Annotated in this window: 53 protein-coding genes and 1 tRNA gene (2 of these 54 cut by a window edge); 42 read left to right on the top strand and 12 right to left on the bottom strand. The window is 66.7% G+C overall.

Features of this window, described 5'->3' with window-relative positions:
• Positions 1-156, top strand: partial view of a dCTP deaminase gene (dcd, locus tag QP512_RS14390; RefSeq protein WP_286069277.1) — the final stretch only. 417 nt of this gene lie to the left of the window's left edge; 156 of the gene's 573 nt are visible here — the last part of the coding sequence; the start codon falls outside the window, past its left edge; it ends in the stop codon at positions 154-156.
• 95 nt (positions 157-251) lie between these two features.
• Here dcd and QP512_RS14385 read toward each other — a convergent pair whose 3' ends face one another.
• Genes QP512_RS14385 through QP512_RS14375 form a run of 3 tightly spaced genes read right to left on the bottom strand, consistent with a single transcriptional unit; the run spans position 252 to position 1,525 of the window.
• The gene (locus QP512_RS14385; protein WP_005410498.1) at positions 252-419 is read right to left on the bottom strand and encodes a DUF5668 domain-containing protein; all 168 of its coding nucleotides are present in this window, start codon (positions 417-419) and stop codon (positions 252-254) included.
• Between the two features lie 15 nt (positions 420-434).
• Entirely contained in the window at positions 435-857 is a 423-nt protein-coding gene (locus QP512_RS14380; RefSeq protein ID WP_164137230.1) for an HIT family protein, read from the bottom strand.
• Positions 854-1,525, bottom strand: a complete 672-nt coding sequence (locus tag QP512_RS14375; protein WP_286069276.1) for a dienelactone hydrolase family protein — start codon at positions 1,523-1,525, stop codon at positions 854-856. The genes QP512_RS14380 and QP512_RS14375 overlap by 4 nt, the downstream gene beginning before the upstream one ends.
• 204 nt (positions 1,526-1,729) lie before the next feature.
• Here QP512_RS14375 and rimO point away from each other — a divergent pair, with 204 nt between their 5' ends.
• Together rimO and QP512_RS14365 are read left to right on the top strand one after the other, a co-directional pair.
• Positions 1,730-3,091, top strand: a complete 1,362-nt coding sequence (gene rimO, locus QP512_RS14370) for a 30S ribosomal protein S12 methylthiotransferase RimO (RefSeq protein WP_286069274.1) — start codon at positions 1,730-1,732, stop codon at positions 3,089-3,091.
• Positions 3,088-3,924, top strand: a complete 837-nt coding sequence (locus QP512_RS14365; RefSeq protein ID WP_286069272.1) for a DUF3025 domain-containing protein — start codon at positions 3,088-3,090, stop codon at positions 3,922-3,924. The genes rimO and QP512_RS14365 overlap by 4 nt, the downstream gene beginning before the upstream one ends.
• Positions 3,925-4,106: 182 nt before the next feature.
• Here QP512_RS14365 and greB read toward each other — a convergent pair whose 3' ends face one another.
• The gene (greB, locus tag QP512_RS14360; RefSeq protein ID WP_286069270.1) at positions 4,107-4,610 is read right to left on the bottom strand and encodes a transcription elongation factor GreB; all 504 of its coding nucleotides are present in this window, start codon (positions 4,608-4,610) and stop codon (positions 4,107-4,109) included.
• 125 nt (positions 4,611-4,735) lie between these two features.
• Positions 4,736-6,241 (bottom strand): helicase HerA-like domain-containing protein, encoded by a 1,506-nt coding sequence (locus QP512_RS14355; RefSeq protein WP_286069269.1) that lies wholly within the window; start codon positions 6,239-6,241, stop codon positions 4,736-4,738.
• Between the two features lie 122 nt (positions 6,242-6,363).
• Between QP512_RS14355 and QP512_RS14350 the strand changes: the two genes are divergently transcribed.
• A complete protein-coding gene (locus QP512_RS14350) occupies positions 6,364-7,977 on the top strand; it encodes a transglycosylase SLT domain-containing protein (RefSeq protein ID WP_286069268.1) in 1,614 nt (537 codons plus the stop codon).
• Positions 7,978-7,999: 22 nt separating this feature from the next.
• Entirely contained in the window at positions 8,000-8,347 is a 348-nt protein-coding gene (locus QP512_RS14345; protein WP_180865668.1) for a ribonuclease E inhibitor RraB, read from the top strand.
• A 94-nt stretch (positions 8,348-8,441) separates the two neighbouring features.
• Here QP512_RS14345 and asd read toward each other — a convergent pair whose 3' ends face one another.
• Both asd and QP512_RS14335 read right to left on the bottom strand, forming a co-directional pair.
• Positions 8,442-9,284, bottom strand: coding sequence for an archaetidylserine decarboxylase (gene asd / locus QP512_RS14340; protein WP_053509396.1), 843 nt, complete (start codon positions 9,282-9,284; stop codon positions 8,442-8,444).
• Entirely contained in the window at positions 9,281-9,931 is a 651-nt protein-coding gene (locus QP512_RS14335) for an SCO family protein (RefSeq protein ID WP_180865666.1), read from the bottom strand. Before QP512_RS14335 ends, asd begins: the two co-directional genes overlap by 4 nt.
• Positions 9,932-10,053: 122 nt before the next feature.
• Between QP512_RS14335 and prmB the strand changes: the two genes are divergently transcribed.
• From prmB to QP512_RS14270, 13 genes are all read left to right on the top strand, one after another.
• The gene (prmB, locus tag QP512_RS14330; protein WP_286069265.1) at positions 10,054-10,983 is read left to right on the top strand and encodes a 50S ribosomal protein L3 N(5)-glutamine methyltransferase; all 930 of its coding nucleotides are present in this window, start codon (positions 10,054-10,056) and stop codon (positions 10,981-10,983) included.
• Positions 10,980-12,083: a chorismate synthase gene (gene aroC / locus QP512_RS14325; RefSeq protein ID WP_286069264.1), complete on the top strand. Its 1,104-nt coding sequence runs from the start codon at positions 10,980-10,982 to the stop codon at positions 12,081-12,083. Before prmB ends, aroC begins: the two co-directional genes overlap by 4 nt.
• Positions 12,076-13,113 carry a D-glycerate dehydrogenase gene (locus QP512_RS14320; RefSeq protein ID WP_286069262.1) on the top strand — a complete coding sequence of 346 codons (1,038 nt, stop codon included), beginning with the start codon at positions 12,076-12,078 and terminating at the stop codon, positions 13,111-13,113. Before aroC ends, QP512_RS14320 begins: the two co-directional genes overlap by 8 nt.
• An 89-nt stretch (positions 13,114-13,202) precedes the next feature.
• Positions 13,203-14,231, top strand: coding sequence for an aspartate-semialdehyde dehydrogenase (locus tag QP512_RS14315; protein WP_286069261.1), 1,029 nt, complete (start codon positions 13,203-13,205; stop codon positions 14,229-14,231).
• A 130-nt stretch (positions 14,232-14,361) separates the two neighbouring features.
• Complete coding sequence (locus QP512_RS14310) at positions 14,362-16,404, top strand: FimV/HubP family polar landmark protein (protein ID WP_286069260.1); 2,043 nt, start codon at positions 14,362-14,364, stop codon at positions 16,402-16,404.
• A 26-nt stretch (positions 16,405-16,430) separates the two neighbouring features.
• Entirely contained in the window at positions 16,431-16,793 is a 363-nt protein-coding gene (locus QP512_RS14305) for a VOC family protein (protein WP_286069258.1), read from the top strand.
• Between the two features lie 32 nt (positions 16,794-16,825).
• Positions 16,826-17,596 carry a tRNA pseudouridine(38-40) synthase TruA gene (gene truA / locus QP512_RS14300; protein WP_286069257.1) on the top strand — a complete coding sequence of 257 codons (771 nt, stop codon included), beginning with the start codon at positions 16,826-16,828 and terminating at the stop codon, positions 17,594-17,596.
• Positions 17,593-18,249: a phosphoribosylanthranilate isomerase gene (locus QP512_RS14295; protein ID WP_286069256.1), complete on the top strand. Its 657-nt coding sequence runs from the start codon at positions 17,593-17,595 to the stop codon at positions 18,247-18,249. Before truA ends, QP512_RS14295 begins: the two co-directional genes overlap by 4 nt.
• A 168-nt stretch (positions 18,250-18,417) precedes the next feature.
• Positions 18,418-19,089, top strand: a complete 672-nt coding sequence (locus tag QP512_RS14290) for a hypothetical protein (RefSeq protein ID WP_286069255.1) — start codon at positions 18,418-18,420, stop codon at positions 19,087-19,089.
• Complete coding sequence (locus QP512_RS14285) at positions 19,089-21,107, top strand: hypothetical protein (protein WP_286069253.1); 2,019 nt, start codon at positions 19,089-19,091, stop codon at positions 21,105-21,107. The genes QP512_RS14290 and QP512_RS14285 overlap by 1 nt, the downstream gene beginning before the upstream one ends.
• 85 nt (positions 21,108-21,192) lie before the next feature.
• Positions 21,193-26,586: a DNA repair ATPase gene (locus QP512_RS14280; RefSeq protein WP_286069252.1), complete on the top strand. Its 5,394-nt coding sequence runs from the start codon at positions 21,193-21,195 to the stop codon at positions 26,584-26,586.
• Positions 26,587-26,612: 26 nt separating this feature from the next.
• Positions 26,613-27,290 carry a hypothetical protein gene (locus QP512_RS14275; RefSeq protein ID WP_286069251.1) on the top strand — a complete coding sequence of 226 codons (678 nt, stop codon included), beginning with the start codon at positions 26,613-26,615 and terminating at the stop codon, positions 27,288-27,290.
• A 44-nt stretch (positions 27,291-27,334) separates the two neighbouring features.
• Positions 27,335-28,444, top strand: a complete 1,110-nt coding sequence (locus QP512_RS14270) for a toxic anion resistance protein (protein WP_286069250.1) — start codon at positions 27,335-27,337, stop codon at positions 28,442-28,444.
• A 69-nt stretch (positions 28,445-28,513) separates the two neighbouring features.
• Here the strand turns inward: QP512_RS14270 and QP512_RS14265 are convergent, their stop codons facing one another.
• Positions 28,514-29,401 carry a LysR family transcriptional regulator gene (locus QP512_RS14265; RefSeq protein WP_286069249.1) on the bottom strand — a complete coding sequence of 296 codons (888 nt, stop codon included), beginning with the start codon at positions 29,399-29,401 and terminating at the stop codon, positions 28,514-28,516.
• Positions 29,402-29,497: 96 nt separating this feature from the next.
• Between QP512_RS14265 and trpB the strand changes: the two genes are divergently transcribed.
• The 7 genes from trpB (at position 29,498) to QP512_RS14230 (ending at position 35,390) form a co-directional block, all read left to right on the top strand.
• On the top strand, positions 29,498-30,715 hold the full coding sequence (gene trpB, locus QP512_RS14260; protein WP_286069248.1) for a tryptophan synthase subunit beta: 1,218 nt from the start codon (positions 29,498-29,500) through the stop codon (positions 30,713-30,715).
• A complete protein-coding gene (locus QP512_RS14255; protein ID WP_286069247.1) occupies positions 30,712-31,398 on the top strand; it encodes a hypothetical protein in 687 nt (228 codons plus the stop codon). The genes trpB and QP512_RS14255 overlap by 4 nt, the downstream gene beginning before the upstream one ends.
• A gap of 1 nt (position 31,399) precedes the next feature.
• Complete coding sequence (trpA, locus tag QP512_RS14250; RefSeq protein WP_286069246.1) at positions 31,400-32,209, top strand: tryptophan synthase subunit alpha; 810 nt, start codon at positions 31,400-31,402, stop codon at positions 32,207-32,209.
• Positions 32,210-32,415: 206 nt separating this feature from the next.
• On the top strand, positions 32,416-33,291 hold the full coding sequence (gene accD, locus QP512_RS14245; RefSeq protein ID WP_019660593.1) for an acetyl-CoA carboxylase, carboxyltransferase subunit beta: 876 nt from the start codon (positions 32,416-32,418) through the stop codon (positions 33,289-33,291).
• Positions 33,291-34,649, top strand: coding sequence for a phosphoglucosamine mutase (gene glmM / locus QP512_RS14240; RefSeq protein ID WP_286069245.1), 1,359 nt, complete (start codon positions 33,291-33,293; stop codon positions 34,647-34,649). Before accD ends, glmM begins: the two co-directional genes overlap by 1 nt.
• Before the next feature lie 258 nt (positions 34,650-34,907).
• Positions 34,908-35,219, top strand: a complete 312-nt coding sequence (locus tag QP512_RS14235) for a hypothetical protein (protein ID WP_286069244.1) — start codon at positions 34,908-34,910, stop codon at positions 35,217-35,219.
• A gap of 21 nt (positions 35,220-35,240) precedes the next feature.
• On the top strand, positions 35,241-35,390 hold the full coding sequence (locus QP512_RS14230) for an RcnB family protein (RefSeq protein WP_286069243.1): 150 nt from the start codon (positions 35,241-35,243) through the stop codon (positions 35,388-35,390).
• A gap of 19 nt (positions 35,391-35,409) precedes the next feature.
• Here QP512_RS14230 and galE read toward each other — a convergent pair whose 3' ends face one another.
• The 4 genes from galE to QP512_RS14210 form a co-directional block, all read right to left on the bottom strand.
• Positions 35,410-36,450 (bottom strand): UDP-glucose 4-epimerase GalE, encoded by a 1,041-nt coding sequence (gene galE / locus QP512_RS14225; protein ID WP_286069241.1) that lies wholly within the window; start codon positions 36,448-36,450, stop codon positions 35,410-35,412.
• Positions 36,451-36,518: 68 nt separating this feature from the next.
• Positions 36,519-37,376, bottom strand: coding sequence for a polysaccharide deacetylase family protein (locus QP512_RS14220; protein ID WP_286069239.1), 858 nt, complete (start codon positions 37,374-37,376; stop codon positions 36,519-36,521).
• On the bottom strand, positions 37,369-38,514 hold the full coding sequence (locus QP512_RS14215; RefSeq protein ID WP_286069237.1) for a glycosyltransferase family 4 protein: 1,146 nt from the start codon (positions 38,512-38,514) through the stop codon (positions 37,369-37,371). Before QP512_RS14215 ends, QP512_RS14220 begins: the two co-directional genes overlap by 8 nt.
• Before the next feature lie 18 nt (positions 38,515-38,532).
• Positions 38,533-40,413 carry a DUF3413 domain-containing protein gene (locus tag QP512_RS14210; RefSeq protein ID WP_286069235.1) on the bottom strand — a complete coding sequence of 627 codons (1,881 nt, stop codon included), beginning with the start codon at positions 40,411-40,413 and terminating at the stop codon, positions 38,533-38,535.
• Positions 40,414-40,574: 161 nt separating this feature from the next.
• Here QP512_RS14210 and QP512_RS14205 point away from each other — a divergent pair, with 161 nt between their 5' ends.
• From QP512_RS14205 to QP512_RS14125, 17 genes are all read left to right on the top strand, one after another.
• Positions 40,575-41,552, top strand: coding sequence for a 2-oxoglutarate and iron-dependent oxygenase domain-containing protein (locus QP512_RS14205; protein ID WP_286069234.1), 978 nt, complete (start codon positions 40,575-40,577; stop codon positions 41,550-41,552).
• Between the two features lie 759 nt (positions 41,553-42,311).
• Complete coding sequence (gene tpiA / locus QP512_RS14200; protein WP_286069233.1) at positions 42,312-43,067, top strand: triose-phosphate isomerase; 756 nt, start codon at positions 42,312-42,314, stop codon at positions 43,065-43,067.
• Between the two features lie 31 nt (positions 43,068-43,098).
• On the top strand, positions 43,099-43,536 hold the full coding sequence (gene secG / locus QP512_RS14195; RefSeq protein WP_286069232.1) for a preprotein translocase subunit SecG: 438 nt from the start codon (positions 43,099-43,101) through the stop codon (positions 43,534-43,536).
• 51 nt (positions 43,537-43,587) lie between these two features.
• Positions 43,588-43,672, top strand: a tRNA-Leu gene (locus QP512_RS14190).
• A gap of 111 nt (positions 43,673-43,783) precedes the next feature.
• Positions 43,784-44,140, top strand: coding sequence for an NADH-quinone oxidoreductase subunit A (locus tag QP512_RS14185; RefSeq protein ID WP_005414075.1), 357 nt, complete (start codon positions 43,784-43,786; stop codon positions 44,138-44,140).
• The gene (locus tag QP512_RS14180; protein WP_005410463.1) at positions 44,131-44,685 is read left to right on the top strand and encodes an NADH-quinone oxidoreductase subunit B; all 555 of its coding nucleotides are present in this window, start codon (positions 44,131-44,133) and stop codon (positions 44,683-44,685) included. The genes QP512_RS14185 and QP512_RS14180 overlap by 10 nt, the downstream gene beginning before the upstream one ends.
• 33 nt (positions 44,686-44,718) lie before the next feature.
• Positions 44,719-45,468 (top strand): NADH-quinone oxidoreductase subunit C, encoded by a 750-nt coding sequence (locus QP512_RS14175; RefSeq protein WP_005410462.1) that lies wholly within the window; start codon positions 44,719-44,721, stop codon positions 45,466-45,468.
• Positions 45,465-46,772 carry an NADH-quinone oxidoreductase subunit D gene (locus QP512_RS14170; RefSeq protein ID WP_286069231.1) on the top strand — a complete coding sequence of 436 codons (1,308 nt, stop codon included), beginning with the start codon at positions 45,465-45,467 and terminating at the stop codon, positions 46,770-46,772. Before QP512_RS14175 ends, QP512_RS14170 begins: the two co-directional genes overlap by 4 nt.
• A 97-nt stretch (positions 46,773-46,869) precedes the next feature.
• Positions 46,870-47,397: an NADH-quinone oxidoreductase subunit NuoE gene (gene nuoE, locus QP512_RS14165; protein ID WP_005410460.1), complete on the top strand. Its 528-nt coding sequence runs from the start codon at positions 46,870-46,872 to the stop codon at positions 47,395-47,397.
• A 4-nt stretch (positions 47,398-47,401) separates the two neighbouring features.
• The gene (nuoF, locus tag QP512_RS14160; protein ID WP_286069229.1) at positions 47,402-48,742 is read left to right on the top strand and encodes an NADH-quinone oxidoreductase subunit NuoF; all 1,341 of its coding nucleotides are present in this window, start codon (positions 47,402-47,404) and stop codon (positions 48,740-48,742) included.
• Positions 48,739-50,973 carry an NADH-quinone oxidoreductase subunit NuoG gene (gene nuoG, locus QP512_RS14155; protein ID WP_286069228.1) on the top strand — a complete coding sequence of 745 codons (2,235 nt, stop codon included), beginning with the start codon at positions 48,739-48,741 and terminating at the stop codon, positions 50,971-50,973. Before nuoF ends, nuoG begins: the two co-directional genes overlap by 4 nt.
• Positions 50,970-52,064, top strand: coding sequence for an NADH-quinone oxidoreductase subunit NuoH (nuoH, locus tag QP512_RS14150; protein WP_014037948.1), 1,095 nt, complete (start codon positions 50,970-50,972; stop codon positions 52,062-52,064). The genes nuoG and nuoH overlap by 4 nt, the downstream gene beginning before the upstream one ends.
• A gap of 3 nt (positions 52,065-52,067) precedes the next feature.
• A complete protein-coding gene (gene nuoI / locus QP512_RS14145) occupies positions 52,068-52,556 on the top strand; it encodes an NADH-quinone oxidoreductase subunit NuoI (protein WP_005410456.1) in 489 nt (162 codons plus the stop codon).
• A gap of 9 nt (positions 52,557-52,565) precedes the next feature.
• Positions 52,566-53,225, top strand: a complete 660-nt coding sequence (locus QP512_RS14140) for an NADH-quinone oxidoreductase subunit J (protein WP_286069226.1) — start codon at positions 52,566-52,568, stop codon at positions 53,223-53,225.
• The gene (gene nuoK, locus QP512_RS14135) at positions 53,222-53,527 is read left to right on the top strand and encodes an NADH-quinone oxidoreductase subunit NuoK (RefSeq protein ID WP_005417921.1); all 306 of its coding nucleotides are present in this window, start codon (positions 53,222-53,224) and stop codon (positions 53,525-53,527) included. Before QP512_RS14140 ends, nuoK begins: the two co-directional genes overlap by 4 nt.
• Positions 53,528-53,534: 7 nt before the next feature.
• Positions 53,535-55,703, top strand: coding sequence for an NADH-quinone oxidoreductase subunit L (gene nuoL / locus QP512_RS14130; protein ID WP_286069225.1), 2,169 nt, complete (start codon positions 53,535-53,537; stop codon positions 55,701-55,703).
• Between the two features lie 23 nt (positions 55,704-55,726).
• Positions 55,727-56,483, top strand: partial view of an NADH-quinone oxidoreductase subunit M gene (locus QP512_RS14125; RefSeq protein ID WP_019660580.1) — the 5' portion only. It continues 752 nt past the right edge of the window; the window shows 757 of its 1,509 coding nt (coding positions 1-757); its start codon is at positions 55,727-55,729; its stop codon lies off the right edge, out of view.

The following is a 56,483-nucleotide window of genomic DNA, read 5'->3' as shown; positions in this document are numbered from 1 at the left end:
AACACCACGCCGCTGCCGGCGCGCATCTACGCCAACGAGGGCGTGGCGCAGATGCTGTTCTTCCAGGCGGCGGCCGATGACATCTGCGAGACCTCGTACAAGGACCGCGGCGGCAAGTACCAGGGCCAGACCGGCGTAACCCTGCCGCGGACCTGATCGCCCGCGTCATCGCATGACGAAAACGCCGGGCCATGCCCGGCGTTTTCACATGGGTCTCGCGGTGCGTTCGCCGGGCATGGCCCGGCGCCACCTTACTTGCCGCGACCGAACAGCATCGCGATGCCGACACCCACCAGCGCCACTGGCCACCAGGTCAGCAGTAGCTTGGACAGGTTCAGGTGCGTCCAGCCGAGATTGCTGGCGAGCATGAACAGGCCGATCAGGATCAGCAGGATGGCGGCAACGAGGTTGAATCGCATCGGGTCGGCGAAGGCTCAGGTGTGGGCTGGATATCCTAGCCGTTCCTTCCAGTAGGCGACATGCTGGTCCAGTGCCGCCGCCTCGTAGCGGTGCGCCGGGCCGCTGCCCCAGACCGGGCCCGGCCAGGCCGGATCACCGTCATGGCGACCGATCACGTGGAAGTGCAGCTGGCGCACGATGTTGCCCAGCGCGCCGATGTTGATCTTCTCCACCCCGTCGGAGCCCTTCAGGGCCTTGCAGGCGCGGTTGAGCTCGGTGCGCAGCTTGTCCTGCTGTTCGCCGTCCAGCTCGATCCACTCGGTGACCCCGGCCAGGCGCGGTACCAGCACCAGCCAGGGGAATCGTTCGTCGTTCATCAGCCGCACTTGCGACAACGGTCCTTCAGCCACCAGCACGCTATCGGTGGCCAAGCGTGAATCGAGTTCGAAATCGCTCATCCAAGATGCTCCGAGAAGAAGTCCAGGGTGCGTTGCAGCGCCAGGGCGGCGCTGTCTGGATCATACGCATGTCCGACCTCCCGGTTGAAGGCGTGGTCGGCCGGATAGACGAAAGTGGCCATCTGCGGCAGCTTTTCGCGGTGGGCCTGCACGGCTTCCGGCGGGATGCTCTTGTCCTGGGCGCCGAAATGGAAGATGACCGGGGCCTTCGGCGTCTCATCGAGGAAATTGACGTTGCGGCCGCCGTAGTAGCTGGCCGAGGGCAGGCCCAGGCGCATCGCCGCCAGCAGGGCCACGCTGCCGCCCCAGCAGTAGCCGACGGTGCCGACCTTGCCGTAGGGGGTCAGGCGCGTCGCCGCGGCGCGGACCACTTCCAGCGCCTTCTCCATGCCCAGGGTGTTGACCCGCTCCAGGCCGTCCTTCACGCCCTCGGGGCTGTAGGGCAGTGCATCAGGGTCGGATTCCGGGCCATCGACCAGGTCGAAGAACGACGGTGCCAGCACCGCGTAGCCCTCGGCGGCGAAGCGCTCGGCGACCCCGCGCATGTGCGCGTTGACCCCGAAGATTTCCTGTATGACCACCAGCGCCGCGCGCGGCTTGCCCTTGGGCAGGACCTGCCAGGCGCGGACCGGGCCATGATGCGTATCCAGGGTGATCCATTCGGACATCGTCGGGTACCTCGTTGCAGGGGACAGGGCTGCATTGTCGGTGCTGCGCGGGTTAGCGCGGTGTCAGTGGCTGTGCGCGATCGGGCGGCTGGCCGTTCAGAGCGAGGCCGCCAACCCCGGTATACTGGCGCCCTTTCAGGCCCCGGCCCCCAGGAACCCCTGCCATGCCGGCAGGGGCCCAGGCCCCCAGAGTCCCGCGATTCCATGTCCCAGCTGAACCCCAAAGTCGGCTTCGTCAGCCTTGGCTGCCCGAAGGCCCTTGTCGATTCCGAACGCATCCTGACCCAGCTTCGCTCGGAAGGCTACGACATCGTGCCGTCCTATGATTCGGCCGACGTGGTGGTGGTCAACACCTGCGGCTTCATCGATTCGGCGGTGACCGAGTCGCTGGATGCGATCGGCGAGGCGATGAACCAGAACGGCAAGGTCATCGTCACCGGTTGCCTGGGCAAGCGCCCGGAGCAGATCCGCGAGGCGTACCCGAACGTGCTGGCGGTGTCCGGCCCGCAGGACTACCAGAGCGTGATGGAGGCGGTGCACGAAGCGCTGCCGCCCAAGCATGATCCGTTCGTGGACCTGGTGCCGGACTACGGTATCAAGCTGACCCCGCGCCACTACGCCTACCTGAAGATTTCCGAAGGCTGCAACCACACGTGCAGCTTCTGCATCATTCCGTCGATGCGCGGCAAGCTGGTCTCGCGCCCGGTGGACGAGGTACTGCGTGAAGCCGAGCGCCTGGTGCGCGGCGGCGTGCGTGAGCTGCTGGTGGTGTCGCAGGACACCTCCGCTTACGGCGTGGACGTGAAGTACGCCGAGAAGATGTGGCGCAACAAGGCCTACCAGACCCGCCTGAAGGCGCTGTGCGAAGGCCTGTCCGAGCTGGATGCGTGGGTGCGCATGCACTACGTCTACCCGTACCCGCACGTGGACGAGGTGGTGCCGCTGATGGCCGAAAACCGCATCCTGCCGTACCTGGACATTCCGTTCCAGCACGCCAGTCCGCGCATCCTGCGCCTGATGAAGCGCCCCGGCGCAGTCGAGAAGACCCTGGAGCGCGTGCAGAACTGGCGCCGCATCGCGCCGGACATCACCGTGCGTTCGACCTTCATCGTCGGCTTCCCGGGCGAGACCGAGGCCGAGTTCGAAGAGCTGCTGTCGTTCCTGGACGAGGCGCAGTTGGACCGCGTGGGCGCGTTCGCCTACTCGCCGGTCGAGGGTGCCACCGCCAACGACCTGCCCGATGCCGTGCCGGAAGAAGTGAAGCAGGAGCGCCTGGCCCGTTTCATGGAGAAGCAGGCGCAGATTTCCGCCGCGCGCCTGGAAGCCAAGATCGGTACCGTGCAGCAGTGCCTGGTCGATGCCATCGAAGGTGATATCGCGGTGGCCCGTTCCAGGGCCGATGCGCCGGAGATCGACGGTCTGGTGCACATCCAGAACGCCGACCAGGTGCCGCTGCGCGTGGGTGAGTTCGTCGACGTGGAGATCACCGAGAGCGACGAACACGACCTGTATGGTGACGCGCTGGCCAGTGCCACGCGTCCGGCGTTCGACCTCAAGCTGCTGTGACCCTTGCGCCGACCGCCACCGGCGACGGCGGCGGTTCCCGGCGCTTCGTGCCGCCGCCACGCGCGGCGGTAGCTGCGCGGCGGTTCGAGCATCCGCTGTTTGCCGGACTGCATGACTTCCGCGATCTGCTGGACGGCACAGCATGGCCGTCCATCGCGGCGCTTGATGCACGCCTGGCCGTGCCGGGCAAGCGCCTGGTGGAACAGGACGCCGCGCTGCTGGCAGACGGCCTGCATTACGAAGTGCGCATCGCGCAGGGGCGTATCGCTACCCGTGCCGACAACTGGCATGACCTGTTCAATGCGCTGGCCTGGGCGCGCCATCCGCAGCTCAAGCATGTACTCAACGTGCAGCAGTGCCTGCATATCGACGCCATGCCTGCAGGTCAGCGCAATCGTGCGCAGGCCGCACTGACCCAGTTCGACGAGAGCGGGGTGATCGTGCGTATGCGCGAGGGCACCCTGCTGGCCGCGTGGGACGCGCATGACTGGCCTGCAGTGTTCGAGCCGGCGCGCTGGCAGAACGGGGACATCGCCATCGCCACGGTGTTCGGTCACGCGTTGATGGAACAGGCGCTCCTCCCGGGGCGTCTGCTGGTGGGCAAATGCGTGGTGGTACAAGGCAGGGATGACAATGCCTGCATTGCCGAAGTCACTGCGGCCATCGGTGGGGGCAGGGTGCTGACCGATCCGTTGCAGCTGCGACCACTGCCCCTGGCGGGTATTCCCGGCTGGCATGAAGGGCAGGATGCCACCTTCTACGCCAACACCGATTACTTCCGCCCGTTGCGTGCGGGGCGCCAGTATCCGCCACCGGTGCACATGACCCTGTAGCGTCGACTGTCAGTCGACTGCTCTTCGTTCCGATGTCGTGCACGACTGACAGCTGGCATCGGTGAGTCATCAACCGCGATGGGGATCGCGGTGCGTTTGCTGTCCGGCTGCGGAGGTTTGTGCCGCGCTTCGCGCGGTAGTCGACTGACAGTAGACTCTACAGGACCCGGTTTCGTTGCCGGTCACGCGGCATATTCCACGCCGATCACCGCGAAGGTGAACAGCCCGCCGGGCAGTTCCACCGAGAACTCGTCATCCAGGCGCTTCTTCAGCAGCGCGCGCGCCAGTGGCGAATCGATGCTGATCCAGCCAAGCCCCGCGTCCGTCTCATCCGGCCCGACAATGCGATAGCGGCTGGTGTCGCCGCTGTCGACGTTTTCCAGCTCCACCCACGCGCCGAAGAACACCGCCTGCGGATCGGTCGGTGTGGTGTCGACCACGCGCAGCGATTCCAGCCGCTTGGTCAGGTAGCGCACGCGGCGGTCGATCTCACCCAGCTGTTTCTTGCGGTAGGTGTACTCGGCGTTCTCGGAGCGGTCGCCCTCGGCCGCGGCGGCGGCCAGCGCCTTCACCACCTCGGGGCGACGCACCCGCCACAGGTCATCCAGTTCGGCCTTCAGGCGCGCATGCCCGGAGGCGGTGATCAGGGCGGTGCTCTTTTCTGCGGGGGGACGCCAGCGGGACATGCAGTGCGACTTCTTTTCTGGATGACGAAGGGGAGAGCGGTCAGAGCCCTTCCTTGCGGAAGGGATCCGACCCCTGGGTCAGATCCCTTTCACACGGAAAGGGCTCTGACACCAACGGGTGCAACTCAGCGCTTGCCGCCGAAAATGCCACCCAGGATGCCGCGCACGATCTGGTTGCCCAGCTTGGTGCCGACCGTGCGCGTGGTCTGCTTGGCCATCGTCTCGATCATGCCCTGGCGGCGCTTGGTGCCGAAAATCGCATCCTTGATCGCCTGGCCGAAACCGCCTTCCTGCGCTTCGTCCTGCTCGCGGCTGCGGGCGGCCGGCGCCTGCGCCTGCTCGACCGTCTTCTGCGCGCGCTGGGCCAGCAGTTCGGCGGCCGATTCACGGTTGATCGCCGTGTCGTAACGACTGCCGACCGGGCTGCCGGCACGCACCTGGGTACGCTCGGTCTCGGTGATCGGTCCCATCCGGCAGCGCGGCGGCGCGATCATCGTCTGCTGCACCGGCATCGGCACACCCTTGTCCTGCAGCGTGGACACCAGCGCCTCGCCGGTGCCGAGCTGGCTGAGCACCTTGGCCACGTCCAGCTTCGGGTTCGGCACGAAGGTTTCGGCAGCGGTCTTCACTGCCTTCTGGTCGCGCGGGGTGAACGCACGCAACGCGTGCTGCACGCGGTTGCCCAGTTGGCCGAGGATGTTGCCCGGCACGTCGTCGGGGAACTGCGAGCAGAAATACACGCCCACGCCCTTGGAGCGGATCAGGCGCACCACCTGCTCGATGCGCTGCACCAGCGACGGCGGTGCGTCGTCGAACAGCAGGTGGGCCTCGTCGAAGATGAAGACCAGCTTCGGCTTGTCCAGGTCGCCCACCTCCGGCAGCTGCTCGAACAACTCCGACAGCAGCCACAGCAGGAAGGTGGAATACAGCTTGGGCTTGAGCACAAGCTGGTCGGCGGCGAGGATGCCGATCACGCCGCGGCCGTCGTGATTGACCCGCATGATGTCGGCCAGCTCAAGCGCCGGTTCGCCGAAGAAATTCTCGCCACCATCCTGCGCCAGGCGCAGCACCGAACGCTGGATCGCGGCGATCGACTGCGCGCTGACCAGGCCGTACTCGGTGGAGATGTCCTTGCGCTCCTCGGCCACCAGGCCGAGCAGCGCACGCAGATCGGCCATGTCCAGCAGCAGCAGGCCACGGTCGTCGGCCAGCTTGAACACGATGTCGAGCACGCCGGCCTGGGTGTCATTCAGTTCGAGGATGCGCGACAGCAGGGTCGGGCCCATCTCGCTGACCGTGGTGCGCACCGGGTGGCCGAGCTTGCCGTACAGGTCCCAGAAAATGGTGGGGCTTCCGGCCGGCGCATAGTCCGCCACACCGATCTCGGCGGCGCGCTGGAGCAGGGTCTCGGCGCCGGTGCCGGGCACCGCCAGGCCGGACACATCGCCCTTCACATCGGCCAGGAATACCGGTACGCCCAGCCGCGAGAAACCCTCGGCCAGGGTCATCAGGGTCACCGTCTTGCCGGTACCGGTGGCGCCGGCCACCAGGCCGTGGCGGTTGCCGAGTTTCGGCAGCAGGGTGACGGCAATATCATCGGTAATGCCTTTGCCGAGCAGAATCGGATCCATGGTCCAGCCCTTGTGGTGAATAGCCCAATGTTAACCGTCGGCGGAGACGGGCCGAAGGTCGGCTTGCCCGGACCTTGGCGGCGCCGCTACTCTGCCTGCCTGTTTCGCACACAGTGCCATCAATGCCCGTTCCTGTCCTGATTTCCCGTGGTTGGCCGCTGCTGGCCCTGGCCGGCCTGGTTTCCCTGGCACCCGACGCCCATGCGCAGCGGGTTTCGGCCCGGGACAAGGTGAAGGTGGATGCGCTGCAGCAGCGCATGACTGCCGCCGAGAAGCGCTACAGCGACGCCCTGTTGCTGGTCGCCAATTCCGACCCGAAGGGCAGCAACGAGGCTGATGCCGCGCTGGAGGACATGGAAGACGTCCTCAACGACTGCGTGAAGCAGAAGGGCTGCCAGATGGGCACCCTGCTGGCAAGCTACAAGCGCCTGCTCAAGCACGACGCCGATGCGGCAGGCAACGATGAGGTGGCCGACGAGAGCGGTGACCGCCTGGAGGCCGACCCCGACCATATCGGCCCGCTCACCGCCGACGTGCCCGAGGCCGCCCGCGCCGCCGCGCTGCTCAACGACAAGCGGCACGCCTTCGACACCATGGTCGAGTACAACCCTGCCGTGCAGGCGGGCATCCGCCGCTGGCTGACCGACATGCGCCCGGCGCTGCTGACCAGCTACGAGAACTACCAGAACCTGCGCGCGGTGATGTGGCCGGAATGGGAAAAGCGCGGCCTGCCCGAGGCGCTGCTGTTCGGCATCATGGCCAAGGAATCCAACGGCCGCGTGCATGCGTCCTCACGTGCCGGCGCCGCGGGCCTGATGCAGTTCATGCCGGCCACCGGTCGTCGTTTCGGCCTGGGCCCGGATGGCACCGGCTTCGATACGCGCTTCGATGCGCGCAGCGCCGCCGAGGCCAGCGCCAGCTATCTCAACGAACGCCTGCGCGAACTGAACAACAACGTGGAAATGTCGGTGGCTGCCTACAACGGCGGTGAGGGCCGTGCGGCGCGCGTGTTCAAGCAGAGCGGCGGGCAGAGTTTCTGGACCGACAGCGTCTACAACCAGTTCCCCGGCGAGACCAAGGACTATGTGCCGATGGTGATCGCGGCGGCCTGGATCTTCCTGCACCCGCAGCAGTACGGCGTGGAATTCCCGAAGATCAGCGCACAGCCGGCTACGCTGCGCCTGGCCAAGTCCACCACCATCTACGAACTGACCATCTGCCTGGGCAGCCACGGTACCCGCGATGGCTACATGCGCGCGCTGCGCAACCTCAACCCGCGCTACGAAGCCGACGGCTGGATTCCGGCCGGCACGCTGATCAACGCGACGACGCGCATCGCCGGCCTGTACCAGCGCAACTGCGTCAGCGGCCCGCGTGCCGACCTGGCCCGTACCCTGATCACCGCCGATCTGAACGCAGCGATCAAGCGTCCGACCGCTGCCAGCTACACCGGCAGCGTGGCCGTGGGCGGTGTGGTGCCGGTGGCCGATGCGGCCGCGTCCACCAGCGTGCCGACTACCCCGGTGGCGCCGGTGGCGCCGGTGGCGGCCCCGCGCCCGACGGCGCGCCAGAAGCCGGTGCGCAGCCACAAGGTGGGCAAGGGCGAGACCCTGGGCGCCATCGCGGCGAAATTCCAGTGCGACGTGCCGACCCTGGCCCGCGCCAATGGCCTGAAGGCCCCGGCCTACAGCCTGCGCCACGGCCAGACGCTTAAGCTGCAGGGCTGCGACAAGTAATCCCCCGACCCCTGGAATCCGCATGGACCTCGAAGACACCCGCAACCTGTTCGCCAACCTTCGCGAAAACACCGACTGGGACATCACCGGCCCGTTGCTGTGGGGGTACTTCTTCGTGCACTCCACTGCCGAGCCCTTGCAGGCATTGGCCGAGCACCTGCAGGCGCAGGGTTACAGCTTCGTTGAGCTGTTCGAGCAGGAGCCGGAAGAGGGTGACGCGCCCTTCCACGTGCTGCACGTGGAGCGCGTGGAGATCCACGACGAAGCGTCGCTGGACCGTCGCAACCAGGAATTCGCTGCGCTGGCTGCGGAGAAGGGCGTGGAAGACTACGACGGCATGGACGTGGGCCCAGCCCCGGCCCTGCAGTAACGGACCGCTTTCCGTAGAGCCGAGCCCATGCTCGGCTGCCGGCAAAAACAGCCGAGCATGGGCTCGGCTCTACAGGCCCGGTATTGCCGCTTCCTCAGCGCAGCGTTGCCAGTGCCTGGCCCAGCTGCACCGGGCTTTCGGCGCCCAGCTGCGGGGCGAACTCGGCCACGCCCGGCGGCAGCAGCACGATGACGGTGGAGCCGTAGTTGAAGCGCGCCATCTCGGCGAAGCGCTCCAGCCTGATGCCCTGGCCACGGTAGTCCTTGCGGGTGATGCGGTCGCCGTAGGCCGGAATCTCCTCGCCGCTCCACACCGTTTCCACGCCGGACACCAGCAGTGCGCCGACCATCACGCTGACCATCGGGCCAAAGCTGGTGTCGAAGTGGCAGACCAGGCGCTCGTTGCGGGCAAACAAGCGCGGCACGCCGTTCACCGCGGCCGGGCCGACGCTGAACAGGCGACCCGGTACGTGCACGGTCTCGCGCAGGGTGCCGGTCCACGGCATGTGCACGCGGTGATAGTCGCGCGGCGACAGATACACGGTGGCGTACAGGCCGTCGTTGTACGGCTTGGCGTCCTCGTCGCTGCCCAGCAGCTCGGCGGCGGTGAACGATTGGCCCTTGGCCTGGAAGATGCGGCCGGCCTCGATCTTCCCCAGCTGGCTGATGCGGCCGTCGGCCGGCATCACCAGGCTGCGCGGATCGGCATCGGCCACGCGCGCGCCCGGCTTCAGCGCACGGGTGAAGAACTGGTTGAAGGTCGCATAGCTGCGCGGGTCCGGGTTGGCTGCTTCGTCCAGGTTGACGTTGAACTTGCGGGTGACCGTGTCGATCAGCCAGCGCGACACGCGCGGATCGTCCGAGTACGCCAGCGAACGCGCCATCGAGGACAGCAGGCGGTGGGGCAGGGCATACGTCAGGGCGGTGGTGAGGCTCATGGGGCGGTTTTCTCGGTCAGCTTCTGCAGGTCGCGGGCGATGGCCGGCGCGTTGAACGGGGGGCGCACCAGGCCGGCAAGGCGGCCCTGCGGGTCGAGCACGGCCAGGCTGGCCGAATGCTCGACGGTGTAATCCTCGGGGTTCTCGTCAAAGTGCTTGCCCGGCACCTTCTGGAACACGAAGCCCAGCGAGGTGGCAAAGCGCTCCAGCGAAGGAATGTCGGCGGTGGCGGCCAGGGTGTCCTTGTGGAAGCCGTGCACGTACTCGCCCAGGCGGGTGGCGCTGTCGCGGTCCGGGTCGACCGAGATGAACAGCACGCGCGGGCGCAGGGTGTCAGGCAGGGCTTCCCACTGGTTCTGCGCGCCGGCCAGCTCGGCCAGGGTGGTGGGGCACACGTCCGGGCAGAAGGTGAAGCCCAGGAACACCAGGGTCCAGTGGCCCTTCAGTTCGCCCGGGATCAGGCGGGTGCCATCGGACTGGGCCAGGTTGAAATCGGGCAGCTCCCGCGGTTGCGGGTACAGGGTGATCGCTTCGGTGGCCGGGGCATTGGCCGGCGGCTTCGGCGCGAACACCTGCTGGGCGGCCAGCAGGCCGAGCCCCGCGGCCAGGGCGATCAGCAGGATGATGCCGGCATTGCGATTGAACATGAGGGCTCCCGCGCGAAATGGGCTCCATCATACCGGCTGCGGCCCGATCGTTTCCGCCGCAACGGATGCCGCCGCGGGCGCCAGCCCCTATAATCGGGGGCCACTTTGCCCGCAGTACCGCCATGACCGCTGAAACGGCCGCCGAACTCCACACGATCATCGATCTGATCCGCTACGGCACCAGCCGTTTCAACGAAGCCGGGCTGACCTTCGGTCACAGCTACGACAATGCGCTGGACGAGGCCACCCAGCTGGTGCTGCACAGCCTGCACCTGCCGCATGACCTCGGCCCGGCGTACGGCCAGGCGCGCCTGCTGCAGGCCGAGAAGCTGCGCGTGCTGGAGCTGTTCCAGCGCCGCATCGACGAACGCATCCCGGCGGCCTACCTGACCGGCGAGGCCTGGTTCGCCGGCCTGAGCTTCAAGAGCGACACGCGCGCCCTGGTGCCGCGCTCGCCGATCGCCGAACTGATCGAATGCGGCTTCGAGCCGTGGCTGGCCGGCCGCGATGTCCGCCGCGCGCTGGACCTGTGCACCGGTTCGGGCTGCATCGCCATCGCCATGGGCCACTACTACCCGAACTGGGAAGTGGATGGCGTCGACCTCAGTGACGACGCGCTGTCGCTGGCTGAAGAGAACAAGGAGCGCCTGCAGGCGCACAACGTCACCCTGATCAAGTCGGACCTGTTCAACGGCCTGACCGGCCGCCACTACGACCTGATCGTCACCAACCCGCCGTACGTCACCAACGACGAGACCGATGCCCTGCCGCAGGAATACTCCTTCGAGCCGGAAATGGGCCTGCGTGCGGGTGATGATGGCCTTGACCTGGTGCTGAAGATCCTGCGCGACGCGCCGCTGCACCTGAGCGAAGACGGCCTGCTGATCTGCGAAGTGGGTGAATCCGAGCAGCACCTGATCAAGCTGCTGCCGGAAGTCGACTTCGCCTGGATCGAGTTCAAGGTCGGCCAGATGGGCATCTTCGCGGTCGAGTGCCGCGAACTGATCGCCCACAGCGCGCGCATCACCGAACTGGCGGCGCAGCGCCCGTGAGCTCCAATTCGTTCGGCAAGCTGTTCACCGTCACCACGTTCGGCGAGTCGCACGGGCCAGCCATCGGCTGCGTGATCGATGGCTGCCCGCCGGGGCTGGCGCTGGACGCGGCCGAATTCGCCCACGACCTGCAGCGCCGCGCCACCGGCAAGAGCCGCCACACCTCGGCGCGTCGCGAGGCCGATGACGTCGAGATCCTGTCCGGCGTGTACGAGGGCCTGACCACCGGCACCCCGATCGCGCTGCTGATCCGCAACACCGACCAGCGCAGCAAGGACTACGCCAACATCGGCCAGCAGTTCCGGCCGGGTCATGCCGACTACAGCTACTGGCACAAGTACGGCATCCGTGACCCGCGCGGTGGCGGTCGTTCCTCGGCGCGCGAGACCACCATGCGCGTGGCCGCCGGCGTGGTCGCCAAGAAGTGGCTTGCCGAGCGCTTCGGCGTGACCGTGCGTGGCTACCTGTCGCAGCTGGGCGACATCACGCCGGCCGGCTTCGACTGGTCGGCGGTGGAAGACAATCCGTTCTTCTGGCCGCACGCCGCACAGGTGCCCGAGCTGGAGGCGTACATGGATGCGCTGCGCAAGTCCGGTGATTCGGTCGGTGCGCGCGTGGACGTGGTGGCCGACAACGTGCCGCCGGGCTGGGGCGAGCCGATCTACGGCAAGCTCGATGGTGAACTGGCCGCGGCGTTGATGAGCATCAATGCCGTGAAGGGCGTGGAGATCGGCGATGGCTTTGCCAGTGCTGCGCAGAAGGGCACCGAACACCGTGACCTGCTGACCCCGCAGGGCTTCGCCAGCAACCATGCCGGCGGCATCCTCGGTGGCATCTCCACCGGTCAGCCGGTAGTTGCGTCCATTGCGCTGAAGCCCACCTCCAGCCTGCGCCTGCCGGGCCCGTCGCTGGATACGGCCGGCAACGTGGTCGAAGTGGTCACCACCGGCCGTCACGACCCCTGCGTCGGCATCCGCGCCACCCCGATCGCCGAGGCGATGATGGCGATGGTGCTGATGGACCAGGCGCTGCGCCATCGCGCGCAGTGCGGCGATGTGGGCACGATCACGCCACGCATTCCCGGGCAGATCGATGGCTGACACGCGGCCGACGGTGTGGGTGAGCCAGCCCCTGATCGACGCGGCCATCGCGCCGTTGCGCGATCGCGTGCAGCTGCTGGCCACCGAAACCGTCACCGCCTGGTCGCCGCAGCAGATCGCCGAGCGCCTGGCCTCGGTCGACGGCGCGATCATCACCCTCAACGAGCGCATCGGCGCGGCCCAGCTGGCAGACGCCACGCAGTTGCAGGTGATCGCCAATGTCGGCGTCGGCTACAACAACCTGGATGTCGACGCGCTCAGTGCGGCCGGCATCCTCGCCAGCAACACGCCGGACGTCCTCACCGAGACCACGGCCGACCTCGGTTTCGCCCTGCTGATGGCCACCGCGCGCCGCATCACCGAATCGGAGCGCTGGCTGCGCGAGGGCAAGTGGGGGCAATGGTCGTTCCAGACCATGCTCGGTGCCGACATCCATGGCAGCACGCTGGGCATCCTCGGCATGGGCCGCATCGGCCAGGGCATCGCCCGCCGTGGTGCGCACGGTTTCGGCATGAAGGTGCTGTACCACAACCGTTCGCGCCTGCCGGCCGAGACCGAAGCCGTGCTCGGTGCGACCTACGTGGACCTGGACACGCTGCTGGCGCAGTCCGACCACCTGGTCACCGTGCTGCCCTACACCCCGGCCTCGCACCACATCATCGATGCGGCGGCACTGTCGAGGATGAAGCCGTCGGCCACGCTGGTGAACATTGCCCGTGGCGGCATCGTGGACGAGCTGGCGCTGGCCGATGCGCTGGCCAACGGCCGCCTTGCTGCCGCCGGTCTGGACGTCTACGAGGGCGAACCGACGGTGCGCCCTGAACTGCTGGCGCTGCGCAACGTGGTGCTGACCCCGCACATCGGCAGCGCCTCGCTGGCCACGCGCACGGCGATGGTGCAGCTGGCCGTGGACAACCTGCTTGCCGGCCTCGGCCTGGCCGGCGACGCGGCGCACATGCCGAGCGCGATCAACGCAGACGCGGCCCTGGCTGCGCGCGTGATCCTGGGCAAAAAAGCCGGCAAACGATAGGGAACCTTCGCGCGTCCCGCTTGAGAAGGTTCCCCGAACCCAGCTGTCGTGCACGATTTTCCCCTTCCCGTTTCCGTGAGAGTTCCCCCATGAGCAATGCACAGCGCAGTTTTCACGTCGCCATCGTCGGCGCCACCGGTGCGGTCGGCGAAACCATGCTGGCCATCCTGGCCGAGCGCGGTTTTCCGGTCGGCACCCTGAGCCTGCTCGCCTCCGAGCGTTCGGCCGGTGGCGAGGTCGAGTTCAACGGCCAGAAGATCAAGATCCAGGACCTGGCCACGTTCGATCCGAGCGGTGTTGAGATCGCCCTGTTCTCGGCCGGCGGCAGCGTGTCGAAGGAGTACGCGCCGAAGTTCGCCGCTGTCGGTGCGGTGGTGATCGACAACTCCTCGGCCTTCCGTTACGACGATGACGTGCCGCTGGTGGTGTCCGAGGTCAACCCGGACCAGGTCGGCAACCGACCGCGCGGCATCATCGCCAACCCGAACTGCTCGACCATGCAGATGCTGGTGGCGCTGGCGCCGCTGCACCGCAAGTACGGCATCGAGCGCATCAACGTCTCCACCTACCAGTCGGTGTCCGGCGGCGGCCGTTCGGCGATGGAAGAGCTGGGCAAGCAGACCGGCCAGCTGCTGAGCTTCCAGGAGATCGATCCGCAGCGCTTCCCGGTGCAGATCGCTTTCAACCTGATCCCGCACATCGACGACTTCCAGGACAACGGCTTCACCAAGGAAGAGATGAAGCTGGTCTGGGAAACCCGAAAGATCCTCGGTGACGAGAGCATCCTGGTGAACCCGACCGCCGTGCGCGTGCCGGTGTTCTACGGTCACTCCGAATCGGTGGCGATCGAGACCCGCGACAAGGTGACCGTGGCCGAAGCGCGCGCGCTGCTGGAACAGTCGCCGGGCGTGGAAGTGGTGGACCGCCATGAAGCCGGTGGCTACCCGACCCCGGTCACCCACGCCTCGGGCACCGATGCGGTGTACGTCGGCCGCATCCGTGAAGACCTGTCGCACCCGCGCGGCCTGAATCTGTGGATCGTGTCGGACAACGTGCGCAAGGGCGCTGCCCTGAACGCCGTGCAGCTGGCCGAGCTGGTCGCCGCCGAACAGCGATGATGGAGAGGCCGGGCATTGCCCGGCCTTTTCCGTAGAGCCGAGCCCACGCTCGGCTCAGGCCATGCAGCCCAGCATGGGCTCGCCTCTACATGGGTGCGGACCGTGGTCCGCACGCTTTATAGTGTCGCCCATGAATAAACGGGCCAGGGGCGCAAAGCGCCCGCTCCTCTATCTTTCCACCGCGCTGCTGGCCCTGGCCAGCAGTTCGGCACTCGCACTGGGCCTGGGTGACATCCGTGTCCTGTCCAAGCCGGGGCAGCCCTTGCTGGCCGAAATCCCGGTGGTCTCGGCCGACCCGTCCGAGCTGGAGAACCTGCGCGTCGCGCTGGCCTCACCGGTCACCTTCGAACGCGTCGGCCTGCAGCGGCCGACCGGGTTGGTCAGCGAGCTGCAGTTCGAACTGACCCGCGATGCGCAGGGCAGGGCCGTGGTGCGGGTGACCTCGCAGGCGCCGGTCGAGACCCCGTCGCTGAGCTTCCTGATCGAAGCCGACTGGGGCCAGGGCCGCCTGGTGCGCGAGTACTCGGCACTGGTCGATGCACCGTCCAGCGCGCTGGCCGTCACCGAGCCGGAGATCGTGGCGCCGGCCGGCACACTGTCCAATACCATCGCCCGCGAGCCGGCGCCTGCACCTGCTGCAGCGATGCCCGATGCACCGCCACGGGCACCTGCCGCGACAGCCGCGGCGGCTCCATCACGGCCGCGTGCGGAGCCTGCACCGGTTGCGGCAGCGCCGGCCGACGGCAGCATCACCGTGCAGCGCGGTCAGACCCTGTCGCAGATCGCCAGTGCGGTGGCGCGAGGTAACCAGGTCAGCCGCGATCGCGCGATGATTGCCCTGTTGCGCGCCAATCCCGAAGCCTTCATCCGTGGCAACGTCAATCTGCTCAAGCAGGGCGCCGTGCTGCGCATGCCGGACCGCGATGCGCTTGCTGCAGTCGACGCCGCCGAGGCCGCTGCGCTGGTAAGCGAGCATGCCGCGCAATGGCGGCAGGCGCGTACCGTGCCGCAACCGGCGGGTACGGTCGCACCGGTTGCCAGGGCGGCGTCCACCGCCGATACCTCCCCGGCTGCGGCCAACGGGGCACGACTTGAGATCGCTCCGGCGCTGGCGTCCGACGCCGCGCGCGCGGGCACAACCACCGGCACCGCTGCCGGCAGCGAGGGTGACATGCTGGGCAACGAACAACTGCGCCAGGCGCGTGAGGACATCGCCACCCGTGATGCCGAAATCGGTGAACTGAAGCAGCGCGTGGCCGATCTGGAAAAGCTGAAGGAGCAGCAGCAGTCGTTGATCGCGATGAAGGACAACGACCTGGCTGCGGCGCAGCAGCGCCTGGCACAGGCACCGGGCGCCCGCGATGCCGCGACGCCGTGGTACTGGCTGGGCCTGCCGGTGCTGCTGCTGGCGGCGGGGGCGGCCTGGTTGCTGCGCCGTCGCAAGCCTTCGCCGCTGCCACCGCTGCGTGAAGAGGATGATGCCGCTGGCCTGGCCGCTGCGGTACCGGCAGGGGCCGCACTGGATACGCTGGCGGAGCAGTCCTCGTGGTCCTCGGCGGTGGCCGATGGCGGCCGCCAGGAGCCGGCGATGCCGCCCTGGACGAGTGAGCACGAGGTCCATGCCGACGCTCCGTCCGAGCCGGTCGACGCGCATGCGGTGCAGGCCGAGTGGCAGGCCGGCACGCTGCACGACGAGGAGGCCGTGGCATTGCCGGAGGCGGTGACCGATCTGCCGCGCTGGGACGAGCCCACGACTGCACACGATGACGTTGCCGTGGTGCCGGAACCGGATGAGCCGGCCGCACCGGAGGCTCCGGCCGAAGTAGCGGTGCCGGACTACGCGCTGCATGCCGAACAGCAGCCGCAGTTCCGCGGCGTGTTCGATCTGCCGGCCGAAGCGCATCAGAGCGAGCCCCCGGTGGATGCCAATCATCATGACGGGATCGGCAGTATCGGCACGCAGCATGCCGAGCAGGACGCTTCGGGTGCGACTGCGGCAGCCGGCGATGCTGGCTGGCCACTGCGTGCCGGCCAGGAGCGCCTGGAGCTGGCCATTGCCTACCTTGACCTGGGCGACGCGCAGACCGCGCGCACCCTGCTGCTGGAGGTCGCCGAAGGCGGCGATCCGCACAGCCAGGCCCAGGCCCGCGAACTGCTCGCCCGCCTGCCGTGACCGAACCTGCCGACAAGGACCTTGCCATGAGCCGCGAGCGCCGCATCGACTACGTTGAATTCGCCTCCAGCGACCCGGCCGCCAGCCGTGCCTTCTTCGAGAAGGTGTTCGGCTGGTCGTTCGTCGACTATGGCAGCGACTACACCGCTTTCGACGACGGCCGCCTGCAGGGAGGCTTCTTCCGCGGCCAGCCACAGCGGGCCAGCGACAGCGGTGCACCGCTGCTGGTGCTGTATGCCGACGCGCTGGCACCGGTCGAGGCATCGGTACGCGCCGCCGGCGGCGAGATCGTGCGCGCCGTGTTCTCTTTCCCCGGGGGCAGCCGCTTCCAGTTCGTCGAGCCCGGTGGCAACGAACTGGCGGTCTGGTCCGAACGCGATCCGGCGTGAGCGCCGCCCCACACGCAACATCGAGGTAGCACATGCGTTACGCGCTTGGCGTCGAGTACGACGGCAGCGATTTCAGGGGCTGGCAGAACCTGGGCGAGGGTGGCCCCAGCGTGCAGGCCAGCCTTGAGCAGGCCCTGTCTTCGGTGGCCGATGCGCCGCTGCAGGTGGTCTGCGCCGGCCGCACCGATGCCGGCGTGCACGGCCAGTGCCAGGTCGTGCATTTCGACACCGACGTGGTGCGCGACCCGCGCGCCTGGATGCTGGGCACCACCACCCGCCTGCCGCGCTCGATCGCGGTGCGCTGGTGCGTGCCGGTGGCTGATGATTTCCATGCCCGCTTCTCGGCACGCGCGCGGCGTTACCGCTACCGCCTGCTCAACCGCGAGGTGCGGCCGGCGCTGGGCCGTCAGACCCTGAGCTGGGAGCGCCGCGCGCTTGACGAAACCCTGATGCATGCCGCGGGCCAGGCCCTGCTCGGTGAGAACGACTTCAGCGCGTTCCGCTCGGTGCAGTGCCAGGCCCTGCATGCGCGGCGTGAACTGCAGTCGCTGCAGGTCAGCCGAGAGGGTGAAGTGATCGAAGTCGCTGTGCGCGGCAATGCATTCCTTCATCACATGGTCCGCAATATCGTCGGATCGTTGATCCTGGTGGGCAGCGGCGAGAAGCCGGTGGAATGGATCGCCGAACTGCTGGCAGGGCGCGATCGCACCGTAGCCGGTCCCACCGCACCGCCGCAGGGCCTGGTGTTCCTTGGGCCCCTGTACCCCGACAACTGGCATCTGCCCGCCGAGGTCACGCTATGAGCCGCTCCTACTACCGTACGCGCATCAAGTTCTGTGGAATGACCCGTGCCGGCGACGTCCGCCTGGCCGGCGAGCTGGGCGTGGACGCGGTGGGTTTCATTTTTGCCCGGGAGAGCAGCCGCCGTGTGGCTCCGGCCGAGGCGCGTGCGATGCGCCAGGCGATCGCGCCGATGGTCGACGTGGTGGCGCTGTTCCGCAACAACAGCAGGGAAGAGGTGCGCGAGGTACTGCGCACGGTACGGCCGACCCTGTTGCAGTTCCACGGCGAGGAAGACGAGAGCTTCTGCCGCAGCTTCAACATGCCGTACCTGAAAGCGATCGCCATGGGCGGGCGTGAGGAGATCAACGCCCGCACCCTGCAGCTGCGCTATCCCAGCGCCGCTGGCTTCCTGTTCGACAGCCATGCGCCCGGCGGCGGTGGCGGCACCGGCGTGGCCTTCGACTGGGGCCGGATCCCGACCGGCCTGCATCGCCCGTTCCTGCTGGCCGGTGGCCTGAACCCGGACAACGTCTACGACGCGGTGCTGGCCACCCTGCCGTGGGGCGTGGATGTCTCAAGCGGCATCGAGCTGGAACCGGGCATCAAGGATGGCTACAAGATGCGCACCTTCGTCGAGGAAGTGCGCCGCGCGGACTGCACGGTTCTGGAGTGATCGGCGTCACCGTTTATCGCAATCTGCATCTGGATTTGAGCCTGCACGTATTCTTCACATAGGATGGAACCAAGCGCGCCTGCCATGAAGGCTGGCGCGGGGATCACCGGGACGCGCTCTGCGCGTTCCGAACGGGCGATCGCCGCCCACAGCCCAGGAAGGCAAGCGATGCAGGAATTCTTCAGCGTTGTGTTCGGTTTCCCGACCCTGCCGTACAGCATCGTGCTGGCGGTATCGCTGATCTATTGGGGGCTCGCCGCATTCGGCCTGGTCGACGATGGCTTCGGCGATCTTGGCGCCGATGGCGCCCTGGACGGCGGCAACGATCTCAGCGGCCTGTCGGCCCTGCTGCAGCGCTTCGGCCTGGGGGGAGTGCCAGTCATGGTCGTGGTCACGCTGTTGGGCTTCTTCGGCTGGGCGCTGACCTATTTCATCCATCTTTTCGTGCTGTTGCCGTTGCCGGACCTGTTGCGCTGGACGGCCGGCGCGGTCGTGGCCGTGCTGGCTCCGCTGCCTGCCGTACCGGTCACCGCGCTGCTGCTGCACCCCATCCGGCGGTTCCTGCTGCGCCTGCGGCCGGTGGCCCAGGCCTCGTTGCTGGGGCGCATCGGTGTGGTCGCCTCGCCGAAAGTGGATGCCCGCAGCGGCCACGCCACGTTCGATGACGGTGGTGCCGGGCTGGTGCTGCAGGTGCGCAGCGACATCGAACTGCAGCGAGGCGAGCGCATCGTGCTGGTCGAGCACGTGGCCGACCAACACCATTACCGGGTAGTCCGCGCCGACGCGGTCGCCCTCGATTTCCAGGACAACCTGCTTCCGGGCAACAAGGAGAATCACTGATGACGTTGGCAACCATGGCACCCTTCCTGATCGGCGTGGCCGTTCTGCTGGTGGCGCTGCTCGGCCTGGCCGGGCTGTTCAAGGCCTTCTACCGCAAGGTCGACCAGGGCGTGGCCCTGATCGTCAACGACATGAGCTCCACGCCCAAGGTGCATTTCACCGGTGCCCTGATCATCCCGGTGCTGTACCGCGCCGAGTTGATGCGGATCAGCCTGATCACCCTGCAGATCGACCGCCGCGGCAAGGAGGGCCTGATCTGCCGCGACAACATGCGTGCCGACATCGCCGTGGCCTTCTACCTGCGGGTCAATGAAACCCAGGCCGATGTGCTGCGCGTGGCCAAGGCCATCGGTGCGGACCGCGCGTCGGACAAGCATGCCGTCGACGAGCTGTTCAACGCCAAGTTCTCCGAGGCACTGAAGACCGTCGGCAAGAAGTTCGACTTCACCGAACTGTTCGAGAAGCGCCAGGAGTTCCGCGACGAGATCATCGCGGTCATCGGCAATGACCTGAACGGGTATGTGCTGGAAGACGTGGCGATCGATTACCTGGAACAGACGCCGAAGTCGCTGCTGGACCAGTTCAACATCCTCGACGCGCAGGGCATCCGCAAGATCACCGAACTGACCGCCGCGCAGAACGTGGTGACCAACGAGCTGGAGCAGAACGAGAAGCTCGCCATCACCAAGAAGAACGTGGAGGCGCGTGAGGCGCTGCTGGCGCTGGAACGCCAGCAGGCCGAGGCCGAGGCACGCCAGAAGCGCGAGATCGAGACCATCCGCGCGCGCGAGGAGGCCGAGACCGCCAAGGTGCAGGAAGAGCAGCGCCAGCTGTCCGAGAATGCACGCATCGAAGCACAGCAGCTGATCGAGATCCGTGACCAGAACCGCCTGCGCGAAGTGGAAGTGGCCGAGCAGAACCGCCAGCGTGCCGTGGCCATCGAGGCCGAGCGCGTGGAGCGCGCACGCCAGCTGGAGCAGGTCACCACCGACCGCGAAGTGCAGCTGCAGGGTGTGGAGCGCGACAAGGTGGTCGAGCAGGGCAAGATGGACGTGGCCAACATCACCCGCGAACGCATCTCCATCGACAAGACCGTGGCCCAGGAAGAGGAGCGCATCAAGGAAGTGCGCGAGGTTTCCGAAGCCGACCGCCAGAAGCAGGTGCTGATCCTGGAAGCCGAAGCCAAGGCACAGGAAGCGCTGGTGCGCGAGGTGAAGGAAGCGCAGGCACGCGAAACCGCGTCCAAGCACCGTGCCGTTGAACTGACCACCCTGGCCCAGGCCGAGCACGAAGCGGCCGGCAAGCAGGCCGAGGCCAAGCGCCTGCTGGCCGATGCGCTGCGTGCCGAACAGGCCGCGCCGGGCCTGGCCGAAGCGCAGGTGCGTGAAGCCTCCGCGCTGGCCATCGAGAAGGTCGGCATCGCCGAAGCCCGCGTGATCGAGGCCAAGGCCGAAGCCAGCCTGAAGCAGGGCAGCAACGAGGCCCGTGTGCTGGCCGAGACGCTGCAGGCCCAGGCCCAGGGCGAAGAGAAGATGGGCCTGGCCCGTGCCACCGCCACCGAGTCGCTGGGCAATGCCGAGGCGGGCGTGGTGCAGAAGAAGCTGCTGGCCGAGGCCGAAGGCCTGGTGCGCAAGTTCGAGGCCATCGCTTCGCTGAGCGACCAGGCACGCGGCCATGAAGAGTTCCGCATGATGCTGGACAACAGCCTGAAGCAGGCGCTGGCCTCGATCGAAGCCGGCAAGGAAGTGTCGCGCGAGAACGCCAACGTCATCGCCAGCGCGCTGCGCAATGCCGACATCGACCTGGTCGGCGGCGACGGCGGCATGTTCGAGAACCTGGTCAAGGCGGTGTCACTGGGCAAGTCGATCGAAGGCTTCGCCGGCAAGAGCCCGATCGTGCAGGAGCTGATGCAGCGCTACCTGGGCGTGGCCGTGGCCGAACCGGCACCGCGGCAGATTGCCGACGAAGCCGACGCCGTGCCGACCGTGTCGGCTGCCGTGCTCGACAGCGCCCGTTGATGCACCTGGCGGTGGCCATGACGGCCACCGCCGGCCTGCGCCGGCCGCATCGACGGCCGGCCGCCCGTGACCCGGAAGCCTGCTGATGTCTGAAACCCAATCGACCGCCGAATCCACTGTGCCGGAGGCCGGCGGCAGCACCGTCGACCAGGCCGTCGCCCAGGGCGGTGCCTACGAAGTCCTGCGCCGCCGCCTCGGCGAGCAGGGCCAGCGCCTGCAGGCCCTGGCCGAGACCCTCAACCGCCAGCGTCTGTCCGAATTCGGTGACAGCCGCCTGGAGGTGATCGGCCGCTTCCGCATCCGCAGCGAGAACAACTGCGTCGGCCGCGACATCGTGCAGGTGGGCCCGGACCGCCTGCTGTTCGGCTACAACGTGTTCATCGGGCTCAAGACCCAGACCCGCATCGAGGATGTGTTCGGCCTGTACCGGCTGGTGCAGGGGGCCGACGGCTACGACGTCGCTGCGCTGGAGCTGAAGGGCAGTTTCCTGGACCAGCCCGGTTTCGTGCACGACTTCAACGAGCTGTACGCCTACTACAAGCATGCACGCCTGCTGCAGTTGATCGTGGTGGGCGACAAGCTGCTGGCCTCGTTCCAGATCGGCGAGCGCAGCAGCGACGTGCGCGTGTTCCGCTGGGCGCTGTCGCGCGAAGGCGAGTTGACCTACCTCGACGCGCGCGGCGAACGCGATATCGCACTGCCGCCACCGTTCGATTTCGAATGGACCAGGGCCACCCGCGACCTCGCGGTCAACGGCCGCCATTCGCACCTGAACATCCTCGACACCCTGTTCGTGGAAACCACCGGTGGCGACCTGACCATCAAGGTCGAGAACAACACCGAGACCGGACAGGGCATCTACAGCGAACCGGTGGAAGACAGCACCCAGTCGCTGGACGACGCCCAGTTCGAGTTCGCCCGCGTCGGCTCGCTGCTGCTGCTGAAGGTGCTGCCCTATCGCGAAACCGTCTGGCGCGGGCTTATCTACAACACGCTCACCGGCGACATCGTGCGCAACGATGCGATCGTGCAGGCCTGCGTGCAGCTGCCCGAAGACCACGGCGTGATCTTCCCGGGCGGCTACTACCTGCAGGGCGGCGAGCACAAGGCGTTCGACGCCTCGATGGCCGGCATGCAGTTCAAGCGCAGCATCCGTTCGCCCAATGGCGAGGACGTGCTGTACATCTTCTACGAGCGCGAGGGCGGGCGCTCGGCGCTGTTCGTCTACAACACCATCCAGCGCGTGCTGCAGAACCCGGTGTTCGGCCACGGCTATGCGTTCATGCAGGATGGGCGCATGGTGCTGTTCCATGCCGAGGGCACCGAGCCCACGCGCATCCACCCGATGCAGGTCTGGCAGACGCCGTTCAGCAGCGACGAGTTCGCCGCCAGCCGTCCGCCCGGCAACACCTTCATGGGCCGCATCGGCAATGCCGAGCTGGTGCGCGGCATCTCCAACCTGTTCAACCTGGCCCGCGAGATCGACGGCCAGGATGTCTCGGTGCAGCGCTACCAGCGGCTGGTGGCCGATACCCGCCGCCTGTTCGATGCCCACCACTGGCTGGGCGACGAGGCCTGCGACGGCGCCGAAGCACTGCTGCGGCAGATCAGCGCCACCGGCGAATCGGTGTTGGACGAATACGAGAAGGTCCAATCCATCCGCGAGCAGTCGGCGCAGGCAATGGTCGAGGCGGAGGCCAGCTTCAAGGCTCTGCTGGGCCGGCTGCAGCCCCAGAACTGGAACGAGGTGCAGGCCTTCGTCGAGGCACTGAACGAGATCACCGCGCTACGCGGGCGCCTGCTGACCATCCGTGAGCTGCGCTACATCGACACCGCGCGCATCGAAGCGATGGCCGCCGAGCTGGTACAGGCGCAGGACCGCGTTGGTGGCGCCACCGGCGAATTCCTCGCTGGTGATGCCGCGCTGGCGCCGCTGGGCAGCCGCCTGCAGGCGCTGGACGAGGCTGCGCAGCAGGCCGGCAGTGCGCGCCAGCTGGACGAGCAGCTGGACGGCATGCGTGGCATGGCCGCCGACCTGGACATGCTGTCCGAACTGATGGCCGGGCTGAAGGTGGACGATGCCACCGCGCGTACCCGCGTGGTTGAATCCATTTCCGCGCTGTACGGGCGCCTGAACCAGGCGCGTACCCGCGCCGAACAGCGCCGCCGCACCCTCGGTTCGGCCGAGGCGGTGGCCCAGTTCGCCGCCCAGTTCGCGTTGTTCTCGCAGTCGATCACCAGCGCGCTGGCGATGGCCCATGATCCGGAAAAGGCCGACGAACAGCTGTCGCGCCTGCTGGTGCAGCTGGAAGAACTGGAAAGCCAGTTCGGCGAGCACGAGCAGTTCCTCGGCGACATCCTCAGCAAGCGCGAGGAACTGGTCGAGGCCTTCGAGACGCACAAGCAGGCGTTGCTGGACGACCGCCAGCGCAAAGCGCGCTCGGTACTGGACGCGGCCAACCGCATCCTTGATGGCCTGGCCAAGCGCACCGAGCGTTTCGCCACCGCCGATGAACTCAATGCGTTCTTCGCCGGTGACCCGCTGATCCTCAAGCTGCGCGAACTGGCCGAGCGCCTGCGCGCGCTGCGCGACAACGTCAAGGCCGATGACATCGAGGCGCGCCTGAAGGCCGTGCGCGACCAGGCCGTGCGCCAGCTGCGCGACCGCAGCGACCTGTACGAAGCCGGTGGCAACGTGGTCCGGCTGGGGCCGCGCCACCGCTTCAGCGTCAACACCCAGGCCCTGGACCTGACCCTCTTGCCGCGCGGCGACACGCTGGCCATCCACCTGACCGGCACCGACTTCCTGGAAACCCTGCACGACCCGGAGCTGGAGGCACTCAAGCCGTTCTGGCCGGTGACGCTGGATTCGGAATCCGAGGCGATCTATCGCGGCGAATACCTGGCCGGCAGCCTGCTGCTGGCCGCGCAGCAGGGCCACGATGGGCTGGACCTGGCGCAGCTGCAGCACGATGTCGCCACGCCTGAAGCACTGGACCGGCGCGTTCGTGCGTTCGCCGCACCGCGCTACCGCGAAGGCTACGAGCGTGGCATCCACGATCACGACGCCGCGTTGATCCTGCGCGCGCTGCTGCCCTTGCAGCAGTCCGCGGGCACGTTGCGCCATGCGCCGCGGGTGCGCGCGCTGGCCCTGCTGTTCTGGGCGGCCCAGCAGCGCGAAGAAGCGGTGCTGCAGTGGCCCAGCCGGCAGGCCGGTGCGGAAACCATCGACCGCCTGTTCGGCTCCGACGAAGGACGTGTCGCCCTGCGCGCGGAAATGGCGGTGGCACTGAGCGCGTTCGCGCAGGCGCAGTCGCTGCCTTTCGACGATGAAGCCGCCGACGCGGCAGCGGCCTATCTGGGCGAAGAACTGGTCAACGGCGAACCGGTGTTCAGCACCAGCAAGCATGCCCAGGCCCTGCTGGAGGCCCTGGCACAGCAGTTGGACCAGGTCGGGCAGCGTGAAGCACTGGAGCGCGCCCTGCAGCGGGCGCAGGATCCGCTGGCCGCGCGCTGGGCGCTGGCTGGTCAATGGCTGCGCGCGCTGGCCGGGCTGCCGGCACAGGCCGTGCATGCCGGGTATGCCGACGAGGCGGCCGCGCTGCTGCTGGTGCAGCGCCAGCTGCGCACGCGGGGCAGCGACGCACCGCTGCGCGTGGAGGTGAACGGCCTGCTGGGAGAACATCCGCGCATCCACAACGGTACGCTATCGTTGTCGCTGGACGATTTCCTGTCACGCCTGCAGCACCACCTGAAGCGCTTCGTACCGGATTTCCACGCATATCAAGCGGTGCGCCAGAGCATCATCGCCCGTGAGCGGCAGACACTGCGCCTGTCCGAATTCAAGGCACGGCCGTTGTCTTCGTTCGTGCGCAACAAGCTGATCAACGATGTCTATCTGGGCGTGATCGGTGACAACCTGGCCAAGCAGATGGGCACGGTGGGCGAGAACAAGCGCAGCGACCTTATGGGCCTGCTGATGATGATTTCGCCGCCGGGCTACGGCAAGACCACGCTGATGGAATACGTGGCCCACCGGCTGGGCCTGGTCTTCATGAAGATCAACGGCCCGGCGCTGGGTCACGAGGTGCGTTCGCTGGACCCGGAACAGGCACCGGACGCGACCTCGCGCCAGGAGCTTGAAAAGCTCAACCTGGCGCTGGAGATGGGCAACAACACCATGCTGTATGTCGATGACATCCAGCACACCCATCCCGAGTTCCTGCAGAAGTTCATTTCGCTGTGCGACGGCACCCGACGCATCGAAGGCGTGTGGCGTGGCCGCACCCGCACCTATGACATGCGTGGCAAGAAGTTCTGCGTGGTCATGGCCGGCAACCCGTACACCGAGTCCGGCGAGGTGTTCAAGATTCCGGACATGCTGGCCAACCGTGCCGACATCTACAATCTCGGCGACGTGCTGGGGGGCATGGAAGCGGCGTTCACCCTCAGCTACATCGAAAACAGCCTGACCTCCAACCCGGTACTGGCGCCGCTGGCCACGCGGGACATGGCCGACCTGTATGTGCTGGTCGATCGTGCAATGGGCAAGGACGTGTCCACCAACGGCCTCAGCCATGCCTACAGCAGCGCCGAAATCAACGAAATCACCGCTACGCTGCAGCGCATGCTGCGCGTTCGCGACGTGGTCTACCGGGTCAACCAGCAGTACATCGCCAGTGCCGCACAGGACGACCGCTACCGCACCGAGCCGCCGTTCCGGCTGCAGGGCAGCTACCGCAACATGAACAAGCTGGCCGAGAAGATCTCGCCGGTGATGAACGAGGACGAGCTGCAGCAGCTGATCTCCGACCACTACCTGGGCGAGGCGCAGCTGCTCACCACCGGCGCTGAGGAAAACCTGCTGAAGCTGGCCGAACTGCGCGGCGTGCTGGATGAGGTGCAGTCGCGGCGCTGGGCACAGATCAAGCGCGATTTCCTGCGCAACAAGGCCATGGGGGCCGACGACAGCGATGTCGGTGGACGCGTGGTCGCACAGTTGGCAGACATCGCCAGCGCGTTGCAGCTGCCGCCGCCGGCGCCCGAAGTGGCCCCTGCTGCCGTCGCCGAGCCCGCGCCGTGGCCGGCATTGCTGGAGGCCCTGCAGCGCTTGTCCGAAACACGCTCCGTGCCCGCTTCGCCGGTACCGGCCGCGGTCGCCCACAGCGCGCCGGCCACGCCGCTGGCCGAAGACCTGCAGGCCGGGTTGGCGCCTCTGGTTGAACTGCTGGTGGCATCACAGGCGCAGCAGGCACAGGTGTCGCAGACCCTGGCGGCGTTCGCCGGTTGGGCGCGACAGCAGGTCGAGCGCGGTGGCCCCAGTGCGGTGCCGCAGCGTGCGCGCGTGCGACGCGCCACGACGCCGGAAGAACGTGCACTGGATGAAGCGCTGATGCGTCACTTCTACGGCGAGTCGCTGCCGCCGGAAGACACGGAAGGCACCGTAGCGACGGCACCGCAGCCGCCCCCGCTGCCGTGACCGCGCGGACGCCACTGCCATCGCCGATGCTGCCGGATGCCGCTGATGTCGTTGTGCTGGCCGAGTACGGTGCGCCGCTGCTGCAGGCACTTGCCCAGCGCGCCGCACCCTTGCCGCCGGTTGCAGGCGAAGGCCTGGTGGCGGCGCTGGCGCGCATCGCGCTGGCGCTGCAGGTCGCGAATCCTGCGCAGATCCGCCGACAGGAAGGCTGGTGGGGGCGCCTGCTTGGACGCGATGTCGACCGCGAGGCGGAAGGGCGTGCGCTGCAGTCGCAGCTGGGCGTGCTGGCGCTGCAGGCGCGCGAACAGGCCCAGCACCTGCAACAGCACCAGCAGGCGCGGGCCCTGGCCATCGCCGAGCATGCAGAGGCGGCCACGGCATTGGACGCCTGGGCCGAACGGGGCGCTTCACGGCTGGCGCAGTGCGACGCGGCCGGCGCGGCCGCGCTGTCGCAACGGCTGGACCACCTGCGTCGGCTGGCCGCGCTGCATCGCGTCGAGGCCGCCCAGTGGCAGCTGCTGCAGGAGCAGGACACGGTGCTGCTGCAACGCTTCGCGCGCATCCATGATGTCCTGCTGCCGGCCTGGCGACAGGCCGCACTGGCGGAGCAGACCGCTGCAGGCGCTGCATTGGCGGGAAAGGCCGCCACGCTGCATGCCCGGATCGAAGACGAGGTTGCGGCGGCTCAGGCTAGACTGCCGTGAGCCGGCCGCCGCTGCCGCTTACCCAACCGCAAGGAGACTGCCCGATGACCCAGGACAGCCAGACCCCCGGTGCCCTCGTGCCCGGCACGACCACCGCCGCTCCGCTCGACGAGGGCGCATTGCAGGCACTGGGCCTGGTCCGCGAGGATCTGCCGCGCATTGCCGAGATCCGCCTCGAGCTGGACGATCTTCGCCCGGGCAACCTGCAGGTCTTCGGCCGCGAGGCGGCCACGCGTACTGCAGCGTTCTCCAGCCAGTTGCTGGACCAGGTGCGCAACCGCGACCTCGATGCCAGTGGCGACAAGCTGGGTGAAGTGGTGCGCATCGCCCGCAGCCTGAAACTGGAGGGTTTTGCCCAGCGTTCGAAGGTGCCGGTGATCGGCGGCCTGATCGATCGCCTGCGGGTGTCCAAGGGCGAGCTGGTGCAGAAGTTCAGCGACACCAATGCGCAGATCGAACAGCTGATGGGCGACGTCGGTGTGCAACAGGCGTTGATGGGCAAGCGCGTCGCCGAGTTCGACCGCATGCACGAAATCGTCCGCGAAGAACGTCACGCGCTGGGCCTGTATGCCGCCGCCGGCAAGCAGCGCCTGGCCGAACTGCGGGCCGAGCAGGTGGCGGGGCAGGGCAGCGACGACCCGCAGCAGCGCATCCGCCAGGGCGAGATCGACAACGCGATCCGGCTGATCGAGAAGCGCGTGTCCGACCTGCAGCTGATGCAGCATGCCGCCGACCAGTCGCTGCCGATGATCCGCCTGATCCAGGCCAATGCGTTGCAGCTGATCGAGAAGTTCAACACCGTCCGCGACATCACCATTCCGTCGTGGAAGCGCCAGTTCGCGATCCAGCTGTCACTGGGCGAGCAGAAGGCCGTGGTCGAGCTGTCCACCGCGATCGACGATGCCACCAACGAACTGATGCGCCGCAACGCCGACCTGCTGCGTCAGGCCTCGGTGGATACCGCACGCAGCAACCAGCGCGGCGTGATCGACGTGGCCACCCTGCGCCACGTGCACGACCAGCTGATCGCCACGGTCGAGGAAGTGCGCAGCATCCATCGCGAAGGCATGCAGCAGCGTCAGCAGGCCGAAGTCGAGCTGTCGCGCCTGCGCGACGACCTGCAGCAGCGCCTGGCCGCCCCGACCGCCAGCTGAAAAAAGGGGCGGAGGGGATCAAGGCGCAAGTGGCACAAACGACTTGATCCCCCCGTCCCTGCTTCGTTGTCAGCGCAGTTGCTGGCTCGCCCAGTCCGCCAGTGCTTCCACGCGCGGATTGGCCGGGCCATCCGGCCATGCCAGTACCCAGAAGCCGCCGGTGGCGGCAAAGCCCCAGGGGGCGACCAGGCGGCCTGCCGCCAGGTCTTCGGCCACCAGCGGCTCCGGCGCGATCGCCGGACCCAGCCCGGCGACCGCGGCTTCCAGCAGGTAGTACAGATGCTCGAAGGCCGTGCCCAGCTGCAGCTTCGACACGTTCAGCTCGTGCGCCTGTGCCCATGCCGGCCACGCCTGCGGCCGTGAGTGGGTATGCAGCAGTGTCTCCTGCAGCAGTGCTGCAGGCGGTGCATGCCGCAGGCGCCGCGCGGCCGGGTGCGAGGGTGCAACCACCACGCCAACCCGCTCCGGGGCCAGTTCACGTATCTGCCAGCCACGTGGCCACGGCCCCTGCGCAAGCAGCAACACCGCATCCAGTGCGGTCTGCGCCTCGGTGAAACTGCCATCCAGCGCCGACCACTGCAGGCGGACGCCGGGCAGCGCGGTCTGCAGCGCGGGCAGCCGGGGAATCATCCAGCGTGCCAGCACGCTGCCACTGCACCCCAGCACCAGCGCCGGGGAGGCCGCCGGTCGTCGCAACTCGCGCACGCAGTCCTCGATGCCGCTGAAGGCCTCGCTGCAGGCTGCCTGCAGGCGGGTGCCCGCGGCGGTCAGGCGCAGGCCCCGGCCGGCGCGCTGGAACAACGCCAGGCCAAGGTGATCCTCCAGCAGCTTCAGCTGCCGGCTGACTGCACCATGGGTGACATGCAGGTCCTGCGCGGCGCGGCCGACCCCGCCGAGGCGGGCGGCGGCTTCGAACGCACGCAGTGCATTGAGCGGGGGCAGGAGGGATGTGCTCATGTGAGATTTCCTGACGATATACGCCAGATAATATCGATTTTCCGGTCATGACCTGTGCGCTAGAGTATCCACCTGTCTGAACCACCGGTCGTATCCATGTCTGCCTCCCCCATTGCCGACTACCACGTCTTCCCGGATGCCCAGGGCCACTTCGGCCGCTACGGCGGCAGCTTCGTTGCCGAAACCCTGGTCGGCCCGCTGCAGGAACTGGCCCAGGCCTATGACCAGGCCCGCCAGGACCCGGCATTCCAGGCTGCCTACGACCGCGACCTGGCGCACTACGTGGGCCGGCCGAGCCCGATCTACCACGCCCAGCGCCTGAGCGACCATGTCGGCGGCGCGCAGATCCTGCTCAAGCGCGAAGACCTGAACCACACCGGCGCGCACAAGATCAACAACACCATCGGCCAGGCGCTGCTGGCGGCGCGGATGGGCAAGAAGCGCATCATCGCCGAGACCGGCGCCGGGCAGCATGGCGTGGCCAGTGCCACCGTCGCCGCGCGGCTGGGCCTGGAATGCGTGGTGTACATGGGCGCCACCGACATCGAGCGGCAGAAGATCAACGTCTACCGCATGAAGCTGCTCGGTGCGACGGTGGTGCCGGTCACTTCCGGCTCGGCCACCCTGAAGGACGCGCTCAACGAAGCGATGCGCGACTGGGTGACCAACGTGCAGGACACCTTCTACATCATCGGCACCGTGGCCGGCCCGGATCCGTATCCGCGCATGGTGCGTGATTTCAACGCCATCGTCGGCCGCGAAGCGCGCGAGCAGATGCTGGCCGAATACGGCCGCCTGCCGGACGCGATCACCGCCTGCGTGGGCGGCGGCAGCAATGCCATCGGCCTGTTCCATGCCTTCCTCAACGATCGCCAGGTCGAGATCGTCGGTGCCGAAGCGGCCGGCGACGGCATCCATACCGGTCGCCACGCCGCGTCCATCGCTGCTGGCCGCCCGGGCGTGCTGCACGGCAACCGCACTTATGTGCTGTGCGACGACGATGGCCAGATCATCGAAACCCATTCGGTGTCGGCCGGCCTGGATTACCCCGGCGTCGGTCCGGAGCACGCGTTCCTGGCCGACAGTGGCCGCGCCCGCTACCTCGGCATCACCGATGAGGAAGCGCTGCAGGCCTTCCATCTTCTGGCCCACACCGAAGGCATCCTGCCGGCACTGGAATCCAGCCATGCGCTGGCGCAGGCAATCAAGCTGGCGCGCGAGCGGCCGCGCGACCAGATCGTGCTGTGCAACCTGTCCGGCCGTGGCGACAAGGATGTGCATACCATCGCAGCGCGAGAAGGTCTGGAGCTGTGAATCCGATGCTGCGCCGTGGTGGCGCGCTGGTGCTGGTGGTGGGCTTGGGCGGTTGCACACCGCCCGATCCGCCCGTGCTGGCGCCCGCGCCGGCGGCACCGGCGGCCATCGCAGCGGCGCAGCATCCGGCCAGCAATGACGACATGGCCCACCGTCCGATCTACGATGCGCCCGCGCCCGTGGTTGCTGCGGCCGTCGATGCGGGCAGTGCACCGGCCGTCGTTTCGGTGGCGCTGGACCATGCGGGCGATGTGCTGATCGGTCAGCAGTTCGGCGAAGTGCAGGCCGATGGCCAGTGGCATTCGGCCGGCCTGTACGAGGCCACGCAGGGTCGCTGTGAGTATTACGAGCGCGGCACGCTGCCGGAGGGCGTGGCGATGATGGTGCAGGACGGCGACGTGGTGCGCTTTGACCTGGCCCCGATCGATGATTCCGGGCAGGTGGTGGTGCAGCCGGGGCCCTTCGGCCTGCGCCTGGACATGCCGCGTGCCCAGGTGCTGGAACGGCTTCCTCCCGGCGCCACCGCGCAGCCCTATGGCGAAGATCCCGAAGCGGGTGAGAGCCTGCTCTGGCAGGACCCGGGCTCGGACCTGGCGATCCGCGTGGGGATCGTCGATGGCGTTGTATCAAGAATGTACTGGGGCGCCAGCGGCGCCGTTGACCTGATTGAAGGATGTACCTGACATGTCCGTTGAGCGTATCGATGCCTGTTTCGCCCGCCTGCGTGCCACTGGCCGCAAGGCGTTGATCCCTTTCGTCACCGCCGGTGATCCTTCCCTGGAGGCGACTGTGCCGGTGATGCACGCCCTGGTCGAGGCCGGTGCCGATGTGATTGAACTGGGCGTGCCGTTCTCCGACCCGATGGCCGATGGCCCGACCATCCAGCGCAGCTCCGAGCGCGCGCTGGCACGGGGAGCAGGCAGCCGCTACGTGCTGCAGGCAGTGGCGCAGTTCCGCGAGCGCGATACGCAGACGCCGGTGATGCTGATGGGCTATCTCAATCCCGTGGAGATTCATGGCTACGCGGCATTCGCCACGGCGGCGGTGGCGGCGGGCGTGGACGGCGTGCTGCTGGTCGACCTGCCGCCGGAAGAAGCCGGCGAAGCGCAGCAGGCGTTCGATGCGGCCGGCCTGGCGCTGGTGCTGCTGGCCTCGCCCACCACCAGCGAAACGCGCGCCGACAAGCTGCTCGCGCTGGCCCGCGGGTATCTCTATTACGTGAGTTTCGCCGGTGTTACCGGCGCGTCCGAGCGGCTGGACAGTGACGCCGCCAGCGCCCGCCTGCAGGCCCTGCGCGCGCGCGCCTCGGTACCGGTGGTGGCCGGTTTCGGCATCAAGGACGCGGCCAGTGCTGCGGCGATGGCGCGCCAGGCCGATGGCGTGGTGGTCGGCAGCGCACTGGTGGCAGCGCTGGCCGAAGCAACCTCGGCCGACGACGCCGCGCAGCGTGCCGGCGCCTTCCTTGCCCCGCTGCGGCAGGCGCTGGACGCATAATGGCAGCGCCGGGCCATGCCCGGCGGTGCGGCAGGCAGGACATCCGCCGGGCATGCCCGGCGCCACCAGCACCTAAACGTACGTCCCAGCATGGTTTTTTTCCGGCTGCCCCATGGCTGGCAAGGGGGTGCACGGGCAGGGAAAGCGGAGCTAGACTGTCCGCCTTTGCGGCCCCCGGGCCGCCCTGAACGGAAGTGTCCTCCCGCATGAGTTGGCTCAGCAAGTTGATGCCGTCCGGCATCCGCACCGACAACACCCCCAGCAAGAAGCGCAGTGTCCCCGAGGGCCTGTGGGAAAAGTGCAGCAACTGCGGCAGCGCGTTGTACCGTCCGGAGCTGGAAGAAAACCTGGAGGTCTGCCCGAAGTGCGGCCACCACATGGCGATCCGCGCGCGCGCGCGCCTGGCGGCACTGTTCGATGCCGACAGCACCACCGAGATCGGTGCGCGCCTGGGGCCGACCGACCTGCTCAAGTTCAAGGACCAGAAGAAGTACAGCGAGCGCATCAAGATCGCGCAGAAGAACACCGGTGAGTATGACGCGCTGATCGCCATGCGCGGTCTGCTCAAAGGGCGTGCGCTGGTCGCCTCGTCGTTCGATTTCGCCTTCATGGGGGGGTCGATGGGCTCGGTGGTGGGTGAGCGTTTCGCGCTGGCCGCTGAAACCGCAGTGGAGATCGGCGCGCCTTACGTGTGCTTCTCGCAGAGCGGCGGCGCGCGCATGCAGGAAGGCCTGTTCTCGCTGATGCAGATGGCCAAGACCTCGGCCGCGCTGGGCAAGCTGCGTGAAGCCGGCCTGCCGTACATCTCGGTGCTGACCCATCCGACCACCGGTGGCGTGTCGGCGTCGTTCGCGATGCTGGGCGACATCAACATCGCCGAACCGCAGGCACTGATCGGCTTCGCCGGCCCGCGCGTGATCGAGCAGACCGTACGCGAGAAGCTGCCGGAAGGCTTCCAGCGTTCGGAGTTCCTGCTGGAGCACGGCGCCATCGACCAGATCTGCGATCGCCGCGAACTGCGCGACCGCCTGTCCGACCTGCTGGCCATGCTGGGTCGGCAGCCGGCGCCGCAGGTGGCTTGATGGGAGGCCGCAAGTACTTCGGTACGGACGGCATCCGCGGACGGGTCGGCCAGGGGGTGATCTCGGCCGACTTCGTGCTGCGCCTGGGCAATGCCCTGGGCCGCGTGCTGGTCGCCCAACGTGGCCAGGACGGGCGCCGGCCTATCGTGGTGATCGGCAAGGACACCCGCATTTCCGGTTACATGTTCGAGGCGGCGCTGGAGGCGGGCCTGGTCGCGGCCGGTGCCGATGTGCAGCTGCTGGGACCGATGCCGACGCCGGCCGTGGCCTTCCTGACCCGTACGCTGGGCGTGGACGCCGGTATCGTCATCAGTGCCTCGCACAATCCGCATTACGACAACGGCATCAAGTTCTTCTCCGCCCAGGGCGAGAAGCTCGACGATGCCACCGAGCTGGCCCTGGAAGCGGCACTGGACGTTCCGTTCACCACGGCTGAATCGGAAAAGCTGGGCAAGGCATTCCGCGCACGCGAAGCGGTCGGCCGCTACATCGAGTTCTGCAAGGCCAGCGTGCCGCGCACCTTCGACCTGCGTGGCCTGCGCCTGGTACTGGATTGCGCGCACGGTGCCACTTACCAGATCGCGCCGCTGCTGTTCCGCGAACTGGGGGCCGAGGTGATCGGCATCGGTGCCGAGCCCAATGGTGTGAACATCAACGCCGGTGTGGGTTCCACTCATATCGACAACCTGGCGGCGAAGGTCCGCGAGACCCGTGCCGATCTCGGCATCGCCTTCGACGGTGATGGCGATCGCGTGCTGATGGCCGACGACCAGGGCAACCCGGTGGACGGCGATGACCTGCTGTACATCCTCGCCCGTGCGTGGAAGGCCGAAGGCCGCCTGCGTGGCCCGGTGGTCGGCACGCTGATGAGCAACTACGGCATCGAGAAGGCATTTGCCGATCTGCAGATTCCGTTCGTGCGCAGCAATGTTGGAGATCGCTACGTGCACCAGGCGCTGGTCGAAGGCGATGGTGTTCTCGGCGGTGAGGCCTCCGGCCACCTGTTGTGCCTGGACCGGGCCACCACCGGCGATGGCATTGTCAGCGCCCTGCAGGTACTGGTGGCACTGCGCAACAGCGGTCAGACCCTGCGGCAGGCCCTGAAGGGCCTGGTGCGGGTACCGCAGAAAACGGTCAACGTGCGGCTGGGCAATGTCTCGGCCAAGGCCATCGTGCAGGCCGACAGGGTGCAGGCCGCGCTGGCGGCCGCGCAGCAGTCGGTGGCCGGCCGTGGCCGTGCGTTCCTGCGCCCGTCCGGTACCGAGCCGGTGGTGCGCGTTACCGTGGAGGCCGATGACGCCACGCTGATGCAGGAAACGCTGGATCGGCTGTCTGCAGCGGTGCGTGAAGCCGCCTGAGTCGCGGCGGCGGTACAAGCTGAAACATCAACATGGCCGCGTTTGCGGCCATGTTGCTTTCCGGCGGCAGTGGCTGAACGATGCACGACCGGTAAGCATGTTCAGCTGCGGCTGGGCGCTTTGTGACGCATCTTGAACGACCCGCAGCGTATTCCCGGTACCAGGCTCCCTTGCAATCACGCAGGTCTTGCGCGGGCGGGGAGCCGGTCGGAGCGGACCGCGCTCCATCCTTCTTCTTCTGTTGCAAGGACCCTGACCATGAACACCTCACTGTGCCACAGCCGCCGCCTGCTGGCAGGGGCGCTGCTGGTGATGCCGTTGCTGGGTGGCATCTCCATCGCCAGTGCCGAGCGCCGCCCTGACGGCGGGCCGCACATGTCCGCACCGCGCGAAGAACCGATGCGGGCGCCCTGGGGCTACCCGCGGATGGAACGCCCCCGTGAACTGGGCAATGCGCGGCCCGCGTTCCGCGACGACTACCGACACAACTTCCGCGCCGACCATGCCTTCCGCATCGGGCCCTATCATCCGCCGATGGGCTATGCCTACCAGCGTTGGCACTACGGCTAGATCCTGCCGCGCCCGTACTGGGTGGGGGACTACATCCTCAACGACTTCTGGCTGTTCGGCCTGGACATGCCGCCGATGGGCTACGAATGGGTGCGCTATGGCCCGGATGCGCTGCTGATCAGCACCGGAAATGGTGAGATCGTGCAGGTGGTGTACGGGCGCTTCTTCTGACCAGTGGCACCTGCCCGCATCAGCGCGCGGGCAGGTACGTTGGCACTGTACCTTGCGTGGCCTGTGCCATCGCCCGTTGCCACTTCCAGGTGTCCCGGCACATGTCGGTGAGATCGTGGCGGGCCTTCCAGCCCAGCTCGCGCAGGGCCAGCGTTGCATCGGCGTAGCTCACGGCGATGTCGCCGCTGCGGCGCGGGACGATGCGGAACGGAACACGGACACCGGTCGTCCGCTCGAAGGCCTGGATCAGTTCCAGCACGCTGTGGCCCTGGCCGGTGCCGAGGTTGAGCGTGATGCTGCGCCGCTGGTCGCGAAGGAACTGCAGGGCCAGCACGTGGGCGCTGGCGACGTCCTGCACATGGATGTAGTCGCGCACGCCGGTGCCGTCATGGGTCGGATAGTCATCCCCGAAGACCTGCACTTCCGGCAGCAGGCCGGCCGCGACCTGCGCGATATAGGGCATCAGGTTGCTTGGCGTGCCATGTGGCAGCTCGCCGATGAGCGCGCTGGCGTGGGCGCCGACAGGGTTGAAGTAGCGCAGCGTCGCTATGTGCAGGCCCTGGCCCGTTGCCGCCAGGTCGGCGAGCAGCTGCTCGACCACCAGCTTGGTGCGCCCATAGGGCGTCATCGCGCAGGTCGAGGCAGTCTCGGCCACCGGGCAGCGGTCCTGGTTGCCGTATACCGTTGCCGAAGAGCTGAACACCAGCAACGGCACGCCTGCATCCTGCATGGCACCGAGCAGGGCAATCGAGCCGCTGATGTTGCTGTCGAAGTACTGCAGTGGAATCTGCTGGGATTCACCGACGGACTTGAGCGCCGCGAAATGCAGGACGGCATCGATCGCGTGCGCCTGCATCAGGGCGGCCATGCGCGCCCGATCACGGATGTCGAGCTGCACGAAGGTCGGCGCCGTACCGGTGATCCTGCCAATGCGCTCGATGACGCCTACATCGCTGTTGCACAGCGAATCGACGATCACCACGCTGTGCCCCTGCTGCTGAAGTTCGACGCACGCATGCGAGCCGATATAGCCAGCACCGCCGGTCACCAGGACGTTCATTGCCTTCACTGTTCCTTGGAATCCATTCGTAAACCGGATGCTGCCGCTGCAGGGAGGGAGGTAACCATCTACGGGCCCGGCACCATCTTCTTCTGACGCGCCTTGAAGCCGTTGAAGATCGGTGCGATCAGCGGGTTGTAGCTCCACGCGATGCGCTTGCGCAGCCAGCTGGCCGGGCGGTTGCGGATTGCGAAGCGATAGATGCGCTCAGGATCGCCACCGACCACGTTGCGGCCGAACGGGTGGGTGGTGTGCAGGTAGCGGAAGCCTTGTTCGCGTGCCACTTCGATGTAGTCATCGTCGAAGTCGCCATAGGGCCAGCACAGCGTATCGGAGACTTCGCCGAGCTTTTCCAGCAGCGTCTGCTTCGCCATGGCCAGATCGCCGCTGATGCCTTCGCGGCGCTGTGCACGGTCCAGGTCATCGCGCTTGAGCCAGCGGGTGTGGCTGTGGGTGTGGCAGTGGACCTCGAACGTGCCGGCTTCGATCGCCGCACGCGCTTCGCTCCAGCGCATCATCACCTCATCGCTGCGGCCCTGCTTGTAGATCAGGTCTTCGCAGGCGCGATGTTCCGGCGTGACCGGCAGCTCGGCGCCCGCAATGCCTGCATGCGGACGGATCGGGCCTTCGTGCATCCAGCCGGTGACCACGAACACCACCGCATGCATGCCGTACTTCTGCAGGATCGGATGGGCATAGACCCAGTTGTCCAGATAGCCATCATCGAAGGTGATCACGATCGACTTGCGCGGTACCGGCTTGCCGGCCAGGAAGCCGGCGTACTGGTCCAGCGTCAGCGAGGTCCAGCCGGTGCGTGCGAGCCAGGCGATCTGGCTCTCGAAGTTTTCCGGGGATACGGTGATCATGCCCGGCGAGTTGCTGACATGGTGGTGCATCAGCACCGGTACGGTTCTGGCATTAGCCATGACCCAGCTCCTTCAACCATTGGAGGTAATAATTTTCGGTGGCCTCTCCGTGGCCGCTCGCGTTGAACCGCGGGCTGCTGCGGATCCAGTCCCAACCGGCGCGGCCCATCTGCCGGCGGCGCTCCGGATCATCCACCAGCAGCCGCAATGCGCCGGTGAGTGCCGCGTCGTCGCCCAGCCGGGTGAGGATGGCATTGCTGCCTTCCACCACCATTTCAGGCACGCCGCCAACATGATGCGAGACGATCGGCAGTGCCGCTTGGGCGGCCTCGAGGAACACGGTGCCCGAGGCTTCCTTGTGGGTGGCCAGCGCGAAGATATCGAAGCCGGCCATCAGTCGGTGGGCATCGCTGCGGAAGCCGAGCAGATGAACCTGCGTGTCCAGGCCGAGCTCGCTGCGCAGCGCCTGCAGGCGACCCATGACCGGTTCGCCGTCACCCACCACGGCCAGGTGAAGGTCGGGGTTGGCCTTGCACAGGGGCGCAATGGCGCGCAGCAGCTCGGCATGGCCCTTGGGCTCGCGCAGCACGGCCACGCAGCCGACCACGATGTCGCGCTCGGCGAAACCCAGCTCGCCGCGGACCTGTGCGCGGGTGTCCTGCAGGTTCTTCCAGGGATCGCCCTGCTCGGGGGTGTCCCAGCGCGGGGGCGTCGCCATCGGCGGTACGATGCCGATGCGCTCGGCGGCGATGCCACGGTCGACCAGCAGCCGCTTGACGAAGTCGCTGACGGTGATGATCCGGTGCGGCAGGCCGGTATAGGTCAGCAGCGAGTTGACCGGGCTCATCAGGTGGCGCGAGCGCACCACCAGCGGTGTGCCGCCCAGGCGCGCGCCGGCTGCGGCGATCATCGTGTCGCGGCGGCTTGTGGTGTTGACCACGTCGTAGCGCTCGCGCCGCACCAGGCGCGATACCGACCCGATGCCGCGCAGCAGCCGCGCCAGACCGCCCATGCGCAGGGTATGCACGGTGAAGCCGTCATCGCGTGCAAGCTGGGCAAGCCGGGCGTCGGGCTGGCACAGCAGGGACACCTGGTGCCCACGCGCACGCATCACCTGCATGTGGCGGAAGATGTAGATCTCCTGGCCGCCCATTCCTTTGGCGGCTTCGGTATGCAGGATACGCAGCGGGCGATTCATGGAAACCATCCTTTGTGGTCAGCGGTTGCGGAAGCGGGTCAGCGCTTCCCAGGCGGTACGGACGGCCGCGGCATCCGGGGCCTGTTGCGGGAGAGGGCGGTACTGCAGATCCAGCGCGGTGGCGTTGCCGAACTTGTCGAATACGTAGATGGCATCGCCATGGCGCACGGCGCGTTGCGACCAGCTTTCCACCACCAGCGCACGTTCGCCGGCGGCTTCGGCCAGCAGATCCTGTCCCGTGCTGAAGTCGGTCAGCGCGTTCTCGCAGCCCAGTGCATGACGCATCAGGGTTGGCACCCAGTCCTCGTGCGAACTGGTGCGGGCCTCGTGGCCGCTGCCCTGGCCCGGCCAGTGCAGTACGAACGGCACCTGCAGCTGGTAGTCGGAGAAATTGCCGTTGTGGCCCCAGTAGTTCAGCTTCAGGTCGTTGAACTCCTCGGCATGGTCGCCGGTAACCAGCACGATGGTGTCCTGGTCCAGGCCCTGCGCGCGGAGGTCGTCCAGCAGGGTCCCGACCAGACTGTCGGCGTAATGCACGGCGGTCCGGTAGCGGTTCAGTTCCGGAGTCGGGTCGTGGTCCGGGCCGAAGCTGAGGAAGTCGATGTCCTGCGCCATCGGGGTTGCCAGCGGCGGGTAGCCGGCCGGCATGTGATAGGGCGCATGGGTGGAATCGAGGAACACGAAGCCGAACCACGGGGTGTGCGTCGCCTGGCTGGCACGGATGTCCTTGCGCAGCGAGGCGACGATGCTGCTGTCGCGTCCTTCCGAGCCCAGTTGCGAGGGCCCTTGGTGCAGCTGCTCGCGCACGTCGGCGAACACGGTGCGGTCGAATTCCGGGCTGTACAGCGGCGCACTGCCATACAGATGCAGGTCGTACCCCTGCTGGCCCAGCACCTTGAACAGCTGCGAGCCGCGCTGCTCGTCAAGCATGCTTGGCCAGTAGCCGCCCGGCAGGCCGTAGAGCAGGCCGAACAGGCCATAGCGGGTGGCGTTGCCGGTGCTGAAATGCCGGTCGTACACGCGCGCGGACGCGGCCAGCGCCGAGGTGTTCGGCATGATCTGTGGGGTGAGGGCGTCGTGGCGCAGCGATTCCAGCACCACCATCAGCACGTTCGGGCGGTGCGGATTCTGGCAGCGCAGCGGCTGCAGCGGATACAGCAGCTGCGCATGCCGCGGATCCGGCAGGCCGACCTGTTGTTCACTGACCACGCCCAGCCTGCGCATGAAGCTCTTGGCGGTGATCGGCTGGGCCCAGGGCAGGTAGTTCCACTGGGCAATCACGTCACGATCGCCGCGGGCATCGTAATAGGCAGTGGCCACCTGGCCGCCGGCCATCAGCAGCACGACCAGCGTCCACCCCTGCAGGACGCGCCGCCGACGTGGCGCGGCGGGCAGCAGTTTCCAGCAGGCCCAGGCCAGGATGCCCTCGGCGGTGAAGATGGCCGCCACCAGCAGGCCGACCTGCACCCAGGTCTTCCACGACAACGCCACCTGGTCCTGCAGGGCGCCGCCGAACACCATGTTCACGACCATGGCGTTGAGGTGGAAGCGGTACAGGGTGAACACCTTGGCATCGACCAGCAGCAGGCACAGCCACAGGCCCTGCAGCAGCACCGCACTGATGCTGAGCGTACGCGCGCTGCGCGGCCACAGGCCCAGCAGCAGGGGCAGCACGCCGGCCAGCGCGCCGAAGGCGAGCAGGTGGCCGGGCAGGGCGACCGCCAGGTAGGCCAGGCCCTGGCCGCCGCCCGGGTTGTCGCGCAGCGGCACGTTGCCCAGGGTGATCATCGCCGCCAGTACGGCATTGCCCAGTACGAACAGGGACCACCACGCCAGCCGGCGCCAGCGACGGGCGCGGCCTGCGAGGGACGTGGCGGCGGCATCTGGAACGATGGGCATGGAAGTGCAGGTCGGCAGGCGGTCAGGAGGCGCGGAGGGGGCCTGCGGCGAAACGTGATGGAATCGTTAAGTTGCCACAGGTCGCGCATTGTATCGGTTTGTTTCCAGGTATCGAGTAGCGTCCGCCGGGCGATCTGTCACAATGTTCATGCGGGCCATGAATGCGCTGGCCCTCCAGACCCAATGACAAGCCAGGAACCGCTGTGAGCCAGATCCCCACCCTCGACATCACCCGTTTCGACAGCGACCGCGAGGCCTTCGTGGCCGAGCTGGGCGCGGCCTATCGCCAATGGGGATTCGCGGGCATCCGCAACCACGGCATCCCGCAGGCCGACATCGATGCGGCCTACGATGCCTTCAAGGCCTTCTTCGCCCTGCCGGAAGAGGTCAAGCGCAAGTACCACGTGGCCGGCAGCGGCGGCGCCCGCGGCTACACCCCGTTCGGCGTGGAAACCGCCAAGGGCTCCAAGCACTTCGACCTGAAGGAGTTCTGGCACATCGGGCGTGAAATCGCCGACGACTCCAAGTACCGCGACGTGATGGCGCCGAACCTGTGGCCGACCGAGGTCGAGGGCTTCCGTGAGCGCGGCTACGGCCTGTACCAGGCGCTGGACAACCTGGGTTCGCGCGTGCTGTCGGCGCTGGCCCTGCACATCGGCCTGCCGGAAGACTTCTTCGCCGACAAGACCAACTTCGGCAACTCGATCCTGCGCCCGATCCACTACCCGCCGATCACCACCGACGACATCCCGAACGTGCGTGCCGGCGCCCATGGCGACATCAACTTCATCACCCTGCTGGTCGGCGCCAGTGCCGCGGGCCTGGAAGTGCAGTCGCACGAGGGCGAGTGGGTGCCGTTTACGTCAGACGCGGACACGATCGTGGTCAACATCGGCGACATGCTGCAGCGCCTGACCAACCATGTGTACCCATCGACCATCCACCGCGTGGTCAACCCCCCGGGCGACCTGGCGCGCCAGCCGCGTTACTCGGTGCCGTTCTTCCTGCACCCGAACCCGGACTTCCTGATCGACGTGCTGCCGTCGTGCATCACCGCCGAGAACCCGAGCCGGTACCCGGAGCCGATCACCGCCCACGGCTTCCTCGAGGAACGCCTGCGCGAGATCAAGCTGAAGTAATGAGTGAGAAGGCCGCCGAAAGGCGGCCTTTTTCTTTGCAGGGTTGCACCCTGCACCCGCCGAGGCCAAAGCCAAAGCCAAAGCCAAAGCGGCTCTGGGGTGTTCCGTGGGGAGGCGGGGAGGTGTCGGATGGCGGGGACGCCGTAAACCCCGCTCCGCGGTCCGGCCCAGCCGCTGGCGGCTGCGCGTTCGGGCGCTTGCGAAGCAGTGCTTCGCAAGCAAAGCGCCCTCACCCCTGGGGGCTCGATGGCGCCATCCATGGCGCCAACGGTCCTGCCAACCCACACCGCCCCGCCTTCGGCAGTCTCCCGGTGACGGTTGGTAGGTGTCGACCTTGGTCGACACTGTAGATCCACGCCATGCGTGGATGAGATCTGTCAGATCGAAGTGGGGTAGGGGGCTGGTCCAACCCGACAGCCACCCGGAATACCGCTTTTGCTCTTGCTCTTCTTTTTTCTTTCCGTGGCGGGCGGAACCGCCTGGATGTGTCAGAGGCCGGGCGGGTGGGGATGACGGGGGTGTCCGCGGCATGGATGCCGCGGCCAAGCCCCCACGGACGGGTTTACGGCGTCCCCCGCCATCCCCACCCGCCCGGCCAAGCCCCAGATCTAGCCGGGCTCTCCGCGACCAACCCAACCCCACCCCCGCCACGAGGGGCTGCGCCGTTGGCTGAAAATCCATGTAACCGCTTACACGGAAACGGATTTTTGCCGTAACGGGTATCATGACCGGCTGACTTCACACAGGAGCCACCCGCTCATGCGCCGCAAGATCGTCGCCGGAAACTGGAAGCTGCATGGCAGCCGTCAATTCGCCAATGAACTGCTGGGGCAGGTGGCCGCCGGGCTGCCGCTGGACGGGGTGGACGTGGTGATCCTGCCGCCGCTGCCGTACCTGGGCGAGCTGGTCGAGGACTTTGGTGACACCGGCCTGGTGTTCGGTGCCCAGGACGTCAGCAGCAACGAGAAGGGCGCCTATACCGGTGAGGTCTGCGCCGCGATGCTGCACGAGGTCGGTGCCCGCTACGGCCTGGTCGGCCACTCCGAGCGCCGCCAGTACCACCATGAAAGCAGCGAGCTGGTCGCGCGCAAGTTCGCCGCGGCCCTGCATGCCGGCCTGGTGCCGGTACTGTGCGTGGGCGAGACTCTGGAGCAGCGCGAGGCCGGGCAGACCGAGGCGGTCATCGCCGGCCAGCTGGCCCCGGTGCTGGCCCTGGTCGGGGGCGAGGGCTTCGCCAATGCCGTGGTTGCCTACGAGCCGGTCTGGGCCATCGGTACCGGCAAGACCGCCAGCAAGGAGCAGGCGCAGCAGGTGCACGCGTTCATCCGTGGCGAAGTCGCGCGTATCGATGCTAGAATCGCTGATTCACTGCCCATTGTTTACGGCGGTAGCGTGAAGCCCGACAATGCCGGGGAACTGTTCGCGCAGCCGGATGTCGATGGTGGGCTGGTCGGCGGCGCCTCCCTGGTGGCCGCGGACTTCCTGGCCATCGCAAGGGCGGCGGCCGCGAACTAATCCTAGAAGTATTGTCCGAGGGCGGTTTCCAATGCTGATGTTGATCCTCAATGTCGTCTACGTGCTGGTCGCTGTGGCCATGATCGCGCTGATCCTGATGCAGCGTGGCTCGGGTGCGGCGGCGGGTTCGGGCTTTGGCGCCGGTGCCTCGGGCACGGTGTTCGGTGCGCGCGGCGCCTCGAACTTCCTGTCCAAGTCGACCAAGTGGCTGGCGGTCGTGTTCTTCGGCATCAGCCTCTTCATGGCCTGGTATGCCGGTCACGGCACCCGCCCGGCGGCCGACCAGGATCTGGGTCTGATGTCCGCTCCAGCGGCGTCCGCCCCGGCGGCTCCGGCGGGTGAACTGCCGGCCGTTCCGAAGGCCGATGCGGTCCCGGTCGCCCCGGTTCCGGCCGCCAATGTGCCGGCTCAGGCGGAATCTTCGGTTTCTGGTGAAGAAAAGCCTTCGGAAGGCTCCCAGAAACACTGAAGCCGGTTACAATACGCGGCGCATCGGGAAGATAGTCTGATGTGATCGTTTGCCCAGGTGGCGGAATTGGTAGACGCACTACCTTGAGGTGGTAGCGACTTAGGTCGTAGGGGTTCGAGTCCCCTCTTGGGCACCATTTGTAAGTAAAGCGGGTTCGCCTGGCGCGCAAGGCGCCGGGTAGATTCCCGTCCACTCCCCCATGCCAAAGCGCCTGCAGGCGCAGCGGCAGAGGCAAGAGAGAATCGCTGTGCTGGCCGAATATTTGCCGTCTCTGCTGTTTCTGATCGTTGCCACCGGTATCGGCATTACGCTGATGCTGGTTGGTCGATTCCTCGGTCCCCGCCGCCCCGATCTGGAAAAGCTGTCGCCGTATGAGTGCGGCTTCGAAGCCTTCGAAGACGCGCGCATGAAGTTCGACGTGCGCTACTACCTGATCGCGATCCAGTTCATCGTCTTCGACCTGGAAATCATCTTCATCGTGCCGTGGACCCAGGTCTTCATGGAACTGGGCGCCCGTTCGCTCGTCACCATGGGCCTGTTCGTCGGCATGCTGTTCCTCGGTTTCATTTACGTCTGGAAGAAGGGAGCGCTGGAATGGGAGTGATTCAGACTCTCGATGGCCTCATGAACAACCCCACGCCGGAAGGCCGGGTTGATGACATCCTGCGGCCGGAGGGCGACAACCCGCTGCTGGAAAAGGGCTTCGTCACCACCAGCGTCGACGCACTGCTGAACTGGGCGCGCACCGGCTCGATGTGGCCGATGACCTTCGGCCTGGCCTGCTGCGCGGTCGAGATGATGCACGCCGGCGCCGCGCGCCTGGACCTTGACCGCTACGGCGTGGTGTTCCGCCCGTCGCCGCGTCAGTCCGACGTGATGATCGTGGCCGGTACCCTGGTCAACAAGATGGCCCCGGCGCTGCGCAAGGTCTACGACCAGATGCCGGACCCGAAGTGGGTCATCTCGATGGGCAGCTGCGCCAACGGTGGCGGCTACTACCATTACTCCTATTCTGTCGTGCGCGGCTGTGATCGCGTGGTACCGGTGGACGTCTACGTCCCGGGCTGCCCGCCGACCGCCGAGGCGCTGGTGTACGGGATCCTGCAGCTGCAGAAGAAGATCTGGCGTACACAGACCATCGCCCGCTGACCCTTCCACACTACAAGAGCGCGCCAAGCCCCCATGGCAGAGCAAGCATCCTTCATCGACCGACTCTCCGCACGTTTCGCTGGTGCGAAGGTCATCGTGGTCGAACCCCGCGGCGAAGTGACGCTGGAGGTGCCTGCCGCCGAGTGGCATGCCACCGCGCTGGCGCTGCGTGACGAGTTTGGTTTCGAGCAGGCCGTGGATCTCTGCGGCGTCGACTACCTTGGCTATGGCTCCGACGAATGGGACACCGCCGACGTGTCCTCGCAGGGTTTCAGCCGCGGTGTCGAAGGCAAGGCCCAGGGTCGTTTCGCGTGGGGCGAGTTCCCCACCGAGGAAAACGGTGCCGATGGTGCCCGCCCGCAGCACATGCCGACCCAGCGTTTCGCCGTGGTCGCCCAGCTGCGTTCGTACCAGCACAACCTGATGATGCACCTGCGCTGCTTCGCCCCTGACGAAGCACTGCCGGTGGTGTCCTCGCTGACCGGCATCTGGCCGGGCCTGAACTGGTTCGAGCGCGAAGCGTTCGACCTGTATGGCGTGATCTTCGAAGGCCACCCGGACCTGCGCCGGATCCTGACCGACTACGGTTTCGTCGGCCATCCGTTCCGCAAGGACTTCCCGCTGATCGGCAATGTCGAAGTCCGCTACGACGAAGAAAAGAAGCGCGTGATCTACGAACCGGTCACCTCGGTGGAGCCGCGTGTCGGCGTGCCGCGCGTGATCCGTGACGACGCCCGTCTGCAGACCGCAGAAGGCGAGCGCGCGCAGGAGGCAGTGAAGTGAGCGAGTTCCACCAGGCCCGCGAAGCGTTCGCGAGCAATCCGGCCGAAGCACGGCAGGAAATCCGCAACTACACCATGAACTTCGGCCCGCAGCATCCGGCCGCGCACGGCGTGCTGCGCCTGATCCTGGAAATGGACGGCGAAACCATCATGCGCGCCGACCCGCACGTGGGTCTGCTGCACCGTGGTACCGAGAAGCTGGCCGAGTCCAAGCCGTTCAACCAGTCGATCGGCTACATGGATCGCCTGGACTACGTGTCGATGATGTGCAACGAGCACGCCTACGTGCGCGCGATCGAGACCCTGATGGGCATCGAGGCGCCGGAGCGTGCGCAGTACATCCGCACCATGTACGACGAAATCACCCGTATCCTCAACCACCTGATGTGGCTGGGCTCCAACGCCCTCGACCTGGGTGCGATGGCGGTGATGCTGTACGCCTTCCGCGAGCGCGAAGAGCTGATGGACTGCTATGAAGCGGTCTCCGGCGCGCGCATGCACGCGGCGTACTACCGTCCGGGCGGTGTCTACCGCGACCTGCCGGACCACATGCCGAAGTACAAGGAATCGCGCTGGCACAAGGGCAAGGCGCTGAAGCAGCTCAATGCTTCGCGCGAAGGTTCGCTGCTGGACTTCCTGGAAAACTTCACCGTCGAGTTCCCCAAGCGCATCGACGAATACGAAACCCTGCTGACCGACAACCGCATCTGGAAGCAGCGTACCGTCGGCATCGGCGTGGTCACTCCGGAACTGGCTCACCAGTGGGGCATGACCGGCGTGATGCTGCGCGGCTCGGGCGTTGCCTGGGACCTGCGCAAGAAGCGTCCGTACGCCAAGTACGATGCCGTCGATTTCGACATCCCGCTGGGCAAGGAAGGCGACTGCTACGACCGTTACCTGGTCCGCGTTGCCGAAATGCGCGAATCCAACCGCATCATCAAGCAGTGCGTGGCGTGGCTGAAGGCCAACCCGGGCCCGGTGATGGTGAAGAACTTCAAGGTCGCTCCGCCCAGGCGCGAGGACATGAAGGACGACATGGAAGCGCTGATCCACCACTTCAAGCTGTTCAGCGAAGGCTACTGCGTGCCGGCCGGCGAGACCTACTCGGCGGTGGAAGCCCCGAAGGGCGAGTTCGGCTGCTACCTGGTCTCCGATGGCGCCAACAAGCCCTTCCGCGTGCACCTGCGCGCACCGGGCTTCGCCCACCTGTCCTCGATCGATTCGATCGTGCGCGGCCACATGCTGGCCGACGTGGTGGCGATGATCGGTACCTACGACCTGGTGTTCGGCGAGGTTGACCGGTAATGCCGTCCGCCACGCCAACGCCCGCTGCAGGCAGCCGGCGCAAGCCGGCGCCGCAGTTTCTGGAATTTCACGTTATGCATTTCGCTGAGGTCGGCCGATGAAGGCGACAGGTAATTTCGAGGCGGCGCGCGACGTCGACCCGATGGTGGTGCTGAGCGACAAGACCCGCGCTCACATCGATCACTGGCTGTCCAAGTTCCCGCCGGACCGCAAGCGCTCTGCCGTGCTGCAGGGCCTGCATGCGGCCCAGGAGCAGAACCAGGGCTGGCTGACCGACGAACTGATCGCCGGCGTGGCCAAGTACCTGGACCTGCCGCCGGTGTGGGCCTACGAGGTGGCCAGCTTCTACTCGATGTTCGAGACCGAGAAGGTGGGTCGCAACAACGTGGCCATCTGCACCAACATCAGCTGCTGGCTCAATGGCGCGGAGGACATCGTGCGCCATTGCGAGAAGAAGCTGGGCATCAAGCACGGTGAATCGACCCCGGACGGCCGCGTCTACCTCAAGCGCGAGGAAGAGTGCCTGGCCGGCTGCGGTGGCGCGCCGATGATGGTCATCAACGGTCACTACCATGAGCGTCTGACCCTGGAAAAGGTCGACGAGCTGCTGGACGGGCTGGAGTAAGGGCATGGCACATCACCACGAATCCAAGGGTCCGGTCGGCCCCGCGCCGCTGCCGCACCAGGTGGTCTACACCACCCTGCATTACGACACCCCGTGGTCGTACGAAAGCTACCTGAAGACCGGTGGCTACGCCGCCCTGCGCAAGATCCTCGAAGAGAAGATCCCGCCGGAGCAGGTCATCGAGATGGTCAAGGCCTCGGGCCTGCGCGGCCGCGGCGGCGCGGGCTTCCCGACCGGCCTGAAGTGGTCCTTCATGCCCAAGGGCAACATGCAGAAGTACATCCTCTGCAACTCGGACGAATCCGAGCCGGGCACCTGCAAGGACCGTGACATCCTGCGCTACAACCCGCATTCGGTGGTGGAAGGCATGGCGATCGCCTGCTACGCCACCGGTTCGACCGTGGGCTACAACTACCTGCGCGGTGAGTTCCACCACGAGCCGTTCGAGCACTTCGAGCAGGCCCTGGCCGAAGCCTATGCAAACGGCTGGCTGGGCAAGAACATCCTCGGCAGCGGCGTGGACATCGACATCTACGGCGCGCTGGGCGCTGGCGCCTACATCTGCGGCGAAGAAACCGCGCTGATGGAATCGCTGGAAGGCAAGAAGGGCCAGCCGCGCTACAAGCCGCCGTTCCCGGCCAACTTCGGCCTGTACGGCAAGCCGTCGACGATCAACAACACCGAAACCTATGGTTCGGTGCCGGCGATCATCCGCAACGGCCCGGAGTGGTTCAAGGGCCTGAGCCTGACCGCCAACGGCGGTCCGAAGTGCTTCTCGGTGTCCGGCTGCGTGCAGAACGGCGGCAACTTCGAAGTGCCGCTCGGCACCAAATTCCACGACCTGCTGGAAATGGCCGGTGGCCTGCGTCCGGGCCGCACGCTGAAGGGCGCGATCCCGGGCGGCGTGTCGATGCCGGTGCTGACCGCGGCCGAGCTGGAGGACCTGCCGATGGACTACGACACCATTCGTGCACTGGGCTCCGGCCTGGGTTCGGGCGCGATCGTGGTGCTCGACGACAGCGTCTGCTGCGTCAAGTTCGCCTGCCGCATCAGCCAGTTCTTTCACAAGGAATCCTGTGGCCAGTGCACCCCGTGCCGTGAAGGCACCGGCTGGATGCACCGCGTGCTGGAGCGCATCGTCGCCGGCAAGGCCACGATGGAAGACCTGCACCAGCTGAAGGCGGTGGCCGGCCAGATCGAAGGCCACACCATCTGTGCGTTCGGCGAAGCGGCTGCATGGCCCATCCAGGGCTTCCTGCGCCAGTTCTGGGACGAGTTCGAGTACTACATCGTCAACGGTCATTCGATGGTTGACGGCAAGAAGGTGGAGGCAGCCGCTGCATGAGCGCGCAACCCGTAAATCCGAGCGTCCCACCCGATCACGTCACCATCGAGATCGATGGCAAGTCGCTGGTCGTGCCCAAGGGCTCGATGATCATCCAGGCCGCCGACAAGGCCGGCATCTCCATTCCGCGCTTCTGCTACCACGAGAAGCTGCCGATCGCCGCCAACTGCCGCATGTGCCTGGTGGACGTGGAGAAGTCGCCGAAGCCGGCGCCGGCCTGCGCCACGCCGGTGATGGATGGCATGAAGGTCGCCACCCGCAGCGAGAAGGCACTGAAGTTCCAGCGCTCGGTGATGGAGTTCCTGCTCATCAACCACCCGCTGGACTGCCCGATCTGCGATCAGGGCGGCGAGTGCGAGCTGCAGGACGTGTCGCTGGGCTATGGCCGTTCGGTCAGCCGCTTCAACGAGCGCAAGCGCGTGGTGCCGGACGAGGACATGGGCCCGCTGGTCGCCACCGAGATGACCCGCTGCATCCAGTGCACCCGCTGCGTCCGCTTCACCGCCGACGTTGCCGGTACCTACGAGCTGGGTGGCATGTACCGCGGTGAGAACCTGCAGATCGGTACCTTCGACGGCAAGCCGCTGACCACCGAGCTGTCCGGCAACGTCGTCGACGTCTGCCCGGTCGGTGCGCTGACCAACAAGGTGTTCCAGTTCCGCGCCCGCCCGTGGGAACTGACCGCGCGCGAGTCGCTGGGTTACCACGACGCGATGGGTTCGAACCTGTTCCTGCACGTGCGTCGCGGCGAAGTGCTGCGCACCGTGCCGCGCGACAATGAAGCGGTGAACGAGTGCTGGCTGTCCGACCGTGACCGCTACTCGCACCAAGGCCTGTACAGCGAAGACCGTGCGGTCAAGCCGCTGCGTAAGGTCAATGGCGAGTGGAAGGAAGTGAGCTGGGCCGAAGGCCTGGCCGCAGCCGCCGAAATCCTCAAGGCGAACCAGGGCGACAACCTGGGCGTGCTGGTGCATCCGTCCACCTCGAACGAGGAGGGCGCGTTGCTGTCCCGCCTGGCCAAGGGCCTGGGCTCGACCAACATCGACCACCGCATCAACAACCGCGATTTCTCCGACGCCGCCACCGCCGAAGTGTTCGGCCTGCCGCTGGCGGAGATCGAAGGCGCCGACCGCATCGTCGTTCTGGGCAGCAACATCCGCCACGAACTGCCGCTGCTGCACGCCCGTCTGCGCAAGGCGCAGACCACCAAGGGCGCGAAGATCCACGTCATCAACCCGGTTGATTTCGACTTCGCCTTCGGCATCGCCGGCAAGCAGATCGTCGCGCCGTCGAAGTTCGTCGACGCACTGGCCAACGCCGAGCTACGTTCGGCCGTACAGGGCGGCAGCAACACCGTGCTGATCGTCGGTGGCATCGCCGAGAACCACCCGCAGGCTGCCGCGATCCGCGCCGCTGCGCGTGATTTCGCTGCCGCCACCGGTGCCAAGCTGTGCCGCATCCCGCAGGGCGCCAATGCCGTGGGCCTGACCCGCGCCGGCGTGCTGCCGGCCGGCAAGGACGTGGCCGCCATGCTGGCGCAGCCGCGCCAGGCCTACGTGGTGTACGGCCTGGAGCCGGGCCTGGACTTCGCCGACGCCCCCGCCGCGCGCAAGGCGCTGGCCGGTGCCCAGGTGGTGGCCTTCAGCCAGTTCGCCTGCGTGTCCACCCGCGACGTTGCCGACGTGATCCTGCCGATCGGTGCGCTGCCGGAAATCGATGCCACCCTGACCAACCTCGATGGTCGCGAGCAGTCGGCCCGTGCCGGCGGCAAGCTGCCGGGCGAGGCCCGTGAAGGCTGGCGCGTGCTGCGCGCACTGGGCGGCGACATGGCGCTGGCCGGTTTCGACTTCACCGACCTGGCCGGCCTGCGTGCCAGCCTGGCCCCGGTGTCGGTCGACGTCGCCGCTTCGGCGCAGCCGGCGGTTGCCGGTGAAGGCCTCGAAGTGGCTTCGACCGCCGCGATCTACCGCACCGATGCGGTGGTCCGTCGCGCCCCGGCGCTGCAGTCGCATCCGCTCAACAACGCCCCGCGCATCGTGCTGAACGCTGAAGATGCCGCTCGCCTGCAGCTGCAGGAAGGGCAGATGGCCAAGGTCGGCACCGATGCCGGCAAGGCCACCCTGCCGGTGGTGGTCGACGCCCGCGTCGCTGCGGGTTCGGTCTGGATTGAATCGGGCCACGGCGCGACCGCGCCGCTGGGTGCCGCTCGCGTATCGGTGGTGGCTGCATGAACGAATTGCTGTTGAACGCGGTCGACCCGCTGCACCAGTGGCTGCTGGGCCTCGGTGACATCGGCGCGCTGATCTGGATCATCCTGAAGATCCTGGTGATCGCCGTTCCGGTGATCATCTCGGTGGCCTTCTACGTGGTCTGGGAACGCAAGCTGATCGGCTGGATGCACGTCCGCCACGGCCCGATGTACGTGGGCATGGGCATCTTCCAGGCCTTCGCCGACGTCTTCAAGCTGCTGTTCAAGGAAGTGGTCCAGCCGAGCAGCGCCAACAAGGCGATCTATCTGCTCGCCCCGCTGATCACCCTGGCCCCGGCCTTCGCGGCCTGGTCGGTGGTGCCCTTCGATTCGCAGATCGTGCTGTCCAACGCCAACGCCGGCCTGCTGTACCTGCTGGCGATGACCTCGCTGGGCATCTACGGCATCATCCTGGCCGGTTGGGCATCCAACTCGAAGTATGCGTTCCTGGGTGCGATGCGCGCCTCGGCGCAGATGATCAGCTACGAAATCGCCATGGGCTTCGCCCTGGTCGGCGTGATGATCGCCTCGGGCAGCCTGAACCTGAGCAACATCGTGATGGCGCAGGCCGGCAGTTCCGGCTTCTTCGACTGGTTCCTGCTGCCGCTGTTCCCGCTGTTCGTCATCTACTGGGTGTCGGGCGTGGCTGAAACCAACCGCGCGCCGTTCGACGTGGTGGAAGGCGAGTCGGAAATCGTCGCCGGCCACATGGTCGAGTACTCCGGCGGTGCCTTCGCCCTGTTCTTCCTGGCCGAATACGCGAACATGATCCTGATCAGCTTCCTGATCTCGATCTTCTTCCTCGGCGGCTGGCTGAGCCCGGTCCAGGGCTGGGTCAACTTCGGCGATGTCTCGCCGCTGGTCGACTGGATCTGGAAGGGCGGTGCACCGTGGCTGTTCGTCAAGGTGTTCTTCTTCGCCAGTGCCTACATCTGGTTCCGTGCCAGCTTCCCGCGCTTCCGCTATGACCAGATCATGCGCCTGGGCTGGAAGGTCTTCATCCCGCTGGCCATTCTGTGGATCGCGGTTACCGCCGTCATGGTGTTCTTCGGCGTGATTCAAAAGGGCGTCTAAGTGATGAACAGGATTACCCATTACTTCAAGAGCCTGCTGCTGCTCGAACTGCTGGCCGGCCTTTGGCTGACGCTGAAGTACAGCTTCAAGCCGAAGTACACGATGATGTACCCGATGGAGAAGTTCCCGCAGTCGCCGCGCTTCCGTGGCCTGCACGCACTGCGCCGTTATCCCAACGGCGAAGAGCGCTGCATTGCCTGCAAGCTGTGCGAAGCGGTGTGCCCGGCCCTGGCCATCACCATCGACTCGGCCAAGCGCGAGGACGGCACCCGCCGTACCACCCGCTACGACATCGACCTGTTCAAGTGCATCTTCTGCGGCTTCTGCGAAGAAAGCTGCCCGGTGGACTCGATCGTCGAAACCCACATCCTCGAGTACCACTTCGAGAACCGTGGCGAAAACATCGTTACCAAGCCGCAGCTGCTGGCCCTTGGCGATCGTCTCGAAAACGAGATCGCCGAGCGTCGTGCCGCCGATGCCGCTTACCGCTGAGGTCGAGAGATGGATTGGGTAAATATCGCTTTCTGGGTGTTCGCCATCGCGGCAACGGTTTCGGCCGGTGCGGTGATCAGCGTGCGCAACCCGGTGCACGCCGTGCTGTGCCTGGTGCTGACCTTCTTCTCCATTGCCTGCGTGTGGCTGCTGGTGGGCGCCGAGTTCCTTGGCGTGGCGCTGGTGCTGGTCTACGTCGGCGCGGTGATGGTGCTGTTCCTGTTCGTGGTGATGATGCTGGACATCGACCCCACCAAGATGCGTGAAGGCTGGGTGCGCTACCTGCCGGTCGGCCTGATCGTGGCCGTGGCGATGCTGGTGCAGATGCTGATCCTGATCGGCGTGAAGGGCAGGGCGGTCAATCCGTTCCCGGCCGACAACGCCGCCGCGATCGCCGCCGACACCTCCAACATCACCTGGCTGGCGCGCACGCTGTTCACCGAATACCTGCTGCCGTTCGAGTTCGCCGCCGTCATCCTGACCGTGGCCGTGGTCGCCGCCGTGATGCTGACCCTGCGTCGCCGCACCGGCGTGAAGAGCCAGAACCCGGGCGAGCAGACCATGGTCAAGGCCGACCAGCGCCTGCGCATGGTCAAGATGGATGCCGAACAGCCGGTGATCCACAGCAACACCACTCCGGCCGCGGGCGAAGAGGAGACCAAGGCATGATCACTCTGGGCCACATCCTCGCGCTGGGCGCGGTGCTGTTCGCCATCAGCCTGGCCGGCATCTTCCTCAACCGGAAGAACGTCATCGTCCTGCTGATGTCGATCGAACTGATGCTGCTGTCGGTGAACATCAACTTCGTCGGCTTCTCGCGTCAGCTGGGCGATCCGTCCGGCCAGCTGTTCGTGTTCTTCATCCTGACCGTCGCCGCCGCGGAAGCCGCCATCGGCCTGGCGATCCTGGTGACCCTGTTCCGTACCCGCCGCACGATCAATGTCGGCGAAGTCGATTCGTTGAAGGGCTGATCCACAGATGGAAATCACTCTCTCCAAGAGTCTGTTGATCGCAGTGGTGCTTGCACCGCTGTTCGGCAGCATCATCGCCGGCCTGTTCGGTCGCCAGGTCAAGCGCTTCGGCGCGCAGACCATCACCATCCTCGGCGTCGCGGTAGCCTGCGGCCTGTCGATGTACACGTTCTACCAGCTGATGTGGGGCGGCGCGCAGCCGTTCAACCAGAACATCTATACGTTCTTCGAGGTTGGCCAGTACTCGGCCCACGTCGGCTTCATGGTCGACAAGCTGACCGCGATGATGATGGTGGTGGTGACCTTCGTGTCGCTGCTGGTCCACATCTACACGATCGGCTACATGCAGGACGACCCGGGCTACCAGCGGTTCTTCAGCTACATCTCGCTGTTCACCTTCTCGATGCTCACCCTGGTGATGAGCAACAACTTCCTGCAGCTGTTCTTCGGCTGGGAAGCGGTGGGCCTGGTGTCGTACCTGCTGATCGGCTTCTGGTTCAAGCGCCCGACTGCGATCTTCGCCAACATGAAGGCGTTCCTGGTCAACCGCGTCGGCGACTTCGGCTTCCTGCTGGGCATCGCCGGCGTGCTGTGGGTGTTCGGTACCCTGGATTACTCGCAGGTGTTCTCGCAGGCGGGCATGCTGGCTGACCCGCGCGCCCAGCTGCAGATCTGGGACGGCACGATCCTGGGCATGCAGCTGCTGAACGAGCCGGTGATCTGGTCGATCGCCACCGTCATCTGCATCTGTCTGTTCATCGGCGCCATGGGCAAGTCGGCCCAGGTCCCGCTGCATGTGTGGCTGCCGGACTCGATGGAAGGCCCGACCCCGATCTCGGCACTGATCCACGCCGCGACGATGGTGACCGCCGGTATCTTCATGGTCACCCGCATGTCGCCGCTGTTCGAGCTGTCGCAGACCGCGCTGAACTTCGTGCTGTTCATCGGTGCCACCACCGCGTTCTTCACCGGCCTGATCGGCATTGTGCAGAACGACATCAAGCGCGTTGTCGCGTACTCCACGCTGTCGCAGCTGGGCTACATGACCGTCGCCCTGGGCGTGTCGGCCTACTCGGCCGCCGTGTTCCACCTGATGACCCACGCCTTTTTCAAGGCCCTGCTGTTCCTGGGCGCCGGCTCGGTCATCATCGCGATGCACCACGAGCAGGACATGCGCAAGATGGGCGGCCTGCGCAAGTACATGCCGATCACCTTCATCACCATGTGGATCGGTACGCTGGCCCTCGTCGGTACGCCGTTCTTCTCCGGCTTCTACTCGAAGGACACCATCATCGAGGCGGCCGAGATCCACGCCCACATGCAGAACAGCTGGGTGGCCACCTATGGCTACTGGGCGGTGCTGGGTGGCGTGCTGGTGACCAGCTTCTACAGCTTCCGCCTGCTGTTCATGACCTTCCATGGCAAGGAACGCTTCCGCGATGCGCATGACGATCATGGTCATGACGATCATCGCGCCGCCGACGCGCACCATGCCGACGCCCACCACGGCGATGCCCATGACGACCACGGCCATGGCCACGGTCCGCATGAGCCGCACGAAACGCCGTGGGTGGTGACCCTGCCGCTGATCCTGCTGGCCATCCCGTCGATCGCCATCGGTTTCTTCAGCATCGGTCCGATGCTGCATGGCACCGACTGGGCTGGCAACCATGCGCACGAGGCGATCAAGGGCCAGGCACAGACGTTCTTCACCGGCATCGTCGACTTCTACGATCCGGCCAAGAACACCGTCGCGTTCCTGGGTGAAGAGTTCCATGGTCCGGTCGCGTTCGCGCTGCACGGCATGATGCTGCCGCCGTTCTGGCTGACCCTGGCGGGCTTCCTGCTGGCCGCGCTGTTCTACCTGTGGAAGCCGGACCTGTCGGGCAAGGCGCGCAAGACCTTCGCCCCGATCGTTTCGGTGCTGGAAAACAAGTACGGCTTCGACAAGCTGTGGATCGATGGCTTTGCCGGCGGCAGCGTCAAGCTGGGCAAGGTCTCGCGCTGGATCGACAGCAACATCGTCGACGGCGTGGTCAATCTCTCGGCACGTGTTGTGGACGTTGCAGCCGGCGTGCTGCGTCGTACCCAATCCGGTTTCCTCTATCACTACGCCTTCGCGATGATCATCGGCCTGATTGCCCTGCTGGGCGTGCTGATGCATTACCTGCGTTGATGACCTGTACGGAATAAGAAGACGTGTCGAACTGGCCTCTACTCAGTGTCCTCATCTGGCTGCCGATCATCGGTGGTGCCCTGATCCTTGCGATCCGTGATGCGCAGACCGCCCGCTGGGCGTCGCTGGGCGTCGCGGTGCTCACCTTCGTTGCAAGCCTCTCGCTGCTGAGCGGCTACAACGCGGGCGTCGACGGCCTGCAGTTCGTCGAGACCCATGCCTGGATCCCGGCGTACAAGATCGGCTACAACCTGGGCGTGGACGGCATTGCCGTGGCGCTGATCCTGCTGACCACCCTGGTCAGCGTGCTTGCCCTGATCGGCGCCTGGAGCGCCATCGACAAGCGCGTGAACCAGTACGTGGCGGCCTTCCTGATCCTGGAAGGTGTCACCGTCGGCATCTTCGCTGCGACGGACGCGATGCTGTTCTACGTGTTCTTCGAAGCCATGCTGATCCCGATGTTCCTGATCATCGGTGTCTGGGGCGGCCCGCGCCGCATCTACGCGGCACTGAAGTTCTTCCTGTACACCTTCCTCGGCTCGGTGCTGATGCTGGTGGCGCTGATCTACCTGTACATGAAGGGCGGCAGCTTCCAGCTGGCCGACCTGTACGCGCTGCCGCTGTCGGCCAAGGAACAGACCTGGATCTTCTTCGCCTTCCTGATCGCCTTCGCGGTCAAGGTGCCGATGTTCCCGGTGCACACCTGGCTGCCGGATGCGCACGTCGAAGCACCGACCGCCGGTTCGGTAATCCTGGCCGCCATCGCCCTGAAGATCGGTG

The organism is Stenotrophomonas sp. 57, assembly GCF_030291075.1.
Lineage (GTDB): Bacteria > Pseudomonadota > Gammaproteobacteria > Xanthomonadales > Xanthomonadaceae > Stenotrophomonas.
The sequence above is the reverse complement of the archived record's forward strand: the minus strand, read 5'-3'. Positions and strand labels throughout refer to the sequence as shown.

What these genes read in the sequence shown, in the direction of transcription:
- QP512_RS14335 (WP_180865666.1), bottom strand. Translation starts at nt 9,931, where the DNA reads ATGTTCAATCGCAATGCCGGCATCATCCTGCTGATCGCCCTGGCCGCG.
- nuoE (WP_005410460.1), top strand. Translation starts at nt 46,870, where the DNA reads ATGAAGGCGACAGGTAATTTCGAGGCGGCGCGCGACGTCGACCCGATG.
- nuoI (WP_005410456.1), top strand. Translation starts at nt 52,068, where the DNA reads ATGAACAGGATTACCCATTACTTCAAGAGCCTGCTGCTGCTCGAACTG.
- glmM (WP_286069245.1), top strand. Translation starts at nt 33,291, where the DNA reads ATGGGAGGCCGCAAGTACTTCGGTACGGACGGCATCCGCGGACGGGTC.
- trpB (WP_286069248.1), top strand. Translation starts at nt 29,498, where the DNA reads ATGTCTGCCTCCCCCATTGCCGACTACCACGTCTTCCCGGATGCCCAG.
- QP512_RS14385 (WP_005410498.1), bottom strand. Translation starts at nt 419, where the DNA reads ATGCGATTCAACCTCGTTGCCGCCATCCTGCTGATCCTGATCGGCCTG.
- trpA (WP_286069246.1), top strand. Translation starts at nt 31,400, where the DNA reads ATGTCCGTTGAGCGTATCGATGCCTGTTTCGCCCGCCTGCGTGCCACT.
- greB (WP_286069270.1), bottom strand. Translation starts at nt 4,610, where the DNA reads ATGTCCCGCTGGCGTCCCCCCGCAGAAAAGAGCACCGCCCTGATCACC.
- QP512_RS14295 (WP_286069256.1), top strand. Translation starts at nt 17,593, where the DNA reads ATGAGCCGCTCCTACTACCGTACGCGCATCAAGTTCTGTGGAATGACC.
- QP512_RS14345 (WP_180865668.1), top strand. Translation starts at nt 8,000, where the DNA reads ATGGACCTCGAAGACACCCGCAACCTGTTCGCCAACCTTCGCGAAAAC.
- QP512_RS14280 (WP_286069252.1), top strand. Translation starts at nt 21,193, where the DNA reads ATGTCTGAAACCCAATCGACCGCCGAATCCACTGTGCCGGAGGCCGGC.
- QP512_RS14235 (WP_286069244.1), top strand. Translation starts at nt 34,908, where the DNA reads ATGAACACCTCACTGTGCCACAGCCGCCGCCTGCTGGCAGGGGCGCTG.
- QP512_RS14380 (WP_164137230.1), bottom strand. Translation starts at nt 857, where the DNA reads ATGAGCGATTTCGAACTCGATTCACGCTTGGCCACCGATAGCGTGCTG.
- QP512_RS14210 (WP_286069235.1), bottom strand. Translation starts at nt 40,413, where the DNA reads ATGCCCATCGTTCCAGATGCCGCCGCCACGTCCCTCGCAGGCCGCGCC.
- secG (WP_286069232.1), top strand. Translation starts at nt 43,099, where the DNA reads ATGCTGATGTTGATCCTCAATGTCGTCTACGTGCTGGTCGCTGTGGCC.
- nuoH (WP_014037948.1), top strand. Translation starts at nt 50,970, where the DNA reads ATGAACGAATTGCTGTTGAACGCGGTCGACCCGCTGCACCAGTGGCTG.
- QP512_RS14320 (WP_286069262.1), top strand. Translation starts at nt 12,076, where the DNA reads ATGGCTGACACGCGGCCGACGGTGTGGGTGAGCCAGCCCCTGATCGAC.
- nuoG (WP_286069228.1), top strand. Translation starts at nt 48,739, where the DNA reads ATGAGCGCGCAACCCGTAAATCCGAGCGTCCCACCCGATCACGTCACC.
- QP512_RS14285 (WP_286069253.1), top strand. Translation starts at nt 19,089, where the DNA reads ATGACGTTGGCAACCATGGCACCCTTCCTGATCGGCGTGGCCGTTCTG.
- QP512_RS14140 (WP_286069226.1), top strand. Translation starts at nt 52,566, where the DNA reads ATGGATTGGGTAAATATCGCTTTCTGGGTGTTCGCCATCGCGGCAACG.
- rimO (WP_286069274.1), top strand. Translation starts at nt 1,730, where the DNA reads ATGTCCCAGCTGAACCCCAAAGTCGGCTTCGTCAGCCTTGGCTGCCCG.
- tpiA (WP_286069233.1), top strand. Translation starts at nt 42,312, where the DNA reads ATGCGCCGCAAGATCGTCGCCGGAAACTGGAAGCTGCATGGCAGCCGT.
- QP512_RS14315 (WP_286069261.1), top strand. Translation starts at nt 13,203, where the DNA reads ATGAGCAATGCACAGCGCAGTTTTCACGTCGCCATCGTCGGCGCCACC.
- QP512_RS14220 (WP_286069239.1), bottom strand. Translation starts at nt 37,376, where the DNA reads ATGGCTAATGCCAGAACCGTACCGGTGCTGATGCACCACCATGTCAGC.
- QP512_RS14350 (WP_286069268.1), top strand. Translation starts at nt 6,364, where the DNA reads ATGCCCGTTCCTGTCCTGATTTCCCGTGGTTGGCCGCTGCTGGCCCTG.
- galE (WP_286069241.1), bottom strand. Translation starts at nt 36,450, where the DNA reads ATGAACGTCCTGGTGACCGGCGGTGCTGGCTATATCGGCTCGCATGCG.
- QP512_RS14265 (WP_286069249.1), bottom strand. Translation starts at nt 29,401, where the DNA reads ATGAGCACATCCCTCCTGCCCCCGCTCAATGCACTGCGTGCGTTCGAA.
- asd (WP_053509396.1), bottom strand. Translation starts at nt 9,284, where the DNA reads ATGAGCCTCACCACCGCCCTGACGTATGCCCTGCCCCACCGCCTGCTG.
- QP512_RS14305 (WP_286069258.1), top strand. Translation starts at nt 16,431, where the DNA reads ATGAGCCGCGAGCGCCGCATCGACTACGTTGAATTCGCCTCCAGCGAC.
- nuoK (WP_005417921.1), top strand. Translation starts at nt 53,222, where the DNA reads ATGATCACTCTGGGCCACATCCTCGCGCTGGGCGCGGTGCTGTTCGCC.
- nuoF (WP_286069229.1), top strand. Translation starts at nt 47,402, where the DNA reads ATGGCACATCACCACGAATCCAAGGGTCCGGTCGGCCCCGCGCCGCTG.
- nuoL (WP_286069225.1), top strand. Translation starts at nt 53,535, where the DNA reads ATGGAAATCACTCTCTCCAAGAGTCTGTTGATCGCAGTGGTGCTTGCA.
- QP512_RS14175 (WP_005410462.1), top strand. Translation starts at nt 44,719, where the DNA reads ATGGCAGAGCAAGCATCCTTCATCGACCGACTCTCCGCACGTTTCGCT.
- QP512_RS14275 (WP_286069251.1), top strand. Translation starts at nt 26,613, where the DNA reads ATGCTGCCGGATGCCGCTGATGTCGTTGTGCTGGCCGAGTACGGTGCG.
- QP512_RS14180 (WP_005410463.1), top strand. Translation starts at nt 44,131, where the DNA reads ATGGGAGTGATTCAGACTCTCGATGGCCTCATGAACAACCCCACGCCG.
- QP512_RS14205 (WP_286069234.1), top strand. Translation starts at nt 40,575, where the DNA reads ATGCGCTGGCCCTCCAGACCCAATGACAAGCCAGGAACCGCTGTGAGC.
- prmB (WP_286069265.1), top strand. Translation starts at nt 10,054, where the DNA reads ATGACCGCTGAAACGGCCGCCGAACTCCACACGATCATCGATCTGATC.
- QP512_RS14355 (WP_286069269.1), bottom strand. Translation starts at nt 6,241, where the DNA reads ATGGATCCGATTCTGCTCGGCAAAGGCATTACCGATGATATTGCCGTC.
- QP512_RS14310 (WP_286069260.1), top strand. Translation starts at nt 14,362, where the DNA reads ATGAATAAACGGGCCAGGGGCGCAAAGCGCCCGCTCCTCTATCTTTCC.
- QP512_RS14290 (WP_286069255.1), top strand. Translation starts at nt 18,418, where the DNA reads ATGCAGGAATTCTTCAGCGTTGTGTTCGGTTTCCCGACCCTGCCGTAC.
- truA (WP_286069257.1), top strand. Translation starts at nt 16,826, where the DNA reads ATGCGTTACGCGCTTGGCGTCGAGTACGACGGCAGCGATTTCAGGGGC.
- QP512_RS14215 (WP_286069237.1), bottom strand. Translation starts at nt 38,514, where the DNA reads ATGAATCGCCCGCTGCGTATCCTGCATACCGAAGCCGCCAAAGGAATG.
- accD (WP_019660593.1), top strand. Translation starts at nt 32,416, where the DNA reads ATGAGTTGGCTCAGCAAGTTGATGCCGTCCGGCATCCGCACCGACAAC.
- QP512_RS14270 (WP_286069250.1), top strand. Translation starts at nt 27,335, where the DNA reads ATGACCCAGGACAGCCAGACCCCCGGTGCCCTCGTGCCCGGCACGACC.
- QP512_RS14375 (WP_286069276.1), bottom strand. Translation starts at nt 1,525, where the DNA reads ATGTCCGAATGGATCACCCTGGATACGCATCATGGCCCGGTCCGCGCC.